This is a genomic window from Eubacterium sp. AF22-8LB (assembly GCF_003458715.1).
In the GTDB taxonomy this organism is placed as follows: domain Bacteria; phylum Bacillota_I; class Bacilli_A; order Erysipelotrichales; family Erysipelotrichaceae; genus Holdemanella.
Window position 1 is genome coordinate 1 of sequence record NZ_QRVI01000015.1, and the last position, 57671, is coordinate 57671.

Below are 57671 nucleotides of genomic sequence, written 5' to 3' on the forward strand. Positions count from 1 at the left end.
GTCAATATTGTACATTCTTAAATGATCAAAACTGTACATTTTTAAGTTGACATTTATAATTTACGTATATCTTATATATAAACAGCAATCCAATCGCCCACTTAAACCAGAGTTGCAAAAGAGTATCACCGCAACAAGTGATACTCTTTTATTGAGAGAATTTAAATTTATACAATCAATAATTATTGGATCAAAGCTAATGTGCATCAAGAAAATCATTTTTGAATTTGTGACACCATAATGATTGTTTTTATAGTTTCTAATATATAGTAATAAAATCATTACTACTAGAACAATACCACAGATGGCATACATTGTAGTTGAATTTAAATTATAGAATAAATAATAGATTACTGTTCCAACAATAATTAATAATCCTATGATCACTAAAAATGCATCTACATATTTTTTCACTCAGACCTATTCAGCTTCTTACTCATTGTCAACATACTATGATCATGACCATCCACTTTTGTCTGTAACACTAAGTTTTGCTCTTTTACATCATCGAATTGAATTAGCTATTGCTTATTCCAATCATTCTACTAATTTCCAAGTTTCCATCATAGCTTCCCACTTTCTGCATTCATATAATATTTTGACTGCATATTGAATAAATTCCAATATACAGAATGTGCCTTCATTAATTCATAATGACTACCCATTTCTTCAATGCTTCCATTCTTAAAAACAATAATGTTATCACAAAACCTTGTCGATGCCATTCTATGTGAAATAAAAATAGCCAACTTATTTTTTGATAATTCATTAAATTGTTCATAAATCTCCGACTCCGATTTTGGATCCAATGCAGCCGTTGGCTCATCCAATATGATTATCGGTGTATCTTTATAGATAGCTCGGCTAATCGCAATTTTTTGAGCAACTCCTCCTGAAGGTTCAAAACCATCTGAATCAAAATCCTTGTGCACACGTACATTCAAGCCTTTCTTGTATTTCTTTACAAATGCAGAAATCCCCAAAGAATCAAATATATCTTGAATTCGATTTTCATCACTTTTTCGCGATAAACTCACGTTTTCCTTAAGTGACATTGAAAATAATTGGAAATCCTGGAATACAGTTGAAATGAATTTTACATATTGCACATAATCATACTCTTTAATATCCACCCCGTTTAATAAAATCATTCCCTCAGTTGGATCATACAATCGACAAATTAATTTAATAAACGTAGTCTTACCCGCACCGTTTTCTCCAACTACTGCAATTTTATCTCCAGCCTTCATAAAACAATTGATGTCTTTTAAAGCCCATTTATCGCTACCGCCATATTTAAATCCAACATTTCTAAATTCTAACGATTCAAAATGAGAAGGCATATTACGGTTAACCTTTCCATCATATATATCCATAGGCAAATTCATAAATTTCTCAACAGCTTCAAAATAATAACTATACTGATTTATATCATTCACACTATCAATCACTTCATCCATAGAAGTTGTAAATGTCGCAATCGCATTGATATACAGTGTAAAATTAGCGATGGATATAAATCCTTTTGATACCATAAAAACCATATATACATAAGAAACCATTCTTTGAAAAAAATCCATAAGATGCATAAAGAAATCGGATTTGTCCATAATATACATCTGATTTTTATAAAACTTCCAAAGCTTATGTAAACAATCTTTTAAAAAATCCATCAATACATATTGACCTTGATTCATTCGAATTTCCTTGCCATACTTTACATCCGAAAACACATTCATAAAATACGACAATTCTCTTTCCTTCGGATTCTTCTCCATTTCCAATCTGGCATAGGCCTTCTTAAATCGCATCTGCGCTTTACTATTTAGATAGGCAAGGCATAAAAACACAAGCAACACTGCTTTATTCAATGAAGCTATGATCCAAATCACTGTACCGAAAATCATCACTTTACTAATGATTTCCATCGCTCGATCTAATACAAAACTAAATCCTTGTCCATTCGCATATAAAAATTTTTCCGCATTTTGTTTCAAATTTAAAAACTCTGGATCTTCCAAACACGCATAATCCACTTTAGAAAGTTTTGTATTTAACTCCACCTGAAACTTTTCTAAAATAATACATCGCTTATAGAAAGCCGTATTCTTTAAAAAGTCACTTAAAAACTTCATTAAGAAAATCACAATTGAAAAGATAATGATATATGTAAGTAAATATGAAATTCGATTTTGCCCCATTAGTTCATCCAACAAAACCTTTGGAAAAAACATAATCAATAAAGGTGGGATCGTATTCGTTATCTGATACAAAATCAAACAAACCAAATAGCTCTTTTGTACATTCCACGCATACTTCCAAAGAAATGTTAAGCTTTTAAACATACGTATCACCTTCTTTATAAGAGATTCTAGCATAAATGTAATTCTTTTCAAGAATAAATGCATATATTTTCATTTGTTTCATTTTATTTATAATATATCATTTTACAAAAAGAGTTGTTTTATCATTAACATTATTAGAACTTCCAAAAAATATATTATGATAGCTATTCTAACTTTTATAATTCAATTGTTTCATCATGATATATTAAACGCGTACTTTCTTAGCACACCATTTCAAAACTAAATACAAAATCACACTATATAGTCCAATAATTACAATTCCTGCAAAATATCCAAAATAACTAGTACCTAATAGGTTCATTCCAAAATCTCTGTATGACATTGGATTAAATGTATTAATCTTCTGCATGTTTCCTAATGGTGATGCAAAAGAACAAAGACCCAAGACAACTAAAAATACAAGCAAAGATAAGTATTTGTTTTTCATAAGTTTAGATAATACAGTTATGAGTAGGACATAAAATATTGTAGACAGCACAAGTCCAAATGCTACAAATAGTGTACATTGCCACAATGGCATCAATTCCATTCCTGGCGTTGTAAACTGATTGACACTCATATTCGTTAGTCCACTTGCCACAAGCTCAACATGATCCAATCCTTGTGTATCCCAATAATGAAAACCAGCAAATCCTGGCTTATAATATAAAACCGGATAGATCAGATTCGATACACCTTTAAAAGGTACAAGAACTATCATATAAACTAAAATAGGCAGGAAAACAACCAATAGAACAAAAAGCACGTCAGAAATCAAATTCCATCTCACATATTTTTTCTTTACTCCAGAAATAGTTAGAATTGTTTTTTCTGTCTTTGCTCGTCTTTCTTTTTGTTGAAACAATAGAAGTCCAACCAGCAAAGGTAAAACTACAGGCAATATATATCGAGCTATTTGTAGTGAAACACTGGATGCATCCACATATGAATATGTTATTGGAGTAAGATCATGTTTTAGCAAGTAGTCAAAGTAACGAGCCTGCTGCATAGAACAAAAATATAAATTAATACCATTATTTGATTTTTGTACGATTAATTTCTCATATTGCGACAAATCAGGTAATCCATATTCCTTCCTTAATTCTTCTATAACATCTGCATGTTCAAAATAGGAATCATTAGGCATGTTTGAAGTCATCATATACCACTGTGCTTCCAACACACTCACCTTTACTTTATATTCACAATATGACTTCCAATTTTTGTCCTTTCCATCCTGCTCACCCTTATCAATGGTCTGACGTATCAAATTTACTTCATCCATAAATTCTTGGTAAAGTTTGGGATCATTCTTTTGTGAAACACTTGCTATACCAATGCCTAATGATGTTTGATATGGACTTTCCGTAAATGATTTTGTATTCAAAATAAACAACAACGCAATCTCACAAATGATGAATAGTACGACTAGAATCAGATTTTCTTTTCTTTTTAAATTAGATTTAATATTGAAAAGCACATAAATCCACATTTATCTCACCAACTCTCTTTTTTTGAAATATTGTAATGAAATCAAACTACAAGACAGAAAATACATCAAGCTTATAATAGCAGCCAGGACAACCTGCTTATGAATAATCAGGTCCACAAAATCAATATGTAAAAATGGAATATACACAAAGAATCTAGAATAGCCTGTTACATTTCCTAAGACAAAGAAAAGTGCATATAGAATTAGATTTACAGCTACAATAAATCCATTATTTAAACTGAATGTAAATAACAATGCAGATATACCTACCACAAATACACTTTCTACAACTAATAGAATAATACTTTTCGCAACAATTTCTTTCACTGTATACATCTGATCAAAGTAAAAGTACGGATAATCACAATTTCCAATTCCAAAAATCAATCCAGAAAGAACAATAATCAAAAGCATCACTATTATCAAAAAAGCTGCTGCAAACAATGAAAACTTTATCTTATTCAACAGTATTTTTTGCTTTGAAATTCTTGAAACATATAAGTTTTTATAAAATCCGCTTTCCATTTCCAATCCGAATATATCGCATAATAATATGCATAGGATCAACATGACAAGCAAATACAATTTTTGATTAAACAATTCATTGAATATATTAAAAGTATTAGGTTCATATGGACTATTCAACATTTCAATATGATTCTTCTTTAGATATTTCAACTGCTTTATTTCATTCTGCAAAGTTTGAACATCTCTTTTCTCAAAATCATTGATGATATACCCCTCATTATTTGCCTGTAACATTAAATGATTCCAGCTCAATTTTGATTCTATAAATTCATCTGTTTTATTTTCACTGTTGTAGTAAAAGTGGATCAGACCACTCGCATTGCGATAAACCTTTTTCCAAAATTCAGACTCTTCTTCACTTCCTGCTTCATCCATTCTGTTTTCAGAAATTCGATAGGCTTTTTGGTAGATTTTGATTTGAGATTCATTATAGTGTTTATCCATATATACGTTATAACCAATAAAACAAACGAGAAAGAATACAAGAAATCCAAATACACCGACATTTCGTTTATTAAAGATAAACTTTTTAAGTTCGTACATCATAATGATGCCTCTTGAATAAACTCATTGTATACATCTTCTAATGTTTTGTGTATTTGAGTAATATTCTTCACTTGAACCCCTTGCTTTTCTAGATTTGAAAGTACTTCCATAACAGAATTTACTTCTAATTTATAGGTGTTTCCTGTTTGTTCTATGATTTGCAAGTCTGATTGATCTGGTATTTTTCTATCCGTTTCTAATACATATACATTTTCTTTTTCTTCCATGGAAATCTCTTTGATTTTCCCAAAATGGATACCTATGATTCGATCTGCCATTTTTTCAATTTCACCTAACTGATGACTTGAAATTAGTAAAGCTACATTCTTTTCCTTGGCCAAGCGTATCAATTCTTCGCGTAAGCCTTGAATCCCTGTTGCATCCAATCCATTCATTGGTTCATCTAGTAACAATACTTTAGGTTCTTTCATTAAAGCCACAGCTAAACCTGTTCTTTGTTTCATGCCCATGGAATATTGGGATACTGCCTTAGTTTTCAGCTGAGAACCAATCTGAGTAAACTCCATCATTTCATGTAGTTTTTCTTTTGAAGCATGATTTAAAGTGGCCATTAATTCCAGATTTTCTTTACCTGTCATATTTTCAAATAATCCAGGACCTTCAATCATGCATGATACATATGATAATGCTTTTTCCCTTTGTTTAACTACATCTTCTTTGCAAATAGAAATAGTTCCTTCATCCATGTTTATCAAATTACACATACATTTCATTAATGTGCTTTTTCCTGCACCGTTTTGTCCAACAAAGCCAACTATTTCACCAGGTTTCATACTAAAAGAAACATGATTTAATACAATTTTATCTTTGAAACTCTTAACTACATTTTTCACCTCAACTACATTTTTCATCTTTCTCATCCAACTTTCTTTTTTAGTGACAGCACATCATACACGACAAAGTAACTAGTAACTATGTATATTTATAGATTAATTGTAACCATTTTACATAGTAATGTAAGCTCATGATATTTTACTGTAACCATTTACATATTATATATCACCTGTAGTTTATTTATTCAATAACTTTTTTTTTATGATTTAACATATCCAAAATAATCTTACATGAAAATAAATTCAGACCACTCACCGACACTATTCTTGATCATATTAAAAAATCATCTTATACAATTTCAAAAAGTAAATTTTTCAAGAGGATCATTCAAAAATCGCATAATAAAAAAGAGAGTCATTTCATAAATTGAAGTGGCTCCCTTCGTGGATTGGGTGGCTCCGTCACCATGGAATATTCAGTAATAATTCAATCCATTACTGATTCATAAATAAATGGTAAAAATAATTCTTCTTGCAAAGCAAATCTTCAAATGATCCATGTTCTACAAGTTTGCCATGCGATAAAACCAATATATCATCAAATTCCTGTAGCATTTTCTTATGTATCTTATGTGTTACATAAATTATGGTTTTATCAGTCAATTCTATAATATTACTTTCTATTTTTTCAGTATTAATACTGTCAAGACTTGATGTAATCTCATCACACAACAATAAATTATGACAATGTAGTTTTGCTCTTGCTATAGATATTCTTTGGATTTGTCCTCCTGATAAATTGCCTGCATCTTCAGAAACAAATTGATTCAAATCTAAATCTGAAATATTCGCAAATTCCATTGCACTTGTCAAATCTTCTTCAGAAAAATTTTCTCCTAAACACAAATTTTCTCGAATAGTTCCTGAAAATAAATGTTCTTCTTGTCGAATGATTACAGGTTCTTTGTCAAATGAAAGGATTCTTCCTTTTTGAATTGAATAATAACCTAAAATTAATTTTAATAAAGTCGACTTTCCTGATCCACTGTCTCCAACAATCGCATATTTTTTTCCTTTATCAAATTGGAAAGAAAAATCCTTGAATATAGATTCTTTGTTTGGAAATCCGAAACTCACATGTTCAAAACAAACTTTATTTTGATTTTCTGAAATAAGAAGTGTTTTCTCGGTTTCTTTCTTATCAATCATTCTAATCAATCTATCATTAATGCCTTTAATAGCCACAAAATTTCCATAATATGAGGCCATAGTATACAAGCAATCAATAAAATTATTTGAAAGTGTCACTACGGACATGAAATATGTAGCACTAAAATATCCATTTGAACTCAATATTGCTAATGCTAAAAGAAAAAACATTTGTCCAATTGCCGCTACGGAATTGGCATATGTTGTATTTAACTGAGTAAAGAAATTAAAGTGGAAACATTTATTCTCATAATTATCAATATTCTCTTCACCTTTACGAATATAATGTGGTAGAACACGATAATCTTGAATGATATCAAAGCATTGAAATAACTCTCTCAATTTTGAATTATATTCTTGGCTTTGTTCAGATAATTGATTAGATGATTTCTTTAATATCTTTGCAAACAGACGTGGAACGGCTATCGTAAATATAGCAATCAAATCCATCATAAAAAAGACAATCCAGTTTACATGTATTAAATAAAAACAAATACACAAAAACACAACGCATTGAGTAATCATTGATAGAAAAGGAAAGAAATAATTATCATCAACCATTTTTACATCATTTGTAAATAAAGACAAATATGATCCGATTGAGTTCTCATAAAATTCATTATGATTTTGATTAAATATACTACGATAAATATCTTTGGATAAATCAGCCCTTAATTTCTGTCTATATTTTGCTTTATATCTTGAATTCAAATATGAAAACAAAGCTTGATAAATCATAAAAGCTATAATCAGCCATAAGCTCACAGTTATTTTAGACTCATCTTGATTTAAAAAAATTCCAGAAACATTTTCAATAATATAGGCTAAAAATAGGGGTGTTAAACATGTTAATAAATTGATAATCAGCGTAAAGCAAAATAATATTTTATTCTTTTTTATATATCTAATCATAATTGAATCTCTTTTATACTCTCAGTAAATCTTTCTATATATCTAATATGATAAACCTTTTCATTCACTTTTCAATCATTTTTCATCATTTTCACTACCATACAAATGCATATCAGACAATCAAAAAAGTATCACCTACAACAAGCGATACTCTTTTATTATCCATCATGGATTTATATTGTTATATTAATCAATAGATTTTTTTCATTTCTAATCACTTTGAATATCCGTTGCACACTCATCCTTCTTTACAGATTCTTTTAGAATCAAATAAGCCTCTGTAAACGCAGCTACATCATATGGCTTCACAAACAACGCTCCAATTCCAAAGCAAAGAAAACCTAGAAAATACCATCCTAGAAAAAACAAATCTAAGACAAATAGATTCATCTTTTGTCCAGTAGTCATTTTTCGCTACAAGGGTACTATCACTGATTTTAAAGTATACTTAAATTCCTTGTCCATGAGACCTCCCGGGGTAAGACATGAGTCCTATTTCTTTCACAACGTCTTGATTTACTGTCTTGGTTTTACGTTTACCTTTTGGACTTTGATTTGTAGTGCAATCTCATCCAATCTTATATATTTTAGCTTTATAACATATCACACATTAAAAAATCAATTAAATGTTAAACGTCAATCATAATATAATATAATGTAAAGTTATACTATACACTAAATTCCTTTATCCAATCACCGAAAGATAACAATTGATATCCCTGAAAAACTAAAGTACCTTCCATATCAACGTCTACAACATTATATTCAAATACACTAACTTCAAAAGTTTTCATTCCCTCTTCAGTCATAAAAATCAATTCATAAAAAGCTTCTGGACTTGGCACTTTTCCAGGAATAGCAAAATACTCACCCTCTTTTTTTTCAATTAATTTTGCAGATATCGATTCTTTTCTAAATTTATTTCTTGTATATCTTAGCATATTCATTCCTCAAAATATGTATAAATTAGTTAATTAAACAAAGTAATCTACACATACTTTTTCCTTTCTGGTTTAAAATTTATCGAATTTTTATTAATCCACTATCAATAGCTCATAAGTATTTGTAAAAGTAAATAATTGATAATGTACCTTTACAGTTACTGGTTGAACATCATTAACAATATTCTGATTATATATATACTCATGAGTTACCTTATTATTATCTATATTCTCAGTATGATAAAATTCAATAAGTGTTTCTTCTAACTTTGTTCCAACCTTGATATTTGCTGGTTCGTTGAATGAATGGAAGATTATATTACTTTCCACGTGTTTTCTATAGATTGCAATCGATAGAATCAAAGCCAGTAAAACACAACCAATAATCATCACTTTCTTTTTCATAGGATTACCCACATAAAAGCGTTATAAGACTATGTAGAACAACTCCAACTACAAAACCGATTACAAAAATCTTCTTCTTATCATTCATGAGCGTCACCGTCCTTTCTTTTTAACCATGGATAAATAATCAATATACAAACACTTATAATACCTGCAAATACATATTGTTCGATTGGTTGCTTATGAAATCCTAACAATCTTCTTAAAAGTTGAAACAACCCATAACCACACACTAGCAATTCCTTCCAGGAAATAGATTCCTGCTTTTCTTATTGCGTGATTTAATTATTCTATTTCTTATAATTTAAATAAACCGCATATACAATAATCACAACTGCCTGAACAATATATGTAATAAAAGTAATATTGCACATAAAACTTATGATTAAATCCTCTACAGCTGTTACAGCTAATATAATACCAATAGGGTGTTCATCCTTCTCTTTTAACCGTTTAATACCCCATCCAAACACTCCAAAATCAATGATATAAAAAATTAAATCTACGTTATTATTCGAAAGTGCTATTGATACTGCAGATGTATTCATTGTAGGAATAATCATAGAACAAAGAAATAAAACTAAATAATGAGTGTATCTATTTGTAACATTCATAAAAATATCTCCTAGATTATCGGTACTAGTATCCATCCTTATATCTTTACAGATTCTTTTAGAATCAAATAAACTTCAGCGTTTGTGGCTTCTGGATATGGCAATACAAATAGAATACCAATTCCACAACAAATTAAGCCTAGAATGATCCATCCTAAAAAAGATAAATCTAAGACAAATAAATCCATCTTTTGTCCAGTCGTCATTTGTTTGGACAAAGAGAAGGCTTCATCAGGCGAAAGATTTGGATTTTCTGCCAATAGATATGGAATCATAGAATATTCATAAGCTTTAATAACTCCAGGTACAATGAATAGGAATAGCCACAGTAATATTTTTAAATTCATCAAAAACATGATTTTTACTACATTTAAATAGTTGCTTTTAAAACCACTAAAGATTTCACCAAGCTCAGGATTTACATCATGGTTCTTGATAAAATATCTACTTTTTCCAACTACAATGACGTTACCAATAAAGATAGAAAATAATAATCCTACAATAGATCCCATTGATAAAAATGAAAGGATTGAAGAAAACATACTTGGCAGTACAACATCAGGCACAAAATCTTGTACTGTTTGAATAACAGTCACATAATCACCACTCAATATTCCTGCAATCAACGCAACCACAAACATCTTCCAGTAATTTCGTCTCATGATTTGTTTAGCTTGTTCTTTAACTTGTTGCCTGTTCCACATATTATTTCACCTTACTTTCTTTATCCTTAATATCGATTCTTCAATTTTTTTGTTACACCCTATGTCTCGAATGCAATAATTTTAAGATTGCAATCTCTTTTCTAATTCCTTCAATATTGCATTAGCTTCTTTGACATCATTTAAATACTTATCACTATTAAATAACACTTTTTCCTTGGAAACATATATTGGTAATACACTATTATCTTTCAAAACAACTTTAATGCCTACATACATCATTGGTTCTACTGCACCAGCCATAAATGTAGCTCCACCTAAAATTGTATGTGTAAAAGGTTTTGTTTTACCTTTGAAATTTGCATCTTCGTTTTGAATAGAACACTTTTGAATCTCTTCATATGTACAACTTGCACCACCCATTATTTCTAATCTATTTTCTTCATCATGAAATTTCACACACATTTTTAATCACCTCCTCTATTTTCTTTGCGATCTTACGATCTTGTATGTACTGATCCGTATTGACCATTGTCTTTTCTTTTGACACATAAATAGCTAATACTGTTTCATTCTTTAAAACAATCTTTACTCCAACATACAAATATGGATCCTGCAATAAACCAGATGGTAATGGTCCACCTGGAAGCACAGCTGTAAACGGAACATCTTTTCCCTTATATTTTGCCTTTTCATTTAGAACAGATACTCTTGTCACATCATCATAAGAGTATTTTCCTTGTGTTCCAGTAATAATCTCAAATTGTTTACGAGAATCATCAAACTTAACATATTCATTTAAATTCATAAGTTTGGCCTCCTTATCATTTTCAATTCTTCAAATACGCACTTATACTTCTTCCATGTATTTTGCCTTAAATCCAATAAGACCCATTTCTTCTCCAAACCATCCTTTTGCTTCCACACGCCCAAGTCCATATGCCCAGAACGTAACACTCTGATCTTTTTTAAAATCAAATTCCTTATTTACATCCAGTACACAAACATATGACTTATCATCAAAAATATTTATCATATATCCTCTAAAATCTTTATCATCCACTCGAGCAATGATTTTGCCCGTATATGTCAATTTCTTTCCATACCACTTAGAATGTGTAACCTCCAAATCTGATTGATCAGGCGATTGTGACTCTGCTTTAAAGGATGCTTCATCCACTTCACTACATTCAACCATAATCGTACTTTCTAAACCCCGATATTCAACAGTAACCTCTGAAGTCTTTCCAGCTTCTAATGTGACAGGCTCTTTGATAGTCCATCCTTCCGTAATGAATTCTTTTGTACCATCCTCATAATAGGCCCATACACCAATCTTCGACTTATTATCTATAGTTTCATTCGCTTCTGCAAAACCCGTATATAAGGCTGTCATATTCTCTAGCTTTTCCTGACTAGCCTCTACTTTTTCATTATTTGGTGTTATATTCGAACATCCACAAACCAAGAATACACTTAACAATGCCGCTGCATACTTCTTCATAGGTCCACCTCCTTTTTTATATGAATATTTTTGTTATTCAACATTTTTAATTTCCTTGATTGTTTTAGCATCTATGCTATAAATTACATCTGCAAATTCTTTGTGTTCATTCGAATGACTGGTATATATTAAATAATGATTCTCTTTTTTGATAAAATCATTCAGGTAATTTTGCATGATTTGTTTAGCTTGTTTATCTAAAGCATCAAAAGGCTCATCTAATATTAGAATATCTGGACTTTCCATTATTGCTTGAATAATCCTAAGCTTTTGCTTCATACCTAAAGAATAATACTTATATTTTTTATTAATATCTTCCTCTAATCCAAATAATTTACAAAATTGATAAATTTCATTTTTTGTCACTATCTTTTTTATTTTAGCGATTTCCAATAAATTATCCATTCCAGATAAATTGTTAAAAAAATCTGGTGAATTTATACAGATTCCTGCATTTTGTATAAAGTCAAAGTCTTGTCCGATAACATAATCATCTACCGTAACTATACCCGTATCTGGTTTACTAAATCCGCATATAAGCTTTAATAAAACGCTTTTTCCTGATCCGTTCACTCCTTCAATGAAGTTCCACTTATTGGGCATAAAAGTAATATTTACATCTTCAAAAATTGTTATGCCTTTATAAGATTTTGAAACACCTTTTAAACTAATCATAAATAATCCTCACTTTGATTTATGTAAAATTTTCTGATGAGACAATAGGATAAAACTGACGTCACAATTATTATGCAAAAATATACTCCTTCAAAAACGCTATTTGAACTCATTGTCACTAAATTTGTTTTAGAATAGTTATCAAGAAATGTCATCAATATCAAAAAAAGAAATTGTAGATATACAAAAAACTCTTTCTTGTATAATATCTGAAAAATCGTTCGCAAAAAGATAATCTCAAACAACAGCGAAAAGAAACGAATAAGATACATATAAATCATAAATAAGTTTGAAACATCACAATGTTCAACGACACAAATGAAACCTATAAAAATACAAATCGAAAGCCAAATAAAGAAGCATTTTTTAGCCAAGTCAATTGTGATACTATTTAAAAATGAAACTTTTGACATTCGATATTGCCAAAAATTATATTCGCTATAGTGAAAATTTTTATTATCTTCTATAATCCATAGTATTACTATTACAAAAAGTATAAAACCAATCATAGAAATCATATTTGGATATATAAACCCATAATCAGAACTATAATTCTTGTCCATTAGTACAATTCGAATGGCACTAAATAAAGAATCAGTTTTCTTTATTGGTGCATACTCTATCATTACCATTTTAAGATTTCTTAAAAACACAGACACTGAAATAAGTGCTAACACAAAAATCAAAAGTAAATACCTACTTAATAGCTTACTAATTCTTTTTAGTTTATTTAGCATAACAATCACACTTCTTACTCTTTAATGTAACAACAATTATGCATATAACATAAATCACAATTGTAAATAACATTAGAAGCAAACTACTGTATCCACTAATTGCACCATTGACCATAATAGCTATAGGATCAACATAAATAAATGCCATATTCCAGGTAATCAAAAATTGAGCAACAAAACTAACACCGTAATAAAAAACTAAAGGCAATATAACAATATCAACCTTCCTCTTGAACGTATATGCAATCGTAGTCCCTAAAAACGCATATACATAAGGAACAAAGAAAAAACGAATTGTTCCTTCCATCAAGTAATACCATCTTTGATGATCTATATATAGATTCTTTCCAAAAACATCAGATAAAAAATATTTTGTTAATTCGCCTGAATTGGCTGGATTAATAACAATTCCAACAAATAGCAATAGAATTAAATAAGATAAATAAATTGAAAGAGCACATTTTAAGCATTCCTTATTCATTTCACTCAATGTAAAACAAACATAATCTTTCTTTCTACATGCATTTAAAGAAAATATTGTATCTAAATATGTACGAAAGTTTAATCCAGAAAACAAGCATAACAATGGAACAAGATAACCATACGCCATTGTTCCATGATCTATAAAATACGCAAAATCTCCTTTAACAGAGTCAAAATAATGTATCGTTAATGACACTAATCCATTAACTTCTTCACAACTTCCACCATAAGCAACGCACGCTTCTCTATAGGCCTGCAAATATTGTTCTTTACCTAAAAAATATTTTGACAACACTATAAAATATGTAGTCCCTTGATAAATCAAGAAAAACAAAGAGATAATCACACAAACACCACATAATATAAAATATCTTTTTTTCATGAAATATATCCATATTTACTTTTATAGCCGTAAACAATTATCCTTTCTTTTGAAACTAAAATTATTATTTATCATCTGCACCTATAATGTTATATATAATCATAAAATTCTATTTTCATTGATTGTTTGAACCACTCGAACTCATATTATCTTGTAGTCTTGGAAGATTATTATCTTATGATCCTACTTTGCATCTAGATATGTGTCTTCAAATTTATCGGCATATCGATTGTGCTTTTTATACTTGAAGAACATAACGACTAAGAAAATAACTGCTACTACACCTAATACGTAAACTAACCAATCTAATGTCATCTTACTATGTCCTCCTTTTCTAATTTCATATTATCATAGTTGTAACCGTTTTCATACTACTTTTATTTCATTTTCAATTAAACGTATCATTTGTTATTTTTCATATGTAATATAACTTACTTAGTAAATAATTCTATCTAATATACTAAGTTTGTATGTTTTAAACGATACTTTCTCAAGGTATAAATCAGTATCATATTCCCTGAAACAATCTGTGATCGGATTGTATCAATTAACAATAGCAATTTATTTTAAAATACTTTATAGTTAAAGTAACGAATAGATATATATATCATAAGTCATTAAGCGATTGGAGAAGTGATACCATGGTACAAATTCAAGCATAAAACATCTATTAAAAAATAACTTCATTTACTAATTTAAATGCTTAATTTTCATAATTTTAATCAATATAAGAAACGGAGGGGAAATTTTATATGAAAAAATTGGAAATGAAATTATTGGAATTTACAAAAGATACGTTGGATTCATACAACAGAACTATAATAAACAGCATTACAGAAAACATATCCGTTAAAACCAGAGCAAAATCAAATAATTTAGAGCCACATGATCACTTAACTGTGATTGTTGATAAAAATGAATGTTAATAAAAAACAAGCTAGCGCAAAGCTATTCAGCTTGTTGGCTTTATGCCTAATTTCTATATTATTTATTTTGCTCAAACAAAAAGATTATCAGTTTTTAGCTGATGGTAATTTTAGTGGTCTTTCATTCTTTTTCGAAATATATGCTGGTAGAGAGTTTATAGTTTTTGAGTTTATACTTTTATTTATCATCCCAATAATCACTAATTTAAATTCTTGTATATATAGAAACAATCGTTTTGATGTGATGATTGTTTCTAGAATTGGATATACAAATTATTTTAAACAATGTCTAAAGCAGTCTATTAAAGATATTTGGTATTATCCTGTTGTAATCAATGCAATAACAGTTCTAATTATTCACTTTATGTGTCTTCCAATAATTGGTAAAGACATACAATATGTAGCAAATTACTTTACTAATATAGGTATGTTAGACTTATGCTTATTTACACTGTTTCAAATAATCGGCTGGAGTTTCTTAAATTACTTTTGTTTCTTGCTATCTCAGTTGATTTTAAATAAATATGCATATATTTTGTCACTTAGCATTTATAGTGTTGTATCTACAATATTATTCTCCATAATCGGATCTATAATTCCTTTTGAAATAAAATGGTTCTTTTATATTCTTTCTTCATTCACATTATTATGTCCTGGAATAATTGGAATATGGTCTATAGACACAGGTATTTTTTCTATTATAATCGTTATTCTTTGCTTTATATTTTATTCTATTTTACTGTTTATCTTATCAAAATTTGTTTTAAAGGATCGTGAGCAAAATGGTTAAAGAATATTTCAAAAATTTTATGTTATCTAAATTTCACATGTTTCTATTCACGATATCTAGTATCGTAATGGGAGTGGAACTATATCAATATATATTCCTTTCAGGAGAGAATAATGGAGTTAGCTTTTTATTTAACTCAAATATGTCATTTCTTGTTTTCACCAATATTCTATATGTATTCTTAATATATAGATATTACACTTATCAAAGATTAAGGAAATTTTCAGTAATCCGGATAAGCAAATCAAAATACTGCAAATTTATTTTAAAAATCGAATTGCTGATCTGGTTCATATTTTTTGTGGTGGTATACTTATTATTTGCCTATTTAATAGGTATTCCTCAAGAGCATATGCACTTATATTTAGCGCAATTATCATTTTACGTTATCTTGAATTTATCGTTGATTTCATTTCAGGTTTATTGGTTCTATAAGGAATCGCCTATTCATATTTGTATTTTAATATCCTATTTGATTATGGCCATATACAACTATTATATCTGTAATTTAATCTTTCAATTGTTTTAGAAAGTGAGTTATTTATGAAAAAAGAAATAATAAAAATTAACAACATAAACAAAGCATTTCGTGAGAATCCTGTTTTAATTGATTTAGATTTTTCAGTTTACGATAATGATGTTATCTATATTAAAGGCGAGAATGGTTGTGGAAAGTCTACATTGTTGAAAGTAATCTGCGGTCTATTGGATATCGATTCTGGATCTGTAGAAATCAACTCTAATTACTATATTGGCGCACTCATTGAAAATCCGGAATTCTCGGATTTTTCAAACATAAAAGAAAATCTATTATTCTTAGGCAATCTACGTTCAAAACTTAACATTAAGGAACTAGAGAATTTATGTAGAGATTTCCATCTCAATTTAAACGATAAAAAGCTATTAAGAAACTATTCTATTGGTATGAAACAGAAAATGGGAATTATACAAGCAATAATGGAAAATCAAGATATATTAATATTTGATGAGCCCACCAGAGGATTAGATGATTATTCAATCGAAGTATTTATCAAGAAGATGAAAGATCTTATAGAAAAGGGAAAAACTATAATAATCGCTTCACATGATTTTGTTGATATAGGATATTCACGATTTATTACAATGAAAAACGGTAGATTATATGAAGAAACAGCTGAGTAAATGTCTTCTTCTATATGGATCTATACTATTGATACTAAAACTATACTTAACGGGTTTATTTCCTACCGCTCTTTTTATGGATTGGAAGACATGTTCACAATCATTATTATTAGTATTCATGTTTTTTGATGTGAAGTTGTTTAAATTCTTTCTAGTATTTAAATTTCTAAATTTCTTAATCTGTTTAAGACAAATGATTTTTTTCAGAACGAAACATTATAAGTTACTGATATGGTTAGGTGGAGTCATTTTCTCATTTTTATTAATATGTATTGACTTCTTATTCCTATTTCCAGAATTCAAATATTTAGTATGCTTATTCTTTGATTTACTATTTATGTGTATGTTTATTGGATATCAAATTTTAACATTAAGCAAAAACAACATATATCACTTTTATATTGGATTCGCATTATATATCATAGCCAATCTAGCTTTAAACAGTTTCTATTCTGTTTTTTAAATAGATATTAAAAAAACGCTTAGTGATTGAAAGGATCTTTATGAACTATTTAGTATTATTTGTTTGCTCCGTGATCATACCTATAGTTAATACATCTTCTGTTTCTCAAGCTCTTATAAATTATGAAATTGATTTTTATATATTCTATGGTATCTTTTTAGGCATATTTAGTATTGCCATTAAGCATTTAAAAAAGAATGAACATCCAATAATAGTTATTTTACTGGCAACTATTGCAGAAGATCTAATCATAAATCTATTATGTGATATCAAGTTTATTACGTATATTATTCAAATTGCACTTATTATCATATTTGCTCTGTACGCAAAGTATAAAAACAAAAATGTAGCATACTAAAAAGGAGATGAATTATGAAAAATTTAAATTGGAGTAAAATGCGTTTCATATGTATTTTTCTTGCCTTTTCACTTGTAATCTTAGGATATTTTTTTCGTAATCACTATTATTATCAATTTTTGGGTTTAGCATATATATGTATAGCAATCAGTAATATCTGTCTTTACTTGTTTGAATTAAAAGAAAAAGGTCATTCATCTAAATCTTATATTCTTGGTGCAATCATGCTAGTTATTTTAGCTATATTTTTTATGACGTTTTAAATCAATGAATACTTGTAATTTATTAGTTGCTATTCAGTTTCTGACTTTCTTTGATAAGTAAATGAATCGGATAATCAAAATCCAACTCATACTAAATCAACTGCAAAATTTTATCAAAAAATTTTCAAAAGCAGATAAAAGCCATAGTATTTTATGCATTTTTTGAATTATTGCACCTTTATATAAAGCAGAAATAACAATATAATCCACTCTAAACAAAAGCGCTTTTCGGTTCCGACTGAGACCACCATTTGTCAAAGATTTCACCTAGCATTTGCCACGTGCTTTTTTTTACTTTATTTTATGCATGTTCAGACTTGTACAAAACAGTCAAAGTTATTGTGTTTATTCCAAATCGCTTATCGGGTCAGTTATTGGGTCACTTATAGAGTCATTTATAGAGTCATTTGAAAGAGTTTCAAAATGGAAATTGTCTGTAAACTTAAACTCAGGTTTAACATCAGATACATTAAATATTCCAACTGGACTAGTGATAGTGATTAGCATTACATTCGCTAAAAAGCATGCTATAATTCAATTAGGCAAAAGCTAAGAATAACTGCCACATAAAAGAAATTTGAATTGACCATTAAATTCCTTCTATATTAAAACATACAAAACAAGTACCACCTGTAAAGAGTGATACTTGTTTTTTTCGCTTTTTATCTATTTCGGTTGTTTTTATTCCCCTCTAAGTCCACTGACAATAAAAGTAAAGATATTCAAGGCTGCGTAAACTACTTTATTCGCTATGCAGCTAGACCCCATGGCTGAAAATAGAATCACAGAATACAATAAGGAATCAAATACTGTTAGCTGGTTCTACAATGATCACAAGAATGAAAAGCATCGAGTCTGTATTTTGAAATAAATGAAGTTCTTATTCTAAATTACTCAAATTTATTTTGATTCTTCATTTACTTCATATATTCTTGCAGGACCCCTGCAACAATCTGATACCCCTCATCGCTCAAATGTAAGCCATCAACTGTATATTGTGTCTGAAGATTACCCTGCTCATCCTGCAGTTTTGAATACATATCAATATACGTCAGATTCTTTTTCTTACAATATTTTTCTAACTGCGCATTGATATTTTGAATCGCTTCATTGGATCGAACACCTACCGCCGAACTGACGGAACCATTAACTGGATATAAACTCTCTACAAAAATTTCAGCTTGTTTACGGTTTGTTTGAATCTCTTCGATGATCTTTTCTACATTTTGTACAACTGCCTCTTGCGACTTACCATCTCTTAAATCATTGGTACCAATCAGCAAAAAGATCTTGGATGGATTGTAGTCATAAACTCTTGTCTTCATCGATGCCAAAATTTGATCGGTCGTATTGCCCGCAATACCGCTGTTCACGACCGGTTGTCCAGGAAAATAGGTTTCCAAATCAAAATAATCTGTCAAAGAATCTCCCAAAAACAAATAGTTATCCGGCACCACCTGCACTTCTTTTTCCACCTTTTTGGTTACGATCTTTTCTTTTGTAAAAAAACCGAATGCGATACCAAGACAAAGAATCAAACTGAATAAAGTACCCATCCACAATACAATATATAAACCTTTACGGATACGAATGCCCCTTTTTTTCATACTAACCTCCATTTCCTAAAAGTATAGCATGACTTCCGATTTGTTTAAAGCTTTGTATAAAAAGAGGCCATTACAGGATTCCGTTTTTCAGCGGAATCTCCACATCAGTTTTAATGGTTTAAAACATTAATAAAAAGCATCATAAAAACATATAGAACAACTCCAACTATAATACCAATTCCAATCTTTTTCTTGTCATTCTTGGCATAAACTAAATCATAAACTTCAAAGAGCCAAAATCCAAATTGAAATGTATACTTCGTAAAATAGTAAATCAAGAAACATATAATCAATGATCCAATATAAATCATTCCTTTAGAATATTCCACCATATATCTATGTCCTTGATTTAATGATTCATTATCCTTATTCAATTTATCAATGATTTCCCTTTGTTTATCATTCATAATCATCACCTATACTTTCTTCGTAACCAAATATAGAAAGCGAGTGCACAAATCACGATTATACCCGCAAGTTCATATTGCACTATTGCCTGTTTATCACCTAATACTCTTCCTAGAAATTGTGCAATTCCATAACTACATAATAAGCATAAAGCTACACACTTCATCCAAAAGTTAGATTCCTTCTTTTCTTTTGGAGTTGTATCTAACAAGTCTTCATCTAAATATTTTTGAAGATCTTCATTCATATCTTCCTGTAATCTTTGAATCCGATTCTTTTTCATATCATTGTCTCCAAAACAATGTGGTTTTTAAATAATGTACATAAGACGCAAATATTAAGAGGATGATCAACAATATAATCTCTCCATAATAGATATATTTTTCTTTGTATCTAAAGTCATACAATGGTTTATCCAAATATACACGACCATCTACTTGTACTAATAATTGAGAATGTACTAAAGCTTCTATTGTATTATGATCAAACTTAGAAATCTCTATTGCTCTTTCTTCATTGATTATTCCATTCTTAATGAAATATCGAATGATCTTGAATTTATTTATTAAAGTGTTCATACGCATACACAAAAAATCCAATATCTACAATACACATCATTGCTTGTAAGAAATCATGGATATAAAATCCATAGATAGCTCCACCTACAAGTAGAACAACCATAGAAATGAGTCCCCATTTAGGAAAGCTCATCTGAAACACGAACTCCATCACAAGTACTATGATGCATATTACGCCTATCATCCGATTTATTCTCCTTTCTAGTTTTAAGAATTTGTTTTACCTCTTCTTCCGTCATTTCAACAGGAATTAGTGGAATAAAGACATTTTTATTATTCTTTTTTCTCTGCCTCTTTTTCATAATCTTACTTTGCGTCTGGATATGTGTCTTCAAATTTATCGGCATATCGATTGTGCTTTTTATACTTGAAGAACATAACGACTAAGAAAACAACAGCTACTACACCTAATACGTACACTAACCAATCTAATGTCATCTTACTATGCCCTCCTTTTCTAATTTCATATTATCATGTCTGTAATCGTTTTCATACAATTTTTTATTCCATTTTCATCCAACGTATCAAACGTTAAAAAAACGGATATACAATGTATCCGTTCACTTTAATTATTTATCTTTCTTACTCATTCTTATTCTTTTAAATATTTCATACTGACGCTGTAGCTCTGTTTCTTCATCAATAAACATTCCTTTTGCCTCTAGTATTCTCTCAATTGCTTGAGATGGATCCATTGTATGATATGGTAAAAACAATCCTCTCAATTCTTTTGGTTTTATAATTTTGTAAACTTGTGAAGAAGATAAATCGTAGGTAAATGAAAAATATCTGTAGATATATCCAATCCAATACATTTCATTATGCGTATATTTTACAGAACCATAATCAGTAGCACCATATTCTTCATCTACTAACGTTAAAATATCATTTGCCTGAATATTACTATCTAAAATCGATTGATTATCCAATCTTTTTGCAATCTTACTTTTCATAAATCGCCTAATAAATATTTCTGAACTTGACTCCATCTTATCAATAGAATTTTCAAAAGCTTTTGCCTGAAGCTCGCACAAAAGCAACCCATCCCTATTTATTTTCTTTATGTCCCTCATGCATCGCACCTCCTTTTATACTAGGATTTCATCGATATACTTTCCTTTTCCTCTATATTGTTTTCTCGCTAATTTAACCTTATTATCTCCTAATCTTGACTCTTCTAGTCGAATATTTTTATAGTATTCTTTTTCATTAACCGAAATATAGCATCGCTCTAATGGTTTAATCTGAGACAATGACTTTTGAGTTTTAAAAATATATTGCATCCCAAGATTTGTTGCAGCCAAACAATGCTTACACTGTTCATCTGTAATCTCGCCATCGATAAAAGAATTAATAATTTGAAACATACGATTATCAGCAATAGGAGCAATTATATAATCACAATCCTTTGTATCCTCTATAAGTTTTTTTATTTTAGGATGATTTTTATATTCATCAAGTGCACCTCTATGGTACGCAATTGTCATCATCCATTCTTGATCCACTTTATATCTCTTGCATTTCAAATTACTGTCATCAAAACAAAAATAATATACAGAAGAATGTTCAAATCCTGAAACAAAAGAAATAGCTTGTTCATAGCTTTCACCTGTATAGAATCCTTGTCCAAAATCATTATTATATCGACCTTTATGAATGTCTATATCCCCAACTATTTCACTTTTTGCTCCATGGAAAAGTAATTTTTCATTTTCAGTTAAGTCATCTCGATAGAGCATTTCCTTTAATCTGTTAATTTTAATATTTTGTGCAAACGCAAAAGCATATACACCCTCCAAAAAATTTGCTGATGCATCTAAATCATCTAATTCATTTCTTGAAACAGTAACCTGCTCAACTCCAATCTTATCTGCAAATTCGCTTTGTGAAAGTCCTAAAATTTCTCGAATTGACTTCAAATCCTCTGAAAACTTATATTTCATCCTACTCACCATCCAACTTGTTTATAACATATTACTTAAACAAGTTCAATATAAACTTGTTTATAACATATTACTTAAACAAGTTTTATTTACTTTTTCAAATAATCTATGTATTAGACATCGATAATGTCAATTAAGATGATATGGTTGGCTTGAACGAGGGACTCGACATGAACAAGAAAATAATGGGGTATTTTAAATCTATCCAAGCGTTTATTAGAAGTTTATTCTATAAACATGAGGAACAAACAAAACAAAATAAGTGTACACTCCAACAGGAGAAGTATTTAAAAATCGGTGCGAATATTTGTAATATTGGATTTAAATCCAAACATGCATATGAAGATTGGCAAGAAGATATTTTTAATCATATATCTATTGGTAATCTAGTATATTGCACAATGCCAGTTACAGATAAAGCTTTAAAAGCCATTCCTGAAGGACATACAACAAGGCCTTTTTTAATTGTGAAAAAAGGAAAGGATGAACTTTATGGATATGCATGTGCTACACATCCTAAACACTTAAGATCATACGAAAAACATATATTTACAAATGAGGTATATGATTCTGAAAACGTTCGATACAAAGATTCTGTTGTGCAATTTGACTGTGCTTATGTCATTCCAATTGCGCATATCCAATATATCTATAAAGAATTAGATGAATATTGTGTACGCCAAATTGCCAGAGAATTAAAAGCCTATGCCAATATTCGAAACAAAGCTATATTAAATTTTGATATGGAAATACCCATTCATAAGGGTGATATTTTTAAAATCAATAAGTCTTACTATTACTTTAATGAAAAGAAAGATAATAAATATGAAATGTATAAGTGTATAAATGGTGGCGAATTAACCGATTCTAAATATTTTCGGTTCAAAAACATTCCACGCTCTATAGATTTCTCGAATACATATACATTTGAAGATTTAGATATCAATAATTTAATTGAAGTATCCTGCACTTGTCGAAATGATTGGGTAAATAAACAATTGAATAAACCTAAGCCAAAAGAAAAGAAAAAACAATATGAACGTAAATTAACACCTGGAACCATTATTTTTGAAGAGCCATGGATCATCTATTTATTTGATTGTGACCACACATCTTATGGTATTGACTACAACAAATTTAAAAATCACACATGCGAACTTATTGAATTTAAACTCAATATGGATAAAGCTACTTATATTGTATTTACCGAACAACAATGTGCTTCTATCTATAGGTCTTTAATTGATCAAGATAACATTCATATGGAATATCTAAACAAACGATTAAAATCCATTGAGAACACAATGCTTTTGCCTTATGAATTAGAATTTCCAGTTGGAAGCATTCTAGAAAGTCGTTTTGATGAAATTAAATATGTGTATCTGTATACCTACAATAAAAAAAAGTTTGGTTTAAAAATCAATTCTAAAAATCATAAAAATAAAGTTGTACCAATCCATGCCAAAGAATTAGATGTTGTAGATCAATTACGATTTGAATGCATGAAAGAAGAATTAAAGATCATTCAAAAAACAGCTTTGGATGTTGTGCGAAATATTTTAAGGGACATTGAGAAAAATTTAGTTAACAACGATTCAGACCATTCTATTTCATTTAGTCAAAAATATCCAATAGGCACCGTACTTTCATGTACTTATAATGAATCTGAAGAATATATGTATCTATATACAATTAGCGATACACATTATGCGATTTATTTAGAAGATGCATGCGAAGGTGTTTATATTGTTGAGCCAATCATCATATATGACTACAAACCAAATGGTGAATTGGTCGATGAAGATACGAAAGAAATATTAACAGGCATCCTAGAAACAACGCAAAGACTAAATACCTATAATTGTACAAAAGCATTATTATCACAGCTTGAGACATGTTCATATTAAGAAAAGGAGGCTATTATATGGTCGATAAACTACTTAATGATGCCAGTTATCGTTCTTACTGGCGTGGCTATGAATATTTTAAAGAAGGGCGTGTAAAGAACATTCAAAGATTTGATGGCACTACATATTCAGCCATTGTATCCGGTTGCGAAGATTACCATGTAAGAATTGACTTTGCGCATCCTAGAAAATCCACTTGCGATTGTCCCCATGCAGAAGGAAGAAGAGTTGTGTGTAAACACAAAGTCGCATTAGCTTTTGCGGTCTCCCCAGAAGCATTAAAAAAAGCAGATGATATAATGGAAGAACAATTAAGATATCAAGCTGAAAGAGAACAAAGAGAACGTGAACAATATAAACGAATCAAAAAGAAAGTCATGGAAATGAGTTTGGAAGATTTAAGAGACTACGTGATTTATCAGATGATCGAAGATGAAAACAAATATGATCCAAACTATGATGACGAAGAATTTTTTGATTGGTAAAAGAAAAAGCAGTTTAATGACTGCTTTCTTTCATATATTCAAAATATTCTCTACCTACTTTATTCTTCTTCCAATTTTGTAGGATCTTGAAACCAGGATATGAGAAGATGACTTCACATAGCGTTTCTACAATCATACCTGTAAAGGCACACACAACACATTGTACCAATGTCCATCCAAAGAATTGGTGTGACACAATCAACGCGAATGTTAGATTGTCGCAAAACTGACCAATACCCGTAGATACATAAGAGCGGAATGCGTACGATTTAAAGTTACTGTTGTTGTTAGAAATCTTTCCTAACATGGAATTCGTATAGTTATTCACAATGGCAGAAACAATAAACGCAATTGTGCTTCCAAATAGTACATACCAAGTACCACCAATTGTTCCGTCTAATGCACCATTAATAATAGCTTCTGCTCCTTCTACATAGGATTCACCCCATACACCAGGAATCTTTGATGCCAAGAAGAAGACTAGGCACATACCTAAATTCACCAACACAGCTACAAATGATGCTTGTGTTGCAGCTTTAGGACCAAAATGCTTTGTGATGACATCCATACATAAGAATGAAAGCCAGCTTACCACAATTCCACAATCAAGTGCCATAAAGCTAAATGGCAAGTTAATACTTTTATTTGCCAAAAGATTCATGGTGATGACCGAAACAATAAAAAGTGTCATCGTAAGTGAAGGTATACTTCTTAGTAACACACTCACTTCTTTAACTTCCGTTTTAATTCTATTCATTTTTTACCCTCCTGTTTTTTTAAAGATGGTTGGGAAGCAAAACATCTTTGTTCAAACCATATAAGTCTAATATGATTTTAATAATTTGTCAAAATTTGAATCACTTATGCTATGATTAATTTTGGTGATATATATGACAATTAAACTATACGAACAAGAACCCTACCAAACAACATTTCATGCCTACGTCGTTTCATGTGTTAAAAAGAATGAATTATATGACATACTCTTAGACAAAACCCTTTTCTTTCCTGAAGAAGGTGGACAAACATGTGATAAAGGAACGTTGAATGGTATTGACGTGGTGGATGTTCAAATCATAAATGATGAAATTCATCATTATACTCACTCTGCATTAAATGGTGATGTACAAGGTATTATTGACTGGACTCATCGCTACACAAACATGCAACACCATACAGGAGAACACATTCTTTCTGGATTGATGCACAAAGTATTCAATGTGGATAACGTTGGATTTCATCTAGGCTACAATGAAATAACCGCTGATTATGCGATGGATTTAAATCATGATCAAATCAAAAGAATTGAAGCTTTAGTGAATTGTGTTATTTTCGCAAATAAACCTGTTAAAACCTATTACTTAGATGATTATTCCAACATTGAATATCGAGCTAAACTTGATTTAGCCAAACCACGCCTTGTCGAAATTGAAGATGTCGATTTATGTGCATGTTGCGCACCCCATGTAAAGAGTACGATTGAAGTGGGATTGTTTAAAATCGTGAAATCGATGAAGACCAAAAAAGGCACACGACTATTCTTCTTATGTGGAAAACTTGCTTATGAAGATTATGTCTTAAAACATGATCAAGCTATTCAAATCTCCAATCAATTGTCTTCAAATATAGAAGCTTTATCATCAAATGTACAACGCGTATTAGATGAAAATTATGCTTTGAAACAAAGAATCAAACAATTAAACAAAGAGATGATTGATCACTTAATTATCGAACATAAAGAAAACCAAATCGTTCTATGTGATGAATTGGATCGTGATACACAATTGTATTACTACAATAAGCTTGTATCTTTTAGCGACAACTATGTTTTACTTGTTTCTAAACAAAAAGATAATTATCGTTTTATGACCAACTCTAAAAATATATTCTTACAACTCAAAGAAAGACATCAAGTTCGTGGTGGAGGAAAAAATGATTTCTTTCAAGGAACGCTAGATACAGTTAATGAGCAGCTATTTGATTAGCTGCTCATAGTTTTTGTATTGCGAGTGTATTTAAAGCCTCTGAAATATCTTCTTTCGATAAACATACCATTCTATGATTGGCATCATAATAATCAAACTTTTTAATGAAGCTCATTAAATCACGATACTTCACAAGGCTGTCATTCATAAATACATACCATTCTTCTATCCCCTCAATTTGATTCAATACCACATAAGGCTCTATCGGAAGAATCGTTAGTATATCAGCTCCTAATGCATACATACCAATTCTTCTACCGTGCGCGTTATAAATTCTTGGCGTGGCATAATATGCATCCAAAGTTTGTTGATTATGTAGATATTGCCCAAACAAATCTAAATCTGTGCCAAAATCATTCAATTCATTTTCCCCAATTGAAATCGGATGAAGAATGCCAAAAATTTCAAAATACTTATGATCCGATAATTTACTCTTCAAGTCCATAAGTGCATCCGCACTCGTTCTTTTATCATACACCATCTGCAAATCAATATCCTTTATATTCATTAGCCAATCGTCTTTCACAAATTCATTGGTATCCATATATTCACAATATACTTGCACTAAATAATAAAACAATTGAATTTCATCCATACTTGTAGGAAGACTTAAATTCAAACAAATATCATGATTTTGAATATAGATTTCAATCCCTCTTTGAAGATATTTATGATCAAACAAGATCGTATGATTCCCTATCTGATTCGGAATTAATTGACAATTTTCATCCATGACTCCAAAAGATAAGTGGGATAATTTAACTAAATCTTCTATTATAAACTTTTTTCTACGAAAGAAACCTTTCTGCATAATACGAACATTCACAGACATACTAACACCTGCTCTCTACCAAAATCATACACTTAAACAGATGTTTTTAATAGTTAAAACCACTTTTTCTTTTTAAAATATATAACTTCTAAAATAATGATCAATATACAGACTCCAATCACAATGAAATAGCCATAGGCACTATCTAATTCTGGCATAGCCCTAAAGTTCATTCCATACCATCCGGTAATTAATGTCAATGGCATAAAGATGGTTGTCACAATCGTTAAAAACTGCATAATTTGATTCTGACGCATCCCCACTTGTGTTTGATGCATTTCACGAAGCTGAATGGAATATTCTGCCAAACGATCCGTAACATTCGATAGACGTGTTAGTCTTTTCTCTAGTGTTTCAAAATGTGAATCATTATAAAATTCCTGCAAATTTTGTACAACCTCAATCATCTGATCATAATACGAATCAAAAGTACTTATCGTTTTCCTCATTTCAAAGATTTGTGATTCATAATGTGATCCCTTATGCGACATTAACTGATCTTCTATTTTCTCAAGTTTCATTTCTAATTTTTGAAGAAACTCCATATCCTCTTGAATCAATATATTCATCAAATTTAGAATACATTCACTAGGCTTATTCCCTGAAATCTTTTGTTTAAAAATATGTTCAGGATCGCAAATCAAAAAATCACTATCATTTAATTCGATACTAAACATCTTCTTATTCTTAGATTTTGATTTTGAAGGAACCCAAAAAGAACCCGATAGCTGCTGATTCTCTTTATGTACCCTACAATAATGAATATGATTTAAACGCTTTTCATTTATTACCTCTATCTTCATAATTCCCCCCCTTAAAAAAAGAATACACCATATAGGTGCATTCTTGTAGTTATTCAATTGGAATAAATTTATTTTCTTCTACTTGTTTAGGTGCTTCCTCAGGAACAACGATCTTCAATTCACCATTGTCGAAAGATGCCTTAACATCTTCCTGATGAATACCTTCACCAACATAGAAGTTTCTTGAATAAGATCCACTGACACGTTCCTTACGAACGACACGACCCTTTTCATCCTTGTCTTCTGTATTTGAACCATGCGTAGCAGTTACCTTCAAATATCCATCTTTTAATTCCATCTGGATATCTTCCTTTTTAACTCCAGGAAGTTCCATGCTCATTTCATAGTTTCCATCTTTTTCCACAATATCTGTCTTCATGACATCACTTGTAGTGTTTCCTGTAAAGAAATCATCAAATAAATCAAACATTGGATAGTACTTCATAAATATCGCCTCCTGATACCTTATTCAATAGGGATAAATTTGTTTTCTTCAATCTGTTTAGGTGCTTCCTTAGGAACAACGATCTTCAATTCACCATTGTCGAAAGATGCCTTAACATCTTCCTGATGAATACCTTCACCAACATAGAAGTTTCTTGAATAAGATCCACTGACACGTTCCTTACGAACGACACGACCCTTTTCATCCTTGTCTTCTGTATTTGAACCATGCGTAGCAGTTACCTTCAAATATCCATCTTTTAATTCCATCTGGATATCTTCCTTTTTAACTCCAGGAAGTTCCATGCTCATTTCATAGTTTCCATCTTTTTCCACAATATCTGTCTTCATGACATCACTTGTAGTGTTTCCTGTAAAGAAATCATCAAATAAATCAAACATTGGATAGTACTTCATAAATATCGCCTCCTGATTACTAGATTATGAAATCTATCTTCAAGTTACGGGATATCTTTTGACTTATCTCTAACTTCAATTATCATTATAGTCACTTTTTTAGCACTGTCAACACTTAAGTGCTAATTTTTTTTATAAAAAATTAGAGTGTGATTCCTCACACTCTATTTACCCATTTCATTCATAGAAATCATTGAGAAACTCAAAGATTCCAATACTTTAATTAAGGCATGTGCCGTATCTAAACTTGTCATACAAGAAATGTTATTTTCTGCAGACACACGACGAATCAAGAATCCATCTTTACTTGTAGAATTATCTTTATTTGACATTGTATTGATAACAAAGTTTACATGTCCATGACGAATAATATCCAATACAGTTTCATTGCCATTATCCTCATTGACCTTAGCAGCTACATGTACAAATAATCCATTGTCCTCTAAGAATTTAGCTGTACCTGCTGTCGCATAAATACCATAGCCAATGTTGTAGAAACGTTTAGCTAATTCTAATGCTTCCTGTTTATTTTCATCATCAATAGTCATCAATACACTTCCATGTAAAGGAATATTGATTCCAGAAGCTACAAGAGCCTTGTACAATGCTTTTTCTAAGTTTACATCACTACCCAAAGCCTCACCTGTAGACTTCATTTCTGGTCCTAAGACTGTATCTACACTACGCAATTTTGCGAATGAGAATACTGGTGCTTTGACAAATACTCTTTCTTTATCTTCAGGATGATATCCAGGTGTTAATCCTTGGTCTTCAATACTTTCTCCAAGTACACACTTAGTCGCAATCTGAGACATAGGAACACCAGTAATCTTAGATAAGAATGGTACGGTACGAGAAGAACGTGGGTTTACCTCTAATACATATACATTGTTTTCTTTATCCACAATAAACTGAATGTTATATAAACCAACGAATTCAAATCCTTCACCAATTCTTGTTCCATAATCAATGATAGTTTCTTTAACCTTCTGATTGATGATTTGAGTTGGATATACCGAAATTGAGTCACCAGAGTGAATACCGGCACGTTCGATATGTTCCATAACACCTGGAATATATACATTCTTTCCATCCGCAATCGCATCGATTTCTAATTCCTTACCAACAATATATTTATCAACTAAGATTGGCGCATCATGACTGATTTCCTTAACAGCTGTTGCCATATATACTCTTAGTTCATCATCATTATGTACAATTTCCATAGCACGACCACCCAATACATAGCTTGGACGTACTAATACCGGATAACCAATCTTGTTTGCGATAACCAACGCTTCTTCTACAGTTACAGCTGTCTCACCCTTTGGTTGAGGAATATCCAATTTATGTAACATAGCTTCAAATTCATGACGGTCTTCCGCTAAATCAATAGAGTGTAATGAAGTACCTAGAATCTTTACGCCATGTTCTACTAATGAATCCGCTAAGTTGATTGCGGTTTGTCCACCAAACTGAACGATTACACCTAATGGTTTTTCTAAATCAATAACGTGCATTACATCTTCTGTTGTTAATGGTTCAAAATACAATTTGTCACTAATTGAGAAATCTGTTGATACAGTTTCTGGGTTGTTGTTGATAACGATAGCTTCATAGCCTTCTTCACGCAAAGTCTGTACACAGTGTACTGTCGCATAATCAAATTCAACACCCTGTCCGATACGGATTGGTCCAGATCCTAATACAACGATTTTTTTACGATCTGTACGTTCAGATTCATTTTTATTATCATAACTTGAGTAGAAGTATGGAGTTGCACTCTTGAATTCACCAGCACAAGTATCTACCATTTTATAAACTGGAATGATTCCATTTTCTTTACGTAAATTATATAAATCGAATTCTTTCATATCCCAGTTACGCGCAATGTAGCTATCCGCAAATCCATTTTTCTTTAATTTGCGTAATACATCAATATCCTTAACATTCTCCATCATCATTTTTTCTAAATCAATGATTTTTAATAAATGACATAAGAAGAAATAATCCATTTTTGTGACCGCATGAATCGTTTCCATATCATATCCATCACGAAGCCATTGAGCAACCGCAAAAATTCTTTCATCATCTTGATTCTTGATTTTTTCAAGCAATTCATCCTTTGTCATACCAACAAATTCTTTTTTGAAGATGTGATCCACTTTCATTTCTAAAGAACGAACAGCCTTTAAGAAAGATTCCTCAAAGTTACGTCCAATTGACATAACTTCACCAGTCGCCTTCATCTGTGTTCCTAAGTGACGATCGGCACTAGGGAATTTATCAAATGGGAAACGTGCAAATTTAGTAACAACATAATCCAATGCTGGTTCAAAACATGCATAACTAGTTTTTGTGATTGGGTTAATGATTTCATCCAAGCCCAAACCAACAGCTAATTTTGCAGAGATTTTCGCAATTGGATATCCTGTTGCCTTACTTGCCAAGGCTGATGAACGAGATACACGAGGGTTAACCTCGATGACATAATATTTGAAACTATCTGGATTCAATGCCAACTGAACGTTACATCCACCACAGATCTTCAATGCACGAATGATTTTTAAAGATGCATTACGAAGCATTTGGTTTTCACGATCTGTCAAAGTCTGAACTGGCGCAACAACCGTACTATCTCCTGTATGTACACCTACTGGATCAATATTTTCCATATTACATACGACGATTGCATTATCTTTAGCATCACGCATTACTTCGTATTCGATTTCTTTATACCCTGCAATACTTTGCTCAATCAAACACTGATGTACTGGACTTGCCTTTAAACCTGAATCACAGATTTCACGAAGCTCAGCCTCATCATCGGCAAAACCTCCACCAGTTCCACCAAGTGTATAAGCTGGACGAACAACTAATGGATACCCTTCGCGATTTGCGAATTCAACAGCTTCTTCTACAGTATGAACAATCATACTTTCTGGCACTGGCTCATTGATTTCCTGCATTAAAGAACGGAATAATTCACGGTCTTCTGCACGATTGATCGCATGTAAGTCTGTACCTAAAATTTCTACACCAAACTCATCCAAAATTCCATCTTCATGTAATTCTACAACTAAGTTCAATCCAGTTTGACCACCTAATGATCCTAAAATAGCATCTGGTCTTTCTTTATAAATAACACGTTTTGCGAAGTCTACTGTTAAAGGTTCAATATAAACACGATCCGCAATCGCTGTATCTGTCATGATTGTGGCAGGGTTAGAGTTAATTAAGATAACTTCATATCCTTCTTCACGAAGAGATTGACATGCTTGGCTTCCAGCATAATCGAATTCAGCAGCCTGACCAATGATAATTGGGCCAGAACCGATAACTAAGATTTTTTTGATATCTGTACGTTTAGGCATTTTTATTCTCCTCCATTAATTCAATAAATTGATCAAACAAGTAACGAGAATCTTCTGGTCCTGCACTTGCTTCTGGGTGATATTGCACCGCAAAACAAGGATAGTCTTTATGACGAACACCCTCACAACTCTTATCATTTAATGCTTGGTGTGTCATTTCCAAACGAGTATCCTTCAAGCTATCAATATCTACCGCAAAACCATGGTTTTGAGAAGTAATTTCCACTTTACCAGTTGATAAATTTACAACTGGATGGTTTGCTCCACGGTGTCCAAATTTCAATTTATATGTTTTTGCACCACAAGCCAAAGAAATCAACTGATGACCTAAACAAATTCCAAATACAACTGTTTGAGGAATCAATTCTTTGATGGTTTCAATTGCGACTGCCACATCCGTAGGATCACCAGGACCATTTGACAACATAACTCCATCTGGACAATATGACATGATTGTACTTGCTGGTGTATCATATGGAACTACTACTAAATCGCATCCACGCTTTGATAGTTCACGAACAATACCTAACTTAGCCCCAAAATCCATTAATACAACTTTTTTGCCACGATTTGGAATTGGGAATACTTTATTTGTTGAAACACGAGCTACTTGATCATGTAAGAAGTCAGCGGCTTTTAAACCTGCAACAATGGCATCCACATCGGCATCCACGTTTGCCATAGTCGCTTTCATGGTACCTACATCACGAATTTTCTTTGTAATATCACGCGTATCAATATCATAAATTCCTGGAATATTTTCACGTTTTAAGAATGAATCCAATGTTTCCGAACATCTGAAGTTACTTGGATATTCGCAATAATCTTTCACAACAAATCCAAATACACAAGGAACCATACTTTCATTATCATCACGATTAATTCCATAGTTACCAATCAATGGATATGTCATCATTACAATTTGTCCACAATATGAATTATCCGTTAAAATTTCCTGATAACCGGTCATTGAAGTATTAAATACTAATTCACCAATTTGGAAGTTATCACTACCAAAGGCAATACCGCGATACACGCTTCCATCTTCTAAAATTAAAAGTCTTTCCATAATTTGTCCTTTCTTTTATTTACTCAAAAAAAAGATTAGCAAATAAACGCATTGCCAATCTTTAAATGGAACTATTAAAAAGTATAGCACTACGAAGAATACTATTCATCTCGATCACTGACGTTTTTTTCACAAACAAAACTGGATTCTTGATCATACGTATCCTCCTTTTGAAAAAAATACTATATTTCTCTGCTTAGTATACTACCACAAATCATGAAAATTTCAATAATAAAGTTAAAAAAAGATGTGATTTCTCACACCTTATTTTGACATCGTTGCTTCAATTTCCTTATATGTTTCAACTGGGTTAGCACTCTTCGTAATTGAACGACCAACTACGATATAATCACAGCCTTGTTCTTTCGCAAATGCAGGAGTCGCAACACGCTTTTGATCATCCTTAGAATCACTTGCCAAACGAATACCTGGAGTTACTGTTAAGAAGTCATCTCCACAAGCTTCATGAATTGCCTTAGCTTCATGAACTGAACATACAACACCGTCTAAGCCTGCTTCTTTGGCATTCTTCGCATATTTAATAACACAATCAATCACTTCACCTGGAATTCCTAATTCGTTATTCATAGCTTCTTTAGACGTGCTTGTAAGCTGAGTTACACCAATACACATAGGACGTTTTCCATCCTTAGCACCTTCATTTAATCCGTCGATAGCAGCCTTCATCATTGCAATACCACCAGCACAGTGTACATTGACAATATCTACACCTAAGTTTGCTAAGTTTTTCATTCCACCCTTAACTGTGTTAGGAATGTCATGCAATTTCAAATCTAAGAAAATGTGATGACCCATTTCCTTCACTGTTTTTACCATTTCTAAACCACACGCATATGTTAATTCCATACCAATCTTTACATATACTGGTTCATTAAATTGTTTTAAGAAATCTACAACTTCTTCTTTACTCGAAAAATCTAATGCTACAATTGTTTTACTCATTATTTAAAACTCCTTCCAACTGCTTCTTCAATATTTTTATATCCATATTTCTCTAATACTTTTGGAAGATCCTCAATGATTTTTGGACATACATAAGGATCCACAAAGTTTTGAGCACCAACTTCAACAGCACTTGCCCCCGCATTTAAGAATTCCAATACATCCTCTGCACAAGTAATTCCACCAACACCAATGATTGGAATATTTACGGCCTGTGCTACTTGATATACCATTCTTAGAGCCACTGGCTTAATGGCAGGACCCGAAAGACCACCTGTCACATTCGCAAGCAATGGTTTCCCTGTTTTCAAATTAATACGCATACCCATTAGTGTATTAATCAATACAATACCATCTGCACCGGCTTCTTCAACGGCTTTGGCAATTTCTACAATATCCGTTACATTAGGTGATAACTTCACATATACAGGTTTTGTAGCTGCTTCCTTACAAATCTTAGTCACATGTGCTGCAAGTTCAGGCTTTGTACCCAAACCAATACCACCATGTTTTACATTGGGACAAGAAATATTTAATTCATAAGCCTTAATAACAGGCTGATCATTCAATTTCTTGATAACTTCAACATAATCTTCTTCACATGCACCAGCAACATTGGCCATGATTTCTGTATCATATTGTGCAAGGAATGGAAGTTCATTTTCAATAATTGAATCTACACCCTTGTTTTGTAGTCCAATCGCATTTAACATTCCCATAGGTGTTTCAGCAATTCTAGGTGTAGGATTTCCAAAACGCTCTTGTGGCGTAGCTGATTTGATGGCGATGCCACCTAATATGCTCAAATCATATAGTTCGGCATATTCTTTTCCAAATCCGAAACATCCACTAGCTGGAATAATTGGATTTTTTAAATTTAATCCTGGTAGTTTTACTGAAATATCCATTATAAAGCCACCTTTCCCATCTCAAATACAGGACCATCCTTACATACACGTAATGAGTGTCCATCTACATCTTTCACAACACAACCCATGCAAGCACCTAGACCACAAGCCATACGTGCTTCTAATGAAATATATCCTTCACTATATTGTTCGTTGATGGCTTTTAACATAGGCAAAGGTCCGCAGCTTAGCACAAATTTACATGTTACATTGTTTTCTTTGATCGCATCCAATGCCGTACCCTTTGTTCCTAATGAACCATCCATTGTTGCGATATATACATCACACCCAAGTGACTTGAATTCATCCACATAGAATACACTATCTGCATCGTTTGCACCTAGAACAACTGTTACACGTGAATTTTTATTTAAATATTGTTTCGCTGTTTCATATAGGGGTGGTACACCAACGCCGCCACCAATCAATAATACTTCTTCTTTATCCTCAATTGGAAAACCATTTCCAAGTGGACCAAAGATATCTAATTTTCCTTCAAGTTCAGTCATTTTTAAAGTACCTTCTCCAAGCACTTTATAGATAATAACTAAAACATCTTCCTTAATTTCACTAATCGAGATAGGTCTACGCAAATAGAAACCTGGAACTGTGATTTCAATGAATTGACCAGGCTTAGCTGTTTTAGCTAAGTCTGTTTTCAATTCCATTTTCCAAATATCTTTTGCGATTTTGACATTCGATAGAATCTTCGCAAATTCCTGCATACTATTTCCCCATTTCATTCATAGAAATCATTGAGAAACTCAATGACTCTAAACCTTTCACTAATGCATTCGCTGTATCTAAACTTGTCATACAAGAAATGTTATTTTCTGCAGACACACGACAAATCAAGAATCCATCAGCACTTGTGTTCTTCTTATTAGACATTGTGTTAATGACAAAGTTTACATGTCCATTACGAATAATGTCTAAAACGTTTTTACCATCTTCTGTTTCAATCTTACTAGCACGATGAACATACAATCCTTCAGCTTCAAATAAGTCTGCCGTACCCTTTGTTGCATAGATTCCATATCCAATATTTGCGAAGCGTTTCGCCAATTCTAGTGCTTCTTGTTTATTCTCATCATCAATTGTCATTAATACATTTCCATGTTTTATCCTTTCCACACAGTCTTTCCATCTACGATGGTTTCTTTTACTTGCGCATTCACGCTCCAACCATTAAATGGCGTATTTTTACCCATAGATTCAAATGTATCTATGTCAATCAATGATTCATGTTCTAAATCTACTAAGACTAAATCTGCATTATATCCTTCTTTGATTTGTCCTACATTCTCTAAGCCAAAACGCTTTGCAGGAGCTGCTGACATCCAGTTTACAAGTTGAGCCAAAGTCCAACGTTTTTGTCTGTGAACAAATTCTGTATACAACAAGGCAAACGCACTTTCTAATGAAACAATGCCAAATGGTGCTTTATCCATCGAACGTTTCTTTTCTTCATAGGTATGTGGAGCATGGTCATTGGCAATGCAATCCAATGTTCCATTTTCCAACCCTTCAATCAAAGCCATACGATCTTCATGACTTCTTAATGGTGGATTCATTTTCCAATTTGGTCCAACCACATCCTTATCTTCTAATAATAAGTGGTGTACTGTAACTTCAGCACTTACATTTAATCCAGATGCTTTTGCGTCTTTTAGTGCTTCCACACTTTCCTTAGCTGAAATGTGACATGCATGATACGCATTTCCTACTTTTTTTGTCAGTTCTAAATCACGAATCAATTGTGCACTTTCACAAGCACTTGGAATTCCTAGCCAACCCTTTGATGTCACAACTTCACTGTCGTGTACACAAGCACCTGGTCTACGATAACGCATATCTTCTGTGTGAGCTACAATCATGCAGTCATTTTCTTTTGCGTTCCTCATGGCTTCTTTCATGATTTCAGATGTAGCCACACCTACACCATCATCACTAAACCAACGAATTCCTAAATTCTTGATAGCTTTCATATCCACTACTTCTTTACTTGCTTCTTCATGAGTAATACAAGCATAAGGATATGTATGTACGACGGATTCTTTATCAATTAATTGTTGATAGTCTTTTATTGTATCCACATCATCTGGAAAAGGAATAACATTTGGCATCGCAAATACAGAAGTAAATCCTCCGTGTGCTGCCGCTAAGCTGCCTGTATGAATCGTTTCTTTTTCAGTGTGTCCTGGTTCTCTAAAATGTACGTGTACATCAACCAAGCCTGGAATTACAGTTAAGCCTGAAGCATCTATTGTTTCACAGTCTTTTGAAATAGAATCATCAATCTGAATGATCTTTCCTTCATCAATTAAAATATCTTTCTTTTCAACACGTTTGTCAATTAAAACTTGACCATTTTTTATTAAACGCATACTTATTTTTTCTCCTTAAATGGAGCCAAACCAAATCCACGCTTAATAACTGCCTTTCTAACTAACATACCATTGTGCATTTGTTCGAAAATTCTTGATTTCTCAGCTTCAACTAAATCTGTATCAATTTCAACTCCACGGTTTACTGGAGCTGGATGCATTACAATCGCTTTGTCTTTCATTCTTGCATAACGAGCTTTTGTAAGACCATAGTTTTCAAGATATTCTTCATCAGTCATACCAGCCATTCCAGAGCCTCTTTCCTTCTGAATACGAAGCATCATGACTACGTCTGCCCATTCAACAGCTTCATCAAAATCGATTGTTGGATAACCTGGTCTTTCCCATTCTTTTGGCCCGGCAAAGCGAACGGTAGATCCTAATTTTTCTAAAGCTTCTTTATCACTAGCTGCTACTCTTGAGTGTAAAATATCCCCACAGATAACCACATTTAAGCCTTCTAATGTGCCAAATTCATTTTGCATAGTTAATAAATCAAGCAAGCATTGTGTCGGATGGTTTCCTGCACCATCTCCAGCGTTTAGAATTGGAATATTGATATTTTCCAATTCCTTGAAATATTCATCTTGAGGATGACGGATAACCACCATGTCATACCCCATTGATTCAAATGTTTTTACTGTGTCATAAAGTGTTTCTCCCTTTGTGACACTGGATGCTCCAGCCGCAAAATCAGCTACCTGGCATCCTAATTGGTGCTGCGCACTTTCGAATGAGAAATGTGTACGAGTTGATGCCTCAAAAAAAAGATTAGCAACCAATGCTTTCTGCATTGGTAATTGCCAATCTTTAAAGGAACTATTAAAAAGTCTAGCATCATCTAGAATGCTATAGATGTCTTCAACTGACAGATCTCTCATGGATAACAACGAATTTTTGTTCATATAATCCTCCTTATGACCTTAAAAAAATGGATTCAAAAAGCCCCTTTTCAAATCCAATTTTCTTTCATATATACTACCATAATTCATGGATTTTTCAATAAGAAAATTCTTCATTACAATCCAAGTATGAACCACATTTACAGCATCTATATTTAAACTATTTTTTGATTGCGATACACTCGATTTCAATCTTAGCATTTTTAGGAAGTTTCGCCACTTCAAAACAGCTTCTTGCTGGGAATACACCCTTAAAATATTTTGCGTATTCTTCATTCACTTTCGCAAAATCATTCATATCATCCAATAAAATGGTTGTCTTGACAACATCATCATATGTTAGTCCTTCTGATTCAAGTAATACACCAATATTTTCAAATGCCTTCTTTGTTTGTTCAACTACATCTACGCTTACTAAATTTCCTTCTGTATCAATCCCAAGCTGCCCTGACAAGAATACAAGCCCTTCTGTAGCTACTCCTGCTGAATAGGGGCCTAATACCTTTGGTGCTTTTGCACTGCTCATTTGTTTTTTCATATTCCGTTCCTCCTAATCCAATAGTTCTTTATCAATGATCTGAAAATTTGCTCGATGAATATACAAAGCTTTTCCATCAATCATAAGCTTAGTCATCTTTGGCAAGTTATCTGGAATCTTCCAATATACCTTATCTCCAGAATATGCAGTAATTGGCTGTCCTAATTGCGACTTAATAACCACAATTCTTCCCTTGCCAAACATATTTTTATATTTATTAATAAAACGTGCGACCGAAGTATTATCCGATAATTGCCCATGTGTATTTGAATCAATATTTTCTTGCGTAAAATCAACATCTGGTGTTAATCCATTTTGTTCAAATATGCATGTATCTCCACAGGACTCAATCTCTTTTCCATCTACTGTAATCGTAATTATGCTTGACAATTCATAACCACGAACAACTTGACCATTTTCATCATAAGAAGTATTCTCTACTGCATTACCCGTAATACTAATTTTATCACCACTAGTCTCCATGACTTCACTGCCATAATTATCATATGTATATATAGTATATCCATTCCCAACTAGATTTCCCTTTATATCATTAAATGCTGATTGAAACATACTACAGCCACTCAATAATATACATAGACATACTACGCTTATTCTTTTTATATTCTTATTCATATTCCCTCCCCATTTTATAATGAAGCCATTCAAAATGAATGACTTAACAATTATTCTAAGCTTTCATCAATAGCCTTTTAATCGACTCTTCACTTACTGAGAAGATGGATGCGATACTTGAAACACTGAATCCTTTGTCTACCATCGTTTGATACATCTCAAGTTCTTTTTTCTCACTGCCTTGTTCAATTCCTTTTTCAATACCTTGTTCTATTCCTTTTCTTATTCCTTCAGCTTCCCATTCCTTTGACTTTACTTCCAGCCATCTCTTTTCAGCTTCACACATCTCAATCTCCTCCTTTTCCTCTAATTCCTTTAAATCCAGCCATTCTACATCCGTCAACGTCTTCACTACCTTTAATACGCTACTTTTCACAACCCCAAAGTCATTGATTGTTCCTTCATAAATAGACTGATCATATATGCTTCGACATATGTAGAATAGATTATGTACGTCTTCTTCATTAAAATTATATGAAGTCTTTCCTGTGATTTCAATCAGATTCATTTGATAGTCATGGAAATAAGATTTGAATCTCTCATCCACATCCACGAGTTCTGATAATTGCCTAGCTGCACGCCAAGGCCTTTCTCCTGTATAGAATACTAGAATGTGTACCATGGGTAGTTTTTCTTCTACCTTATTCTTCTTTAACTTCTTTAACATTCGGTCATAAGCTACAAACTCATATGTTGCAGCTCTTACAACCATCGAAGCATCCACACAACTTTGATTCTCAATGATGAATGCACTATAAAGATTTCCATCATTGTACTTACGTATGACATCCACATGCTTTTCTAGATTCATATGCGAATCATTCATCTCTGAATCAAGTTCCATACAGTTTTCAGGTTTAAGAACTCTTTCTCCATCAAAAAAGTATGCATTAAAGAAGTCGACAAAATAGGCATTGTTTTCTAGAAACTCCTTCATTGTTTTGTCTTTTGATTTATTCATGTGTTTGAATCACCTCCTATCTCATATACGAAATAAATAGAGGTTTTTCTAAATTTTGATAATTTCACATAATTAATTCTGATTTCACAATATTTACCAAAGTTATACTAAATTTATGACAACATGGGATGGTATTCTATAGATGTCTTAAAGATAAGACAAATGAATATAGAAAATAAACCAATATTCATATCTCTCTCCTAAAAAAAATAATAATAAACAAAAAAAGAAGCCATTCTAGACACCAACACTAGAATGGTTTTCTTTTATTCTTGCCAATTAATTTTTCGATAATACAAGAAGAACACAACACTTGATAAAGACCAAGTGAATGGATAGATCATATATACAAATACAATATTATGGAACATCATATTCAATGCCGTTAATAAGGTCACTCTTACAAAGCACCAACACACAAGCATGACAACCATTGGAATTATAGACTTTCCTACACCACGAAGCACAGCCGACACACCATGACTATACGCTAATAAAAAGAATAGTATCGTTGCATAATGTGCGCGTTCAACTCCATATTGTATAACTTGTGGATCATTCGCAAACAAGCGCATCAATGGAGCGGCAAACAGCGCAATCAATAACCCTATGATTTCAGCTAAGCTTACCGAGCAAGTTAGTCCAAACCGAGCTCCTTTTCTTGCTCGATCAAATTCTCTTGCACCTCTATTTTGTGAAACAAAAGTCGTCAGTGCCATCATAAAGCTAGTGATGGGTAAAAACGCAAAACCCTCAATTTTTGTATACGTACCAATGCCTGCCATAGCCAATGATCCAAAGGTATTAATATTGGATTGTACAACTACGTTGGATATTGAAATCAAGCTATTCTGAATCCCCGTAGGAATACCCATTTCTAATATTTCTTTACCTACATCAGCATGTATACGAATCTTAGAAAGATGTACCTGATGACTTTCATTTGTCCGAATCAATAGATACAAACAAAGAATAGCACTTAAAAACTGCGATAAAATCGTAGCCAAGGCAGCTCCTTCTACATTCATATGAAAGCATGCCACAAATACAATATCCAATACGATATTTACACAGCTTGATGCGATCAAAAAATACAGTGGATGCTTACTATCACCTACTGACTGCATTATACCTACACAAGAATTGTATAGAATCATACCTAATGATCCTAAAAAGTAAATTTGTAGATACGATGTAGATAAATGAATTACATTCTTTGGTGTTCCCATCCAGCCTAAAAGAATGGGTGCCAACAAGTATCCAAACACAGTTAGACCAATTCCAAAAATCACTCCATACGCCATAAGTGTATGAATCGCATTCTGCATCTTTTCCATGTCTTTTGCACCAAAGTAGCGTGCAATCACAACACCAGCTCCAACAGAAATTCCTTGGAATAGACTTGTCAAAAGAAAAATCAATTCACCACACGAAGTAACAGCTGCAAGGCTAGAACTGCCTAAAAAGTTCCCTACAATTACGGAGTCTGCCGTGTTATAAAGTTGTTGAAATAAATTGCCTAGAAATACAGGAAAGGCAAATAAAAGCATTTGTTTCCATATTATTCCAGATGTCATTAACATTTGATTTTTTTTCATGAACATATCATACACTATTAATTGATATTTATGTAAAGAAAAAAGTCCATTTCTGGACTTATTGTGAAATACTCTTGGCATAATCAGTTGGGGAAATGCCATATTGCAGCTTAAACTTCCTTGAAAAATAGTGAATAGAAGTAAAGCCTAAAATATCGGATATTTCTGAAATCGTTTGATTATGTTCATGAATCATAATTTTTGCCTGATTCAATTTTACATTTGAAATATATTGTTTTGGCGTAATATGAATATTCGATTTAAATAAATTCTGTAAGCTTGATCTAGAAATCGAAAATTTCAAGCACAAATCCTCTACGGTAAACTGTTTATAAACATTATTGTTGATAAACACCAAGATTTCATTTAATAATGTACTCTCATAATGCTCCTGCATTGGATTTGTCGTAATAATCTGTGTTTCGTCTCTTTCATCATCAAATTGATATAGAAGAATCAAGATTTGTTTCAAATACAATAATACAAGTTCCGAATTCAAATGACCATCAGACTGAATTGATTTCATAAATTCGGATAGAACGGAATAGATATCTTTTCGTGTATGGAATACACGATTTTTTAAATCCCCATCCAGTTTATTTTCCATATCAAAAGTAATGGTCAAATAAGAACAAGTACTCAGACTATCCGTGCTTTGTGTATGGAATTGTCCTGGGTAATATAAAATCAAATCATATTTTTGAAGTCTAAACTTTTTACCATCTACTGTTGTATCCAAGGTTCCATGATCTATATATGTCAATTCATAATAATCATGTGTTTCTCCAGGGAATATATAATTTGATTTACGCACTTGATAAAAACATGTAAAAATTTCTTTTAAATTCATTTTCGAAACCAAAGCCTGATAAGAATACGGAGCCTCCATCATCTTTTGATTCATCCCATGACTCGAATAATAAATTTGAAGCACACTTTCTCGCGAAATAGAAACATAATTAAAATAAATATCTGGTTTTAAACGAACAACACGATGGATTACATATTCTTCAAACTTTTTCCCATCCTTACTTACCACAAGCATGATTATTCCGCTTTTTGTATCCAAATATACAGGATCACTTGAATAATAAAAAGAATCGAACGTCTTGTTTGTGATTTTAAAATCGTTTTCAACATAATCAACCAAATGCCCAGAATTATGATTCACAGAATAAAATACATCCCCAAATTTTTGGAATGAATAATTCGTAGTTCTTTTTTGCATAAGTAATTCTCCTTAGTTTTATGCTTTTATTAGTTTGTTATTTTTAGTTTAGAAAGTTGTTTATCTACTAAAAAGTATAAACCCAAATAGTTTATTCGTAAAGTATTTTCCAATAAACAAAAGTGCTCTATTCATCATTAAACACGATAAATAAAACACTTTTTGTCATATCATTTTTTTAATTGCAGGAAGAATCACTTGGTTTACAATCTCATAATTCGTTGTTCTTTCATCCGCAAAATAATATTCTTTAAATTCATCTAGTGATAAAGTCACTATTTTCATCAAAGATATTTCTCTATTATCTCTTTTCCAAATTTCATATTCATACACATCCACATCCCGCGTATTTAGAAGAACATTATATTCTGTACCATCCAAACAAAAACGAAAACAATCCAAAAAAAATACACTCATTTGCGATTCATCAATTGAAATATGCATATAGTTATCTCCTTCTTTTTCTACTTATACTTTAAATCAAAGACATATATTTTCATAGCTTTATTTAACGCCTACAAATATGCTATGTTTAATTCCCAAAATTTCACAAAATCTTTTGATTATATTAACAAATGACAAGACTATAGTGTAAGTGTGCTTGAGAGAAGCACATCTACAATATTCAAAGGGCCTCATTTACAGCGTGAGGCAAGAAATTCTGTTTGTTACAGCCACTCAGAATTTAATGTTCATGGTCTCCTAAGAATTGACGGGAGACCCTTTTTTTTATAACATAGAATTATGTCAAACTTAACTAAATTAGCTTTAGAGCAATCCCTAAAAAGATTCTTATTAAAGAAGCCTCTTGATAAGATTACCATCAAAGATCTAACGGACGATATTGGCATTTCAAGAATGTCTTTCTACTATCACTTCAAAGATATTTATGATCTAGTTGAATGGTCTTGTATTTATGATGCCACAAATGCACTTAAGGGAAATAAAACCTATGATACTTGGCAAGAAGGACTAACATCTATTTTTGAAGCTGTCTTACAAAACAAGCCATTCATCTTGAATGTATATCACACAACAACGCAGGACAGTATTGAACGCTTTCTGTTTACAACTGTACACGACTTAATTTTGGGTGTTGTTAGAGAAAAAGCCCAAGGAACCGATATCACTGAAGAACAAATTCAATTTATTGCGGATTTCTATAAGTATAGCTTTGTAGGGATCATGCTTGATTGGATCCATAAAGGTATGTGTGAAGATTATCATGAAATCGTCTATAATATGGCCAACACTTTACATGGTTCTATCGCAAATTCTATTTCCAACTTTACAAATGAGGCAAAATGATAAAAAAATTATCATCTTGCTTTTTTTGTTTATGGTTTTTAATTTTGAATCTCCCTATTATGTAACCATAAAGAAAAAGGAGGACATGTATATGTCAAAGAATAATGTAAAATTAGGCATTGCAGGCCTTACCGCTGCAGCAACAGGCGCTGCTTTATTTACTGCAAAAAAAATGAACGATAAGAAAAAAGAAGAAAAAAAGACGACAAATGAATATCGTAATACGGAACGTGGAAAATACGAAAAAAATTCAAAGGGTATTTACTACACAAACGGAAACTACGAAGCTTTTGCTCGACCAGAAAAACCAGCTGGTGTAGATAATAAGAATGCGTATATCGTTGGTAGTGGATTGGCTGCCTTAGCTGCTGCTTGCTTCTTGGTACGTGATGGACAAATGCCAGGAAAAAACATTCACGTATTAGAGGCTATGGACATTGCCGGAGGTGCTTGCGATGGTATCTATGATCCTACTCGTGGATATGTTATGCGTGGAGGACGCGAAATGGAAAATCACTTCGAATGTTTATGGGATCTATTCAGAAGCATTCCTTCATTAGAAGTTGAAGGTGCTAGCGTTCTAGATGAATATTATTGGTTAAACAAACATGATCCAAACTACTCATTATGTCGTGCTACAATCAACCAAGGTAAAGATGCTCACACAGATGGTAAATTCGATTTAAGTACTAAAGGCGCTATGGAAATCATGAAATTATTCATGACACCAGACGAAGACTTGTACGATAAAACAATTGAAGATGTATTTGATGAAGAAGTATTTGATTCTACATTCTGGATGTACTGGAGAAGTATGTTTGCGTTTGAAAACTGGCACTCAGCACTAGAAATGAAGCTATATTTCCAAAGATTCATTCACCACATTTCAGGACTTCCTGATTTCAGTGCTTTAAAATTCACTCGTTACAATCAATATGAATCATTGATTCTTCCTATGCAAAAATATCTAGAAGCTCATGGTGTAGACTTCCAATTCAATACAGAAGTTACAAATGTTGAATTTGAATTTGTGGGTGATAAAAAGATTGCGAAGACAATTGAATGTAAAGTCAACGGAACAGAAACTGGCATTGTATTAACAGAAAACGACTTAGTATTCGTCACAAACGGAAGTTGTACAGAAGGAACTATCTATGGTGACCAAGACCATGCGCCTAATGGAGATGCAGAAGTAAGAACGAGCGGATGCTGGAGCTTATGGAAAAACATTGCTAAACAAGACCCAAGCTTTGGGCATCCAGAAAAATTCTGTTCCGACATTGCCAAGACAAACTGGGAATCTGCCACAGTTACAACTTTAGATGACAAGATCATTCCTTATATTACAAACATTTGTAAACGTGATCCTCGCAGTGGAAAAACTGTTACAGGTGGTATCGTAACATGTAGAGATTCTAGTTGGTTATTAAGCTGGACAATCAATCGTCAAGGACAATTCAAGAACCAAGATCCAAACAAAGTATGTGTTTGGGTATATGGATTATTCACTGATGTAGATGGTGACTACATTAAGAAACCTATGAAAGAATGTACAGGTAAAGAAATCACAGAAGAATGGTTATATCACTTGGGTGTTCCAACAGATCAGATCGAAGAATTAGCTACAAACTCAGCTCGTTGTGTACCTACAATGATGCCTTACATCACAGCCTTCTTCATGCCAAGAACTAAGGGAGATCGTCCTGATGTCATTCCTGATGGATGTGTAAACTTCGCATTCCTTGGACAGTTTGCCGACACACCAAGAGATACAGTCTTCACAACTGAATATTCAGTACGTACCGCAATGGAAGCTGTTTATGGATTATTAGGTGTCGATCGTGGTGTTCCAGAAGTTTGGGGCAGCGTATACGACGTACGTGAATTATTAGATTCAAGCGTTAAATTAATGGATGGTAAATCGCCACTTGAAATTAACCTTGGACCACTAAACGTATTCAAAAAACCAGTTCTAAAGGCAATCAAGGGAACTGTTATTGAAAAACTATTAAAAGATCACGATGTCATAAAAAGTGATATGAAATATTAAGAAAGAAGCTATCAGCCAAAATCGACTGATAGCTTCTTTTTATACGTCTAACCAGATTTTTAATCCCGTTGTATCCGCTCTTCCTGATACAAAGGTTACCTCTACATTATGATATTGCTCGCATTCTTTACGAATATCTTTTACTAGTCCTTCTAGTATAACTTCATTTTTTTGATTGTATAATATAATTTTTGTTTCTGGATAAAATAGCTTCATACATTCATGAAAATTCATATAATAAACCTCAAGAAAAAGAGAGTAGATAGACTACTCTGCTAATTTCTTTTCAATATCTTCAATTTCTTGTTCAAGTTGTTTAATGAAGTCTTCTTTATCTTCTACCTGATCTTGTAAATCAGCCACTGTTGCTTCACTTACTAAACCAGTCATATCATCTTGAAGGCGTTTGATTTGACGTTTTTGATTTGCGATTTGCTCCTCTTTACGAGAAATGATTTCTTGCATATGCTCACGCCAATTTGCACGGCGCTTTTCACTAGCTTCTTTTAACCCTGCAAAATATTCGTCCATGACACCTCTGAATTCATTCCAAATTTCATCTTCTTTATCTTTTCCACAGAAACCAATTGATTTCCATTTATTCGATAATTCTTTCATCATTACAGTTTGTTCACGAGTATATTCCTTTAAACCAGCGATTGATTTTGCTTCTTTAACTAAAGCTTGTTTCTCAGCATACTTTTCATCGTGTTCTGCATGTAATTTTTCATAGAATTCATTACGCTTTGCGTAGAATTTTTGACGTGCCTCATTAAATGCATTCCATAAATCATCATCAAATTCACGTCCTGCATTTCCAGCTGCTTTCCATGCATCCATTAATTCTTTATATTTAGCACTCGTTTTTTGCCATTCTTCAGAATCCTGTAAAGCTTTGGCCTTTTCAATTAAATCTTCTTTTACCTTTTTGGCATTTTCAAATTGAACTGCTCTATTTTCCCAATTTTGGTGTTTACGATCATAGAACTTCTGACGAGCTGCATTGAAACGTTCCCACAATTCATCATCTGTTTTCTTTCCAGCATTTCCAGCAGCTTTCCATTCATCCATTAATGATGTCATTTTTTCTGTTGCCTTTTTGAAATCATCTGATAAAGAAGTTTTTTCAGCCTCTTTAATCAATGCTTCTTTTACATCAACAACCTTTTGAGACAACTCCTTCTGTTTTTCATATACTTTTTCAATATTTGCTTCAAATTCTTCTCTTAATTTTTCTTCAGCTAAAGACTCACCAAAGCCAGTCTTTCTCCATCTTTTTTTCAAATCATTCACAAAGCGTACTGCTTCACTGAAATCTTCAATTTCATCAACTTTTTTTGATTCTTCGACAAGAGCCTCTTTTTGGTCAATACCAGCTTCCATATCTTCGAATTCTTCGTAAAAATCTTTTTCCATACAATCTACTCAGCTTTCTAATCATCCGATTACTTATGATTATACCATAGAATAAAAAAGATATAAAAAAAAACTGCATAAGCAGTTAAATTTTATATTTGGTGGAGCGTATCGGGATCGAACCGATGACCCCCTGCGTGCAAGGCAGGTGCTCTCCCAGCTGAGCTAACACCCCATCATATCAAGCGTCTAAAGAAATCATGGTGGGCCTGAATGGACTTGAACCAACGACCTCACCCTTATCAGGGGTGCGCTCTAACCACCTGAGCTACAGGCCCATATCCCCAAGACGCTCATATATAATACCATGTATTTTTATAATTGCAAGTACTTTTTTACTTTTTTTCTAAAAACTTTCTCTTTTCCAAATAATACACACGCATAATCGTGGAAACCAATAGGATTCCCAAAGCCAAAACACCCGCAATACTCAACGTTTGAAGCCCCATATTTAGTGTGTTTTGAGCATCCCCACGAATAGCCGCAAGCATCGTACGATACATACCGCCTCCAGGAACCAATGGAATCAATGCACAAACTAAAAATGTTGTGACTGGCGTCTTACATTGACGAGCCAATATTTCTGATCCGAAGGCTAAGCCTAAAGCTCCATAGAAATTGGATAATATTTCAGAACAACCTAAATACAGTCCCACCTTATAACAAGTACCTCCAATGGCACCTACAACACCGGCTAGCCATAAATTTCTTCCTTTAATATTAAATAGAAAACCAAACCCTAAACTAGCAAGGAATGAAGATATTCCTGCTTTTAAAATAACGTATACCATAATTCATTCCCCTATATCCAAAAATACATCACAAAACCAGCCCCTACCGCAATGGCAATAGCGCACAAAAAGGCATCTACCGCTCTTGCGACGCCAGAAACATAATCTCCTGCAATCGTATCACGAATCGCATTGGTAATCGCAAGTCCAGGCACTAGAAGCATAAAGCTAGAAATCACCATAATATCCACATTCGTCTGTGGTAATACTTGATGGATCAATTGCGCACTCAGTGCGGCAGATCCTGCCGATATCGCATTATTCAAGAAAGAATTTAGTTTGTGTTTTGACAAGAAACAGCTGATACAACGAATCAAAATTCCAATAAAAAAGGACATCACAATTTCTAATAAAGTCCCATTAAAGAAAATCGCAAATCCAGCAGCGCCAACAGCACCAAACAACATCGTTTTAAAAAAAGAATATCTCGGCATTTCTTTAATTTTTTCTAACACAGCAGCCAGTTCATCGACTGATATTGGATTTGAGCATATACTTCTAGAAAGCGTATTAATTTGATCGATACGATTTAAATCTACTTCTCCTGTATGCACTCTACAAATACGCGTTACCGTTTTATTGTCATATGTTAAAGAGAACATGATACCCGTCAAAGTTACATAGCTATCCGCATATTCAATTCCTTCAAAACAACGACACATTCTTACCATTGTTTCTTCGACACGATTGACTTCCGCACCACTCTCAACTAACATCTTTCCAGCTTCAATAATTGTGTTTAATAACTTCTCTATATTCATAACAAGATTATAACAAAATATAAGAAAAAAATAAGCAGAAAAACTGCTTATTAATCAGGAATCTCAACTGTGATTTTATCAAGCTCTTGAGATACATTTAACGCATGGTCATTAATACGTTCAAAATCCGTAAAAATACGCGACAACATCATACTTACTTCACTAGAACACTTCTGTTGTTTAAGTGCTTGAATCTGTGCTTCACGCCAACTTGATACAAGTGTATCAATCACATCATCCTTGCGTTCTGCCTCATCCACGTCATCTAAATCATTTTTCATATCCACACATAACTTTTTCATGTGTTCAACAATTTCTATTTCAGAAATTGTCATATGATCCTGAAGGCGCTTTGTCGCCTGATGATTCATATTCACCGCATAATCACTAATACGTTCAATATCTACCAACATTAAATAATAGCTTGATAAAGCTTGAGAAATATTCACATTTAAATTTGGCGTAGCTAAAGCCGTACTAATATATTCACTAATTACTTTATCCAAGTAATTGACAGTATCTTCTCTTTTATAAATCTGTTCATCTGTTTTATCACTAAACTGAAGCAACTGATCAAAGGACTGATTTACATTCTCATACGCAAGCTCTAACATGTGCATTGTTTCATCATTGATTTGTTTTACAGAAATAGCTGCACCACCAATCATCTTCTTAGACTTTGGCAATGGTTGTAAGTATAATAAACGATCATCTTCTGTCTCTTTATTTTCAACAGGCAAAATGTGTTGTGCAAACTCAGCCAAATATTTTCCAAATGGAAGTAATAGAATTGTTGTACAAACATTAAACAAAGTATGCATATTCGCAATCTGTGCTGTTGCATTGTATGGAGTCCAATGAATAACCATAGACACTAATGGAGTACACATACATACAATTGTAAAAATTGTTGTACCTATAATATTAAAGCTCAAATGAATTGCGGTTGCTTGTTTAGCTTCACGACTTGTTCCAATTGATGCAAGAACAGCCGTAATACAAGTACCAATATTTTGACCAAACAATACATACACAGCTCCATCCAAGCCAATAACACCACTGGCTGCTAGGGCCTGTAAAATACCTACAGAAGCTGAACTTGACTGAATCAAAGCCGTAAATCCTGCACCCACTAAAATACCTACTAATGGATTTGAAAAGTGTGTTACTAATTCAACGAATTCTTTCGATTCTCTTAATGGCATCATAGCTGTACTCATCATATTCATACCAATAAAAAGAATACCCAAACCTGCAATGATCTGTCCAATATCGGTTGCCTTGGCACTCTTAGTAAACATTATCAAAGCTACACCCATAAAGGCAACTAGAGGCGCAATAGCACTTACATCCAACGCAATTAGCTGACCAGTAATAGTTGTACCTACATTGGCCCCCATAATAATCCAGACAGCCTGTTGCAAAGTCATCATTTGCGCGTTGACAAATCCAACGACCATAACTGTTGTTGCACTCGAGCTTTGAATAACTGCCGTAACAAGAGCACCTACAATTACACCTAAAAATCGATTTGAAGTTAATTTTTCTAAAATTTGTTTTAAACGATCTCCAGCCGCAGCTTCAAGACCATTTCCCATCATTTGCATTCCATATAGGAATAAAGCTAAACCACCCAATAGAGACAATATATTTGTTGTTGTCATATTTTCCACCTTTTCATATTTTCGTCTTTAATATAAATTTAAACAGAAATTCATACTATCTTTACAATGTTAAATCTATGTTAAATTTATTTAACATTTTAAAATAGAGAGTATAATAAACCACAAAAGGAGAATTTTATGCCAACAATTATCGAAAACAGAAGGAATTTACATCAAATTCCAGAAATAGAATTATTGACGCAGAAGACAGCACAATACATTGAAAACATTTTAGACTTATATGACTGTACAATTAATCATCCCATCCCTAATAGTGTAACCGCATTTTTTGACAATAAGAAAGAAAAGACAATCGTATTCCGTTCTGATATGGATGCTCTTCCTATGGAAGAAAATACAGACCTAGAATTCAAAAGCACCAATGGATGTATGCACGCCTGTGGGCACGACGGCCATATGGCTATGGTTCTAGAATTAGCGAAATATGCCAAGGAAAGCAACTATAACGTATTATTGTTATTTCAACCAGGCGAAGAAAAGCCAGGTGGAGCCAAACCAATCATAGACACACAATTCTTCAAACAATTTAATATTGCCGCCATCTATGGAACACACATCTATCCAGAACTTGAAAAAGGCAAAGTTTATACACGTCCTAATGAAATGATGGCAGGCGGATGTGAGTTTGAACTTTTAGTAAAAGGAAAAGCCAGTCATGCAGCCCAACCTCAAAATGGAATCAATGCACTAACGGCTTGTGTAGAAATTCTACAAAAGTCTTTGGAACAAGAAGAAAAAGCTTTTGACAACAATACATTCCACCTCTTACACTTTGGCACTTTCCATTCTGGCCAAGCCTTCAATATTATTGCCGATCAAGCTCATGTAAGAGGATCCATTCGCTATTATGATCCGAAAGTATTTGATCAAATTGTTGATATCATTGAACAAAACATGAATAACGCAATAAAAAAATACAAGGTACAAGTCAACTTTAAAATCAATCATCATTATCCACCCGTATTCAACAACGAAGAATTATTCTATACACTATACAAAAACAATCTAGTCAACAAACTAGATAGCCCTGTACTTATTAGTGAAGACTTTGGCTACTATAGAAACGTAGCCCCATCTATCTTCTTCTTTTTAGGTACGGGAGACACCATTCCATTACACTCAAACAGGTTCACTTTTGATGAAGATATCTTATACAAAGGTATAGAACTATACAGGAAACTATTAACGACAAAGATCCCATTCTAGTACGCACTAGGATGGGATTTAGATATTATGATAACAAAATCGGGTCAAAGTAAATGAACCCATAAATCACTCAAATAGAGCTCAACCTATCCCGTTCAACTATTAATCGCACATTAAATAGGTTGCAGCAACAAGAAATTGTAAAGGAGTAGCACGAGTCTACTCCTTTTGTGTTATTAACTTTTATTAAGCTTGTTGTGCTTGTTCGTCTTCATCATCGTCATCGACGTTTTTCCATTTACGTCCTACGAAGAATACTACGATTTGTACCAATCCAATAACAACCATCCAAATTGTCCATTGATCTGTCCATGTCCATGCTAGACTCATATCTTCAGTTACTAGGAAGAATACAACAGATACGATTGCGATTAGAACTGCAAGTACGCGAGTGAATAATCCACGTTTCTTTTCTTGTTCTTGTTCTTCGTCTTCATTTGTAGTTGCTTGTTGTTTTGTTTCATCATCCTCTTCTTCGTCATCTTCATCTTTATGACGTTTACTAATCAACAACAACAATCCGAATAATACTGTTACGATTGCACAGATTAAGTTGATCAATGCCCAATAGTACTCTTGTGTTGCCTTTGGAGTGTAATCCTCTTCAACCTTTTCTTCCTCTTTAGGTTCAGCCTTAGGCGTTTGTTCTTCTTCGACCTTTTCTTCAGGAACAGGAGTAGGAGTAGGAACTACTCTTTGAACAACTGGCGGTACGCTTGGAGTTGTAGGTGTAGGAGCTGGAGTTACTGGAGTTGTATCTCGTGTAACTGTTAATGTTCCAACAACCTTTGTAATGTCGTAGTTAGATGCCAATGTATTTTCATTCAACTTATATTCGAATGCGTTTGCACTGTCTCCAACCTCTGTTTGAGATCCAGTTACTTCATATGTAGCACCTTCACCCTTCGCAAATCCATCACCACTCACTTTAATTGATGTGTTTGTTAATGGATTGCCATCATAAGTCTTGCTTTCAGTAGCACTTGTTAATGTGACAGAACGCTTTGTGATCTTGTAAGTCTTAGTGAATGATCCAGTGTAGTTGCCTTTACCTGTAACTGTAATTGTTACTGTTCCAGCATTGACTAAATCACCAGTGTAAGTTACTGAGTAATCCTTATCAGCTTCTAATGCTTTTAAAGATCTCGTATCACTAACTGTTAATACTTCTTTATGTTCTTGACCATCATACATTGAATCACTTGGTTCATTTACTGTAATGCCTGTCTTCTTTTCTTCTGGAGTATTTGGTTCATCCGGAATAATTGACTTAGCTTTAACTGTTAATTTACCAATCGATTCTTTTGCTAACTTGTAGTTTGACTTTAATGCTGTTCCATCCCACTTGAATTCATAAGTGTTATCAGAACTTCCAACCTCAGTCTGACTTCCAGTTGTCTTAAATGAGTAAGTCTCACCATAAACAATTCCGTCTACCAAACCAAAATTTGTTAATGCTTTACCATCGTAAACCTTCGTACCATCTAATGTAGTAATTGTATATTCACGAGGTGTGATTGAATAAGTACGAGTCACTTTACCAGTGTAGTTTCCAACACCAGTAATTGTTACTGTGATTGTACCTACATTTGTGAAATCAGATGTTTCGTATTCTACTACATAATCTGTTCCAACAATTAATTCTTTACCAGTCTTATCTACAACTGTAGGAGACCACTTGTGTTCCTTGCCATCATAGACTTCATCACTTGGATTACTGATTTCAATTCCTAAATAATCAGGATTTGGTTTATCAGGATCTTCACCTGGATCAATTGACTGTTTCTTCACTGTCAATGTTCCAATTGAATCTTTACCATGCTTGTAGTTTGTTTCTACAGCTGTTCCTTTAAACTTCAATTCATATGTGTTGTCAGAAGTACCTGCATTTGTCTGACTTCCTGTTGTCTTGAAGTTGACTGTTTCGCCTTCTACCAAACCATTCACACGTCCACCAGCTGTTAATGCAGTTCCATCATAAGGCTTTTCAGCACTGTCTGTTGTCACTGTATATTCTCTTGGTGTGATCTTATATCTCTTAGTAAATTCGCCTGTATAGTTTCCGATACCTTTGACTTCAATCTTCACTGTTCCAACATTGACTACATCACCTACATATGTCAATGTGTAATCTTTGTTTTCTACTAGATCCTTACCTGTCTTTGTATCTCTTACTGTCAATGCATTTACATGTGCTTCTCCATTATAGATTGAATCCGCTGGATCTGTTGCTTCAATACCAGTCTTCTTATCTTCAGGAGTATTTGGTCCATCAGGAGTGATTGACTTAGGAGTGATTGTCAACGATCCATCTGTAACTACGAATTTAACTTTATTGTAGTTATCATTGTTGTTTGTGAAATCACTTACCTTCAATCCCATTGGATAAGTATTAGCTTCTGTACCCTTCACTTCATCATTTCCATTGAATGTGAAATCTGATACTTCATATGTACTACCCTTAGTTATTGATACATCGTATCCCGTAACACTCTTTTCATTTCCATCATATTCAAATGATTTCTTATGACCAGTAATTACGACTACAACTTCTCCATCTTGACTTGTGACTGTTAAATCACCATAGACTACTTCGATAGTATAGTTAGAAGCTTTTGTGTTTGACTTCAATTCATAAGTGAATGTGTTCTTACTTGTACCTTTTTCTGTTTGACTACCAGTTACATTATAAGTTGCACCTTCATCCTTTACGAATCCACTACCACTTTCAGTTACTTCACCATTCATCAAAGGTTTCTTATCATAAACTTTAGAATCTGTTGCACTTGTCAACAATACATCACGCTTAGTGATTTCATAAGAAGTCTTCGCTGTTCCTGTATAGTTTCCAATACCTGTAATCGTTACTTCAACTGTACCCGCATCGACTGCTGCTGTATAAGATAATGTGTAATCTACATTTTCTTTAAGTGTCGCACCTGTCTTTGTATCTTCTACAGTTGGCTTGTTCTTCTGCTCTTCGCCATTGTACATTGTATCTTCAGGCTTAGTTACCTGAATACCCGTCTTCTCATCTTCTGGATCAATTGACTTAGGTGTGATTTCTAATTTTCCATCCTTAACTACGAATTCTACATCTGCAAAGTTTCTATTCTTGTTTTCAAACTGAGCTGGAGTCAACTTCATAGTATATGTTCCGACTTCAATTCCTTCTGCCTTAGCTGTTCCATTGAATTGAACATCCGCTTTCTTGTATAGAGCATTCGAAATATTTGTTACTTTATAGCCTTCTACTGAATGTGTTTTTCCATCATAGACTGCAGTATCTTTATTACCAGTAATCGTTACTGTTACCTTATCTGTTAATGGAGTGACCTCTAATTTACCTTCTTTTGTTTCAATTGTGTAGTTAGAAGCTAGAGTTCCCTTATTCAATTTATAGCTGAATGTATTGTTGCTAAAACCTACATCCGTTTGAGATCCAGTTACATCATATGTTGCACCTTCACCTTCAACGAATCCATTACCACTTTCAGTTACCTTCTTCTTAGTTAATGCATTTCCATCATAAACCTTCGTATCATCTGCACTTGTCATTGTAACTTTACGCGGAGTGATTTCATAAGAAGTATCAACTGTACCTTCATAGTTTCCGATACCTGTAATCGTTACAGTTACTGTTCCAGCATTCACTGCTGCTGTATAAGATAATGTGTAATCTGTATCTTCTACTAATTTGACATCTCTCTTCGTATCTCTAACAACTGGCTTGTTCTTTTGTTCTTTGCCATTGTACATTGTATCGTCAGGCTTAGTTACCTTAATACCCGTCTTCTTATCGTCTGGAGTATCCGGTCCGTCTGGAATAATTGATTTCTTAGTAACCTTTAATTGACCGATTGAATCTTTTCCATGCTTGTAGTTTGTTTCTACAGCTGTTCCTTTAAACTTCAATTCATATGTGTTGTCAGAAGTACCTGCATTTGTCTGACTTCCTGTTGTCTTGAAGTTGACTGTTTCGCCTTCTACCAAACCATTCACACGTCCACCAGCTGTTAATGCAGTTCCATCATAAGGCTTTTCAGCACTGTCTGTTGTCACTGTATATTCTCTTGGTGTGATCTTATATCTCTTAGTAAATTCGCCTGTATAGTTTCCGATACCTTTGACTTCAATCTTCACTGTTCCAACATTGACTACATCACCTACATATGTCAATGTGTAATCTTTGTTTTCTACTAGATCCTTACCTGTCTTTGTATCTCTTACTGTCAATGCATTTACATGTGCTTCTCCATTATAGGTTGAATCCTCTGGATCTGTTGCTGTA

The 57671-nt window shown here is 32.7% G+C and carries 59 protein-coding genes, 2 tRNA genes and 1 pseudogene (1 of these 62 running past the window's edge); 10 read left to right on the forward strand and 52 right to left on the reverse strand.

The features are described from left to right. Window positions 1–563: 563 nt before the first annotated feature. From DWY01_RS06910 to DWY01_RS11890, 16 genes are all read right to left on the reverse strand, one after another. Entirely contained in the window at window positions 564–2345 is a 1782-nt protein-coding gene (locus DWY01_RS06910) for an ABC transporter ATP-binding protein (RefSeq protein WP_158553667.1), read from the reverse strand. A gap of 205 nt (window positions 2346–2550) precedes the next feature. Further along, entirely contained in the window at window positions 2551–3837 is a 1287-nt protein-coding gene (locus tag DWY01_RS06915) for a hypothetical protein (protein ID WP_117995430.1), read from the reverse strand. Then, window positions 3838–4911, reverse strand: a complete 1074-nt coding sequence (locus DWY01_RS06920; protein WP_117995431.1) for a hypothetical protein — start codon at window positions 4909–4911, stop codon at window positions 3838–3840. Then, complete coding sequence (locus DWY01_RS06925) at window positions 4908–5783, reverse strand: ABC transporter ATP-binding protein (RefSeq protein WP_158553668.1); 876 nt, start codon at window positions 5781–5783, stop codon at window positions 4908–4910. Before DWY01_RS06925 ends, DWY01_RS06920 begins: the two co-directional genes overlap by 4 nt. A 417-nt stretch (window positions 5784–6200) precedes the next feature. Further along, a complete protein-coding gene (locus tag DWY01_RS06930) occupies window positions 6201–7826 on the reverse strand; it encodes an ABC transporter ATP-binding protein (RefSeq protein WP_117995433.1) in 1626 nt (541 codons plus the stop codon). Window positions 7827–8036: 210 nt separating this feature from the next. Next, complete coding sequence (locus DWY01_RS06935; RefSeq protein WP_199519911.1) at window positions 8037–8234, reverse strand: DUF975 family protein; 198 nt, start codon at window positions 8232–8234, stop codon at window positions 8037–8039. Between the two features lie 260 nt (window positions 8235–8494). Continuing rightward, window positions 8495–8767 carry a DUF2500 family protein gene (locus tag DWY01_RS06940; protein WP_117995434.1) on the reverse strand — a complete coding sequence of 91 codons (273 nt, stop codon included), beginning with the start codon at window positions 8765–8767 and terminating at the stop codon, window positions 8495–8497. 93 nt (window positions 8768–8860) lie between these two features. After that, complete coding sequence (locus DWY01_RS06945) at window positions 8861–9172, reverse strand: hypothetical protein (RefSeq protein WP_117995435.1); 312 nt, start codon at window positions 9170–9172, stop codon at window positions 8861–8863. Between the two features lie 290 nt (window positions 9173–9462). After that, window positions 9463–9786, reverse strand: a complete 324-nt coding sequence (locus DWY01_RS06950) for a hypothetical protein (protein WP_117995436.1) — start codon at window positions 9784–9786, stop codon at window positions 9463–9465. 38 nt (window positions 9787–9824) lie between these two features. After that, a complete protein-coding gene (locus DWY01_RS06955) occupies window positions 9825–10490 on the reverse strand; it encodes a DUF975 family protein (protein WP_117995437.1) in 666 nt (221 codons plus the stop codon). Window positions 10491–10571: 81 nt separating this feature from the next. Next, window positions 10572–10913 carry a hypothetical protein gene (locus DWY01_RS06960; protein WP_117995438.1) on the reverse strand — a complete coding sequence of 114 codons (342 nt, stop codon included), beginning with the start codon at window positions 10911–10913 and terminating at the stop codon, window positions 10572–10574. After that, window positions 10894–11256, reverse strand: coding sequence for a hypothetical protein (locus DWY01_RS06965; protein ID WP_117995439.1), 363 nt, complete (start codon window positions 11254–11256; stop codon window positions 10894–10896). Before DWY01_RS06965 ends, DWY01_RS06960 begins: the two co-directional genes overlap by 20 nt. A 42-nt stretch (window positions 11257–11298) precedes the next feature. Continuing rightward, window positions 11299–11952 carry a hypothetical protein gene (locus DWY01_RS06970; RefSeq protein WP_117995440.1) on the reverse strand — a complete coding sequence of 218 codons (654 nt, stop codon included), beginning with the start codon at window positions 11950–11952 and terminating at the stop codon, window positions 11299–11301. A gap of 33 nt (window positions 11953–11985) precedes the next feature. Beyond that, a complete protein-coding gene (locus DWY01_RS06975) occupies window positions 11986–12627 on the reverse strand; it encodes an ATP-binding cassette domain-containing protein (protein WP_117995441.1) in 642 nt (213 codons plus the stop codon). Between the two features lie 726 nt (window positions 12628–13353). Beyond that, entirely contained in the window at window positions 13354–14229 is an 876-nt protein-coding gene (locus tag DWY01_RS06985; RefSeq protein ID WP_117995443.1) for a hypothetical protein, read from the reverse strand. Between the two features lie 183 nt (window positions 14230–14412). Beyond that, entirely contained in the window at window positions 14413–14544 is a 132-nt protein-coding gene (locus tag DWY01_RS11890; protein WP_256372086.1) for a hypothetical protein, read from the reverse strand. Window positions 14545–14981: 437 nt separating this feature from the next. On the opposite strand from DWY01_RS11890, the gene DWY01_RS11515 reads away from it, so the two are divergent. The 4 genes from DWY01_RS11515 to DWY01_RS07005 all read left to right on the forward strand — a co-directional run bounded on the left by DWY01_RS11515 (window position 14982) and on the right by DWY01_RS07005 (window position 18190). Next, on the forward strand, window positions 14982–15155 hold the full coding sequence (locus DWY01_RS11515) for a hypothetical protein (protein WP_158553670.1): 174 nt from the start codon (window positions 14982–14984) through the stop codon (window positions 15153–15155). Continuing rightward, window positions 15145–15945: a hypothetical protein gene (locus tag DWY01_RS06990; protein WP_117995444.1), complete on the forward strand. Its 801-nt coding sequence runs from the start codon at window positions 15145–15147 to the stop codon at window positions 15943–15945. Before DWY01_RS11515 ends, DWY01_RS06990 begins: the two co-directional genes overlap by 11 nt. Before the next feature lie 543 nt (window positions 15946–16488). Further along, window positions 16489–17106: an ATP-binding cassette domain-containing protein gene (locus DWY01_RS06995; RefSeq protein ID WP_117995445.1), complete on the forward strand. Its 618-nt coding sequence runs from the start codon at window positions 16489–16491 to the stop codon at window positions 17104–17106. 835 nt (window positions 17107–17941) lie between these two features. Further along, entirely contained in the window at window positions 17942–18190 is a 249-nt protein-coding gene (locus DWY01_RS07005) for a hypothetical protein (RefSeq protein WP_117995447.1), read from the forward strand. A gap of 917 nt (window positions 18191–19107) precedes the next feature. Here DWY01_RS07005 and DWY01_RS07010 read toward each other — a convergent pair. The 9 genes from DWY01_RS07010 to DWY01_RS07040 form a co-directional block, all read right to left on the reverse strand. Beyond that, complete coding sequence (locus DWY01_RS07010; protein ID WP_158553671.1) at window positions 19108–19797, reverse strand: GDSL-type esterase/lipase family protein; 690 nt, start codon at window positions 19795–19797, stop codon at window positions 19108–19110. Window positions 19798–19907: 110 nt separating this feature from the next. Further along, entirely contained in the window at window positions 19908–20204 is a 297-nt protein-coding gene (locus DWY01_RS07015) for a hypothetical protein (protein WP_147332168.1), read from the reverse strand. A 5-nt stretch (window positions 20205–20209) separates the two neighbouring features. After that, window positions 20210–20488 carry a hypothetical protein gene (locus DWY01_RS07020; protein WP_117995450.1) on the reverse strand — a complete coding sequence of 93 codons (279 nt, stop codon included), beginning with the start codon at window positions 20486–20488 and terminating at the stop codon, window positions 20210–20212. Window position 20489: 1 nt separating this feature from the next. After that, the gene (locus tag DWY01_RS07025) at window positions 20490–20783 is read right to left on the reverse strand and encodes a hypothetical protein (protein WP_147332169.1); all 294 of its coding nucleotides are present in this window, start codon (window positions 20781–20783) and stop codon (window positions 20490–20492) included. Further along, window positions 20764–20916 carry a hypothetical protein gene (locus tag DWY01_RS11520; protein ID WP_158553672.1) on the reverse strand — a complete coding sequence of 51 codons (153 nt, stop codon included), beginning with the start codon at window positions 20914–20916 and terminating at the stop codon, window positions 20764–20766. The genes DWY01_RS07025 and DWY01_RS11520 overlap by 20 nt, the downstream gene beginning before the upstream one ends. Then, the gene (locus DWY01_RS07030) at window positions 20903–21085 is read right to left on the reverse strand and encodes a hypothetical protein (protein WP_117995452.1); all 183 of its coding nucleotides are present in this window, start codon (window positions 21083–21085) and stop codon (window positions 20903–20905) included. The genes DWY01_RS11520 and DWY01_RS07030 overlap by 14 nt, the downstream gene beginning before the upstream one ends. A gap of 4 nt (window positions 21086–21089) precedes the next feature. Continuing rightward, a complete protein-coding gene (locus tag DWY01_RS11895; RefSeq protein WP_003866062.1) occupies window positions 21090–21221 on the reverse strand; it encodes a hypothetical protein in 132 nt (43 codons plus the stop codon). A 131-nt stretch (window positions 21222–21352) separates the two neighbouring features. Next, entirely contained in the window at window positions 21353–21736 is a 384-nt protein-coding gene (locus DWY01_RS07035; protein WP_243001984.1) for an antitoxin, read from the reverse strand. Between the two features lie 135 nt (window positions 21737–21871). Then, on the reverse strand, window positions 21872–22726 hold the full coding sequence (locus tag DWY01_RS07040) for a DUF3990 domain-containing protein (RefSeq protein ID WP_199519912.1): 855 nt from the start codon (window positions 22724–22726) through the stop codon (window positions 21872–21874). A gap of 170 nt (window positions 22727–22896) precedes the next feature. On the opposite strand from DWY01_RS07040, the gene DWY01_RS07045 reads away from it, so the two are divergent. Continuing rightward, window positions 22897–24633 (forward strand): hypothetical protein, encoded by a 1737-nt coding sequence (locus DWY01_RS07045; RefSeq protein WP_117995453.1) that lies wholly within the window; start codon window positions 22897–22899, stop codon window positions 24631–24633. Between the two features lie 17 nt (window positions 24634–24650). Further along, complete coding sequence (locus tag DWY01_RS07050) at window positions 24651–25118, forward strand: SWIM zinc finger domain-containing protein (RefSeq protein WP_117995454.1); 468 nt, start codon at window positions 24651–24653, stop codon at window positions 25116–25118. 13 nt (window positions 25119–25131) lie between these two features. Here DWY01_RS07050 and DWY01_RS07055 read toward each other — a convergent pair whose 3' ends face one another. Next, on the reverse strand, window positions 25132–25875 hold the full coding sequence (locus DWY01_RS07055) for a VUT family protein (RefSeq protein WP_117995455.1): 744 nt from the start codon (window positions 25873–25875) through the stop codon (window positions 25132–25134). A 133-nt stretch (window positions 25876–26008) separates the two neighbouring features. On the opposite strand from DWY01_RS07055, the gene DWY01_RS07060 reads away from it, so the two are divergent. After that, window positions 26009–27103 carry an alanyl-tRNA editing protein gene (locus tag DWY01_RS07060; RefSeq protein ID WP_117995456.1) on the forward strand — a complete coding sequence of 365 codons (1095 nt, stop codon included), beginning with the start codon at window positions 26009–26011 and terminating at the stop codon, window positions 27101–27103. A gap of 4 nt (window positions 27104–27107) precedes the next feature. Here the strand turns inward: DWY01_RS07060 and DWY01_RS07065 are convergent, their stop codons facing one another. The 18 genes from DWY01_RS07065 to DWY01_RS07150 all read right to left on the reverse strand — a co-directional run bounded on the left by DWY01_RS07065 (window position 27108) and on the right by DWY01_RS07150 (window position 44607). Then, window positions 27108–27935, reverse strand: a complete 828-nt coding sequence (locus DWY01_RS07065) for a DUF4299 family protein (RefSeq protein WP_117995457.1) — start codon at window positions 27933–27935, stop codon at window positions 27108–27110. A gap of 53 nt (window positions 27936–27988) precedes the next feature. Next, window positions 27989–28738, reverse strand: a complete 750-nt coding sequence (locus DWY01_RS07070; protein WP_117995458.1) for a CorA family divalent cation transporter — start codon at window positions 28736–28738, stop codon at window positions 27989–27991. 49 nt (window positions 28739–28787) lie between these two features. Continuing rightward, window positions 28788–29183, reverse strand: coding sequence for an Hsp20/alpha crystallin family protein (locus tag DWY01_RS07075; RefSeq protein WP_117995459.1), 396 nt, complete (start codon window positions 29181–29183; stop codon window positions 28788–28790). Between the two features lie 20 nt (window positions 29184–29203). Beyond that, a complete protein-coding gene (locus DWY01_RS07080; protein ID WP_117995460.1) occupies window positions 29204–29599 on the reverse strand; it encodes an Hsp20/alpha crystallin family protein in 396 nt (131 codons plus the stop codon). 164 nt (window positions 29600–29763) lie between these two features. After that, window positions 29764–32973 (reverse strand): carbamoyl-phosphate synthase large subunit, encoded by a 3210-nt coding sequence (carB, locus tag DWY01_RS07085; RefSeq protein WP_117995461.1) that lies wholly within the window; start codon window positions 32971–32973, stop codon window positions 29764–29766. Next, window positions 32966–34045: a glutamine-hydrolyzing carbamoyl-phosphate synthase small subunit gene (gene carA, locus DWY01_RS07090; protein ID WP_117995462.1), complete on the reverse strand. Its 1080-nt coding sequence runs from the start codon at window positions 34043–34045 to the stop codon at window positions 32966–32968. Before carA ends, carB begins: the two co-directional genes overlap by 8 nt. A 261-nt stretch (window positions 34046–34306) precedes the next feature. After that, window positions 34307–35005: an orotidine-5'-phosphate decarboxylase gene (pyrF, locus tag DWY01_RS07095; RefSeq protein ID WP_117995463.1), complete on the reverse strand. Its 699-nt coding sequence runs from the start codon at window positions 35003–35005 to the stop codon at window positions 34307–34309. Next, the gene (locus DWY01_RS07100; RefSeq protein ID WP_117995464.1) at window positions 35005–35913 is read right to left on the reverse strand and encodes a dihydroorotate dehydrogenase; all 909 of its coding nucleotides are present in this window, start codon (window positions 35911–35913) and stop codon (window positions 35005–35007) included. Before DWY01_RS07100 ends, pyrF begins: the two co-directional genes overlap by 1 nt. Next, window positions 35913–36638, reverse strand: coding sequence for a dihydroorotate dehydrogenase electron transfer subunit (locus tag DWY01_RS07105; protein WP_117995465.1), 726 nt, complete (start codon window positions 36636–36638; stop codon window positions 35913–35915). Before DWY01_RS07105 ends, DWY01_RS07100 begins: the two co-directional genes overlap by 1 nt. 1 nt (window position 36639) lies before the next feature. Continuing rightward, window positions 36640–37047, reverse strand: a complete 408-nt coding sequence (locus tag DWY01_RS07110; protein ID WP_243001985.1) for a hypothetical protein — start codon at window positions 37045–37047, stop codon at window positions 36640–36642. Further along, entirely contained in the window at window positions 37035–38300 is a 1266-nt protein-coding gene (locus DWY01_RS07115) for a dihydroorotase (RefSeq protein WP_117995466.1), read from the reverse strand. Before DWY01_RS07115 ends, DWY01_RS07110 begins: the two co-directional genes overlap by 13 nt. Before the next feature lie 2 nt (window positions 38301–38302). After that, window positions 38303–39205, reverse strand: a complete 903-nt coding sequence (locus tag DWY01_RS07120; protein WP_117995467.1) for an aspartate carbamoyltransferase catalytic subunit — start codon at window positions 39203–39205, stop codon at window positions 38303–38305. A gap of 157 nt (window positions 39206–39362) precedes the next feature. Beyond that, the gene (locus DWY01_RS07125; RefSeq protein WP_117995468.1) at window positions 39363–39740 is read right to left on the reverse strand and encodes a Rid family detoxifying hydrolase; all 378 of its coding nucleotides are present in this window, start codon (window positions 39738–39740) and stop codon (window positions 39363–39365) included. Between the two features lie 12 nt (window positions 39741–39752). Beyond that, on the reverse strand, window positions 39753–40376 hold the full coding sequence (locus DWY01_RS07130) for a DUF5052 family protein (protein ID WP_117995469.1): 624 nt from the start codon (window positions 40374–40376) through the stop codon (window positions 39753–39755). Between the two features lie 55 nt (window positions 40377–40431). Continuing rightward, on the reverse strand, window positions 40432–41337 hold the full coding sequence (locus DWY01_RS07135) for an Rpn family recombination-promoting nuclease/putative transposase (RefSeq protein WP_117995470.1): 906 nt from the start codon (window positions 41335–41337) through the stop codon (window positions 40432–40434). A gap of 266 nt (window positions 41338–41603) precedes the next feature. Further along, complete coding sequence (locus tag DWY01_RS07140; RefSeq protein WP_243001986.1) at window positions 41604–42935, reverse strand: MATE family efflux transporter; 1332 nt, start codon at window positions 42933–42935, stop codon at window positions 41604–41606. 58 nt (window positions 42936–42993) lie between these two features. Further along, window positions 42994–44163 carry an AraC family transcriptional regulator gene (locus tag DWY01_RS07145; RefSeq protein ID WP_117995471.1) on the reverse strand — a complete coding sequence of 390 codons (1170 nt, stop codon included), beginning with the start codon at window positions 44161–44163 and terminating at the stop codon, window positions 42994–42996. 165 nt (window positions 44164–44328) lie between these two features. Next, a complete protein-coding gene (locus tag DWY01_RS07150; RefSeq protein WP_117995472.1) occupies window positions 44329–44607 on the reverse strand; it encodes a hypothetical protein in 279 nt (92 codons plus the stop codon). A gap of 300 nt (window positions 44608–44907) precedes the next feature. On the opposite strand from DWY01_RS07150, the gene DWY01_RS07155 reads away from it, so the two are divergent. Beyond that, window positions 44908–45471, forward strand: coding sequence for a TetR/AcrR family transcriptional regulator (locus tag DWY01_RS07155; RefSeq protein ID WP_117995473.1), 564 nt, complete (start codon window positions 44908–44910; stop codon window positions 45469–45471). 91 nt (window positions 45472–45562) lie between these two features. Continuing rightward, window positions 45563–47521 (forward strand): oleate hydratase, encoded by a 1959-nt coding sequence (locus DWY01_RS07160; protein WP_117995474.1) that lies wholly within the window; start codon window positions 45563–45565, stop codon window positions 47519–47521. 39 nt (window positions 47522–47560) lie between these two features. Here DWY01_RS07160 and DWY01_RS07165 read toward each other — a convergent pair whose 3' ends face one another. The 7 genes from DWY01_RS07165 to DWY01_RS07195 form a co-directional block, all read right to left on the reverse strand. Next, on the reverse strand, window positions 47561–47755 hold the full coding sequence (locus DWY01_RS07165; RefSeq protein WP_117995475.1) for a hypothetical protein: 195 nt from the start codon (window positions 47753–47755) through the stop codon (window positions 47561–47563). Between the two features lie 33 nt (window positions 47756–47788). Further along, a complete protein-coding gene (locus tag DWY01_RS07170; RefSeq protein WP_117995476.1) occupies window positions 47789–48937 on the reverse strand; it encodes a DUF349 domain-containing protein in 1149 nt (382 codons plus the stop codon). A 99-nt stretch (window positions 48938–49036) separates the two neighbouring features. Next, window positions 49037–49112, reverse strand: a tRNA-Ala gene (locus tag DWY01_RS07175). Window positions 49113–49138: 26 nt separating this feature from the next. Then, window positions 49139–49215, reverse strand: a tRNA-Ile gene (locus tag DWY01_RS07180). A gap of 57 nt (window positions 49216–49272) precedes the next feature. Continuing rightward, complete coding sequence (locus DWY01_RS07185) at window positions 49273–49728, reverse strand: threonine/serine exporter family protein (RefSeq protein WP_117995477.1); 456 nt, start codon at window positions 49726–49728, stop codon at window positions 49273–49275. 11 nt (window positions 49729–49739) lie between these two features. Next, a complete protein-coding gene (locus tag DWY01_RS07190; RefSeq protein WP_117995478.1) occupies window positions 49740–50489 on the reverse strand; it encodes a threonine/serine exporter family protein in 750 nt (249 codons plus the stop codon). A 50-nt stretch (window positions 50490–50539) separates the two neighbouring features. After that, window positions 50540–52153 (reverse strand): Na/Pi cotransporter family protein, encoded by a 1614-nt coding sequence (locus DWY01_RS07195; RefSeq protein ID WP_117995479.1) that lies wholly within the window; start codon window positions 52151–52153, stop codon window positions 50540–50542. 138 nt (window positions 52154–52291) lie between these two features. Here DWY01_RS07195 and DWY01_RS07200 point away from each other — a divergent pair, with 138 nt between their 5' ends. Continuing rightward, window positions 52292–53380 (forward strand): M20 family metallopeptidase, encoded by a 1089-nt coding sequence (locus tag DWY01_RS07200; RefSeq protein WP_117995480.1) that lies wholly within the window; start codon window positions 52292–52294, stop codon window positions 53378–53380. A 186-nt stretch (window positions 53381–53566) separates the two neighbouring features. Here DWY01_RS07200 and DWY01_RS11525 read toward each other — a convergent pair. Beyond that, window positions 53567–57671, reverse strand: a pseudogene (locus DWY01_RS11525) (hypothetical protein); its annotated part runs 74 nt beyond the window's last position; the annotation flags it as partial.

Bases quoted from the DNA above. Each gene is read 5' to 3' on its own strand.
- DWY01_RS06910 (WP_158553667.1), bottom strand. From the start codon at position 2,345: ATGTTTAAAAGCTTAACATTTCTTTGGAAGTATGCGTGGAATGTACAA.
- DWY01_RS06915 (WP_117995430.1), bottom strand. From the start codon at position 3,837: ATGTGGATTTATGTGCTTTTCAATATTAAATCTAATTTAAAAAGAAAA.
- DWY01_RS06920 (WP_117995431.1), bottom strand. From the start codon at position 4,911: ATGATGTACGAACTTAAAAAGTTTATCTTTAATAAACGAAATGTCGGT.
- DWY01_RS06925 (WP_158553668.1), bottom strand. From the start codon at position 5,783: ATGAAAAATGTAGTTGAGGTGAAAAATGTAGTTAAGAGTTTCAAAGAT.
- DWY01_RS06930 (WP_117995433.1), bottom strand. From the start codon at position 7,826: ATGATTAGATATATAAAAAAGAATAAAATATTATTTTGCTTTACGCTG.
- DWY01_RS06935 (WP_199519911.1), bottom strand. From the start codon at position 8,234: ATGACTACTGGACAAAAGATGAATCTATTTGTCTTAGATTTGTTTTTT.
- DWY01_RS06940 (WP_117995434.1), bottom strand. From the start codon at position 8,767: ATGCTAAGATATACAAGAAATAAATTTAGAAAAGAATCGATATCTGCA.
- DWY01_RS06945 (WP_117995435.1), bottom strand. From the start codon at position 9,172: ATGAAAAAGAAAGTGATGATTATTGGTTGTGTTTTACTGGCTTTGATT.
- DWY01_RS06950 (WP_117995436.1), bottom strand. From the start codon at position 9,786: ATGAATGTTACAAATAGATACACTCATTATTTAGTTTTATTTCTTTGT.
- DWY01_RS06955 (WP_117995437.1), bottom strand. From the start codon at position 10,490: ATGTGGAACAGGCAACAAGTTAAAGAACAAGCTAAACAAATCATGAGA.
- DWY01_RS06960 (WP_117995438.1), bottom strand. From the start codon at position 10,913: ATGTGTGTGAAATTTCATGATGAAGAAAATAGATTAGAAATAATGGGT.
- DWY01_RS06965 (WP_117995439.1), bottom strand. From the start codon at position 11,256: ATGAATTTAAATGAATATGTTAAGTTTGATGATTCTCGTAAACAATTT.
- DWY01_RS06970 (WP_117995440.1), bottom strand. From the start codon at position 11,952: ATGAAGAAGTATGCAGCGGCATTGTTAAGTGTATTCTTGGTTTGTGGA.
- DWY01_RS06975 (WP_117995441.1), bottom strand. From the start codon at position 12,627: ATGATTAGTTTAAAAGGTGTTTCAAAATCTTATAAAGGCATAACAATT.
- DWY01_RS06985 (WP_117995443.1), bottom strand. From the start codon at position 14,229: ATGAAAAAAAGATATTTTATATTATGTGGTGTTTGTGTGATTATCTCT.
- DWY01_RS11890 (WP_256372086.1), bottom strand. From the start codon at position 14,544: ATGACATTAGATTGGTTAGTTTACGTATTAGGTGTAGTAGCAGTTATT.
- DWY01_RS11515 (WP_158553670.1), top strand. From the start codon at position 14,982: ATGAAAAAATTGGAAATGAAATTATTGGAATTTACAAAAGATACGTTG.
- DWY01_RS06990 (WP_117995444.1), top strand. From the start codon at position 15,145: ATGAATGTTAATAAAAAACAAGCTAGCGCAAAGCTATTCAGCTTGTTG.
- DWY01_RS06995 (WP_117995445.1), top strand. From the start codon at position 16,489: ATGAAAAAAGAAATAATAAAAATTAACAACATAAACAAAGCATTTCGT.
- DWY01_RS07005 (WP_117995447.1), top strand. From the start codon at position 17,942: ATGAAAAATTTAAATTGGAGTAAAATGCGTTTCATATGTATTTTTCTT.
- DWY01_RS07010 (WP_158553671.1), bottom strand. From the start codon at position 19,797: ATGAAAAAAAGGGGCATTCGTATCCGTAAAGGTTTATATATTGTATTG.
- DWY01_RS07015 (WP_147332168.1), bottom strand. From the start codon at position 20,204: ATGAATGATAAACAAAGGGAAATCATTGATAAATTGAATAAGGATAAT.
- DWY01_RS07020 (WP_117995450.1), bottom strand. From the start codon at position 20,488: ATGAAAAAGAATCGGATTCAAAGATTACAGGAAGATATGAATGAAGAT.
- DWY01_RS07025 (WP_147332169.1), bottom strand. From the start codon at position 20,783: ATGAACACTTTAATAAATAAATTCAAGATCATTCGATATTTCATTAAG.
- DWY01_RS11520 (WP_158553672.1), bottom strand. From the start codon at position 20,916: ATGAGCTTTCCTAAATGGGGACTCATTTCTATGGTTGTTCTACTTGTA.
- DWY01_RS07030 (WP_117995452.1), bottom strand. From the start codon at position 21,085: ATGAAAAAGAGGCAGAGAAAAAAGAATAATAAAAATGTCTTTATTCCA.
- DWY01_RS11895 (WP_003866062.1), bottom strand. From the start codon at position 21,221: ATGACATTAGATTGGTTAGTGTACGTATTAGGTGTAGTAGCTGTTGTT.
- DWY01_RS07035 (WP_243001984.1), bottom strand. From the start codon at position 21,736: ATGAAAAGTAAGATTGCAAAAAGATTGGATAATCAATCGATTTTAGAT.
- DWY01_RS07040 (WP_199519912.1), bottom strand. From the start codon at position 22,726: ATGAAATATAAGTTTTCAGAGGATTTGAAGTCAATTCGAGAAATTTTA.
- DWY01_RS07045 (WP_117995453.1), top strand. From the start codon at position 22,897: ATGAACAAGAAAATAATGGGGTATTTTAAATCTATCCAAGCGTTTATT.
- DWY01_RS07050 (WP_117995454.1), top strand. From the start codon at position 24,651: ATGGTCGATAAACTACTTAATGATGCCAGTTATCGTTCTTACTGGCGT.
- DWY01_RS07055 (WP_117995455.1), bottom strand. From the start codon at position 25,875: ATGAATAGAATTAAAACGGAAGTTAAAGAAGTGAGTGTGTTACTAAGA.
- DWY01_RS07060 (WP_117995456.1), top strand. From the start codon at position 26,009: ATGACAATTAAACTATACGAACAAGAACCCTACCAAACAACATTTCAT.
- DWY01_RS07065 (WP_117995457.1), bottom strand. From the start codon at position 27,935: ATGTCTGTGAATGTTCGTATTATGCAGAAAGGTTTCTTTCGTAGAAAA.
- DWY01_RS07070 (WP_117995458.1), bottom strand. From the start codon at position 28,738: ATGAAGATAGAGGTAATAAATGAAAAGCGTTTAAATCATATTCATTAT.
- DWY01_RS07075 (WP_117995459.1), bottom strand. From the start codon at position 29,183: ATGAAGTACTATCCAATGTTTGATTTATTTGATGATTTCTTTACAGGA.
- DWY01_RS07080 (WP_117995460.1), bottom strand. From the start codon at position 29,599: ATGAAGTACTATCCAATGTTTGATTTATTTGATGATTTCTTTACAGGA.
- carB (WP_117995461.1), bottom strand. From the start codon at position 32,973: ATGCCTAAACGTACAGATATCAAAAAAATCTTAGTTATCGGTTCTGGC.
- pyrF (WP_117995463.1), bottom strand. From the start codon at position 35,005: ATGAGTAAAACAATTGTAGCATTAGATTTTTCGAGTAAAGAAGAAGTT.
- DWY01_RS07100 (WP_117995464.1), bottom strand. From the start codon at position 35,913: ATGGATATTTCAGTAAAACTACCAGGATTAAATTTAAAAAATCCAATT.
- DWY01_RS07105 (WP_117995465.1), bottom strand. From the start codon at position 36,638: ATGCAGGAATTTGCGAAGATTCTATCGAATGTCAAAATCGCAAAAGAT.
- DWY01_RS07115 (WP_117995466.1), bottom strand. From the start codon at position 38,300: ATGCGTTTAATAAAAAATGGTCAAGTTTTAATTGACAAACGTGTTGAA.
- DWY01_RS07120 (WP_117995467.1), bottom strand. From the start codon at position 39,205: ATGAACAAAAATTCGTTGTTATCCATGAGAGATCTGTCAGTTGAAGAC.
- DWY01_RS07125 (WP_117995468.1), bottom strand. From the start codon at position 39,740: ATGAAAAAACAAATGAGCAGTGCAAAAGCACCAAAGGTATTAGGCCCC.
- DWY01_RS07130 (WP_117995469.1), bottom strand. From the start codon at position 40,376: ATGAATAAGAATATAAAAAGAATAAGCGTAGTATGTCTATGTATATTA.
- DWY01_RS07135 (WP_117995470.1), bottom strand. From the start codon at position 41,337: ATGAATAAATCAAAAGACAAAACAATGAAGGAGTTTCTAGAAAACAAT.
- DWY01_RS07140 (WP_243001986.1), bottom strand. From the start codon at position 42,935: ATGAAAAAAAATCAAATGTTAATGACATCTGGAATAATATGGAAACAA.
- DWY01_RS07145 (WP_117995471.1), bottom strand. From the start codon at position 44,163: ATGCAAAAAAGAACTACGAATTATTCATTCCAAAAATTTGGGGATGTA.
- DWY01_RS07150 (WP_117995472.1), bottom strand. From the start codon at position 44,607: ATGCATATTTCAATTGATGAATCGCAAATGAGTGTATTTTTTTTGGAT.
- DWY01_RS07155 (WP_117995473.1), top strand. From the start codon at position 44,908: ATGTCAAACTTAACTAAATTAGCTTTAGAGCAATCCCTAAAAAGATTC.
- DWY01_RS07160 (WP_117995474.1), top strand. From the start codon at position 45,563: ATGTCAAAGAATAATGTAAAATTAGGCATTGCAGGCCTTACCGCTGCA.
- DWY01_RS07165 (WP_117995475.1), bottom strand. From the start codon at position 47,755: ATGAATTTTCATGAATGTATGAAGCTATTTTATCCAGAAACAAAAATT.
- DWY01_RS07170 (WP_117995476.1), bottom strand. From the start codon at position 48,937: ATGGAAAAAGATTTTTACGAAGAATTCGAAGATATGGAAGCTGGTATT.
- DWY01_RS07185 (WP_117995477.1), bottom strand. From the start codon at position 49,728: ATGGTATACGTTATTTTAAAAGCAGGAATATCTTCATTCCTTGCTAGT.
- DWY01_RS07190 (WP_117995478.1), bottom strand. From the start codon at position 50,489: ATGAATATAGAGAAGTTATTAAACACAATTATTGAAGCTGGAAAGATG.
- DWY01_RS07195 (WP_117995479.1), bottom strand. From the start codon at position 52,153: ATGACAACAACAAATATATTGTCTCTATTGGGTGGTTTAGCTTTATTC.
- DWY01_RS07200 (WP_117995480.1), top strand. From the start codon at position 52,292: ATGCCAACAATTATCGAAAACAGAAGGAATTTACATCAAATTCCAGAA.